We start from the raw sequence: 57,671 nt of genomic DNA on the forward strand, positions 1-57,671 counted from the left end.
TCAATCGAGAATATTGGTGCAATTGCGGTTAATTCAGCAATGAATAGTAAACAGTGTCGAGCATTATCGCGCTTTAATGGCGCAGAATAATAGTCAGGCAATAGTTTTGCTAAGGATTTTACTCCGCCTTTATTGTCGCCAATAACGATAAGCGTACCGCCAACAGATAGATGTTGAGCTGCTAATTGAAATAGGTAGGGCGCTAATGCTTTTGCTTTTGGAAAGTAGACAATGACTGTATCAAATTTTTGCTTGGTATCGTCAGGCAGTTGGTGGCCAAAGTAGCTCGTAAGATGCGCTTTTTTCTGATTAGCCACATATTGATAATGATTAAAATCAAGCGCTAAGCTTGTAACTGATGCAGCATGACTAAGGAGCTCTGATGCGAGAGTATCGGCTTCATGATTTAAAATCAGCAGGTGCTGGTTTTCGATGAATTGAACATTGCGCATTAAAACTTGAGAAGTGTTGGTGAGCACAGAATCGACCTTAATAAATTAACTCAGTTGTTATGAGGGCGATTATAGCAAAGAAGTGCTGAACTGTTTACGTTATCAAAGCGTGTTTATTAAAGGTAAACTTGCATAAAAAAGGGCACAGCTAATACTGCGCCCTTTCATCAAGAGATGAGATTTAGGGGTTATCGAGCAGCTTTAGGCAATAAACTCATCATCTTAGTGGCGATATCAATATTATCTTGGTGACCACTGAATAAGATTGCTCCCGGTCCAGCGGCAAACACTTGTACGTCATCAGCAGTGTGTCCTAAAGACGTCCAACCTGTGTTTGTACGAAGATCTATGACAGATAAAATGGTTGTAAATAGCTGCTTTTGTCCCTGCATTCTTGCAGCGCTAAGCTTAGCGATTTCTTCGTCTGTTGCCTCAAAACCAATGAGCTCGTTAAATCGTTTTTGCCATTCATCAGTTGCGATTAGTGCTTTTGAAATCATTTCAGGTGAAGCCGTTATCTGATGAAGAATCGCGGGCTCCCAAGCGTATTCATTATTTGCGCCGATAGATAGGCCACCGGTATTGTGGTCAGCAGTAACAACCATTAGCGTATCTTGGCGTTCACGAACAAATTGCTCCACAACCTCGATAGCATTAGCGAACTCATCCATTTCTCCCATGGCCGTGGCGATATCATTTGAATGGCCAGCCCAGTCGATTAGGCTACCTTCAACCATTAAGACAAAACCTTGCTCGTTTTGAGATAATAAATCTAATGCTTTTTGAGTTAAGGTGCTGAGTTTGTGTCCTTGTTTGTCATCGATGACCCAAGGCAGTTGCACATCGGCAAACAGTCCTAGCACTTTAGGTTCGGTTATAGAGTCTAATTGAGCAAACTCTGTGATGTGCTGATACCCTTTATCGGTAAATTGCTTCAGTAAGGCTTCTGAAAAATATTTTTGTCCGCCACCTAAAATGACATCTGCATCAGAGTTAAAGTAGTCCTCAGCGATTTCGACATAGTTTCTGCGGTGTTCATTATGGGCAAGAAAAGCCGCTGGTGTGGCATGATTTACCTGAGATGATACAGCTACGCCAGTTGATAAGCCTCGCTTTTTAGCCATTTCCATAATGGTTGTCAACGGACGTTTATTTTCATCAACAGCAATGGCACCGTTATAGGTTTTAAAGCCCGTCGCTAAGGCTGTGGCTGATGCTGCTGAATCTGTGACATATCCGCTAACAGGTGCAGGGTAAGTGCTTGACATGCCGACAAGTAAGCGATCAAACACTGTTTGTTCAATCTCTTGTGTTTCAGGGTTATCTTTAAAATAGCGGTAAGCGGTGGTGTATGCGGGACCCATACCATCACCAATCATAATGATCATATTCTTGGGTTTAGCCGGGCCTGAAGTTTGTTTTGCTTTTTTATTAGGAATATTAGTGATGGGCGCGACAATAGGTGTTGATGAGTCCTTGCTTGAAGCTGTGTCAGAATTTGTGGCTTGTGGTGCTGTGCTTGGAGCACTAGAAACTGTGGTATCAGAAACACTAGAAACTTGAACCTGTACTTGATTGGTCTGTTTGGTTGCTGCAAGCATATTGGCTTCTGCTAATGGCTGACTTGCCATAGAAACCGATGAGAAACACAGGGTCATCCCAAGCATTAAGCTCAGTGTTGTTCTTATTGTCATGATAAATCCTGAAGTAAAATTAAGGCTCAACTTGATGGTAAATGACCGTCATTATTGAGCCTATAATATTGTTAAGCTTGTTTATTGATTCGTGCTTCAATTGCGTCCATTAGCATGCCGGTAATATCGACATCAAACGCAGCTTCAATTTCTTTGATGCACGTTGGGCTAGTAACATTGATTTCGGTGAGCTTATCTCCGATAACATCTAACCCAACAAAGATTAGGCCACGCTTTTTAAGTTCAGGCCCTAATGTGCGTGCAATATGAAAATCGCTTTCAGATAGCGGTTGAGCAACCCCGCTGCCGCCTGCCGCTAAATTACCTCGGGTTTCACCTTTCATGGGTATACGTGCAAGTGAGTAAGGGACTGGCTCACCATCAACAACTAAAATACGTTTATCACCTTGCTTAATTTCTGGGATAAAGCCTTGCGCCATGGCGTAGCGTGAACCGTGCTCTGTGAGCGTTTCTAAAATAACGCCAATGTTCGGGTCATCTTGTTTTACACGGAAAATTGATGCGCCACCCATACCATCAAGTGGTTTAAGAATAATATCGCCTTTTTCAGCGAGGAAAGCACGGATGCGTTTGGCATCACGAGTTACCACGGTTTCAGGGGTAAACTCTGGAAACCAAGCAGTGAACAATTTTTCATTCGCATCACGCAAACTTTGTGGTTTGTTGACGATTAAAACGCCTTCTTCTTCAGCGCGTTCAAGCATATAAGTGGCATAAATGAACTCAGTATCAAATGGCGGATCTTTACGCATTAAAATGACATCTAAGTCAGCAAGTGGCGTATCTTCGCTGTCGCCTAATTCAAACCATTTAGTGGCATTATCTTCAACTGTCAGTGAACGCATGGTTGCCATTGCCTTGCCATTTACCATAGCGAGATCTTGCATTTCCATATAATACAGTTCGTAACCACGAGATTGGGCTGCCATTAACATTGCAAAACTTGAGTCTTTTTTGATGTTAATGTCGCTGATTGGATCCATTACTATGCCGAGCTTAATCATACTTTATCCTTATTTTCTCAATGCTTATTATCATTGATTAACCGATATCACCGAAACGTAGTTGCAACGCGGTAATCGCAGTCAGTGAAGCTGTTTCTGTGCGTAATACTCTAGGGCCAAGTAACACATCCGTAAATTGATGTGTTTCCGTCATGGCGATCTCTTCTTCTGATAGACCGCCTTCAGGGCCAATTAATAACCGAACCTTGGTATTTTCTAGCGATAGTCCATTAATGCCATGTGCAGCACGCGGGTGCAGATTTAACTTTAATGCGTCAGTTTGCTCAGCACACCATTGATTAAGTGTCATCGCAGGCCTGACTTTCGGTACGAAACTACGTCCCGATTGTTCACATGCACTGATGACAATTTTTTGCCATTGGCTGATTTTCTTTTCTAAACGCTCGCCACTTAATTTGACCCCACAGCGGTCAGAAAAGAGCGGGGTAATAGTGGTTACGCCCAATTCAACTGACTTTTGAATGGTAAAGTCCATTCTGTCACCTCGAGATATCACTTGACCTAAATGTAAGTCTAGTGGTGACTCTGAATTATTTGGCGTATTTTCAATGATTTCAACGGTGACGTTTTTTTTGTTTGCACTGATTATTGTTGCCAAATAATCGTTGCCATTTCCAGTAAATAAACGGATGTTTTCGCCTTCGGTCATTCGCAGAACACGACCAATGTGGGCAGCACCATCTTCGTCTAGTTTTACGTGCTGATTAACAGCAAGATCATTGATTGGTTGATAAATTCTTGGGACGCGCATAGTAAATCCTTAATCAATGAGGCCGAGATTCTGACATTGTTTTAAGACAAAATTATTATGATTGCCTTGATTTTCTGAAATTAATTCATCTCTTAAACATTCAACCTTATCAACTGGATAAGTTCTATCCCATGCGTTGAATAAGCGTTTCTGGCTAGCAGAGATAGCTAAGCCATAAGTTTGCTGCATGTAAAAGTAGGTACGAGCAATTGCGCCGCGGCTTTGCTTTGGCGGCTGTGCTTTGCGGCCTTTAAAGTCAACAACCATAGCACATTGGCCATATTGTGTGGCTTCTCCATTCCATTCGCTAAAGCGGTAGTTGCTTCTATCGCCATTAACTTCACCAACAGCAGGGGTTAGATTGTGCAAATCGGCTTCCATTTTCTTAAATTCTGCACTGGTTCTGCCGCAATTCTTACGACCGCCATTTTGCCAGCACTGCAACTGATGACCAAACTCCCATGCAGGGACAACATGCTCCCACTCGATTCGATTTGCTCGTGGAATTTGTTTGCGTACTTGGTAACCACAGCTGTCTAGGTTTGGTTTCCATTGTTTACCAATCACTTCAATATCACAACCGCAATAAAAGCTGCTCATTGGTAATGACTGACTATATATCTTCTGGGCAATTTTTTTCGCACTTCTAAAACTTGATGGATGTTGGGCTGCTTGTGCACTAACACTCGTAATAGTTGTGATAACAAATAACACGATACCCATTTGGAACAGATTTGAAACTTTTAAATACGGCACAATAAACCCTAACGACATTCAATACGGCACAGGCTATACGGGTTGGTTTAGCCTGATATTTGCAAAGGATGGTAAGGGATTGAAACTTGGGATGCAATCAGAACTGTGGATTGTATTTTGGATTTTAACGGCCAGACCATAAGCTCATATTTTGCATTATTAAATAGCAGATTATTGCGAAAGTTATTGCGAAAGAGTTAATGGCGTTAATACTTGCTGACAAGATTTGCAGCGGTACTGTGTTTGATGACGTTGCACTTTATTGTGGCGCCTAATGGATAACATGATAGGACCGCAGTCACAACGATATTGAAATTGCTTACCTGCAACGGATTGAGTATTCAGCTGATGGGTCGTATCGGCAGGTACATTAAATACATTAGTCATGATGTTTTGCCACTCTTGCCCGTGGGGCTTAACCCGACCATACAGTTGAAAACTGAGTAAATGGCTGATTTCATGAGGCACAACTTGATCGATAAATTCAGTGATATTTTCTTCAAGTAATACAGGATTAAACCTGAGCTTATTTAATTGGAGATGAGCCGTTCCTGCGCTTTTTCCTCTTAAGGTAAATTGAATAGTAGGGCGAGGGAATTGACGTTTCAATAAGCTTTCTGCTTGCAGATAGTCAGCTTCTACTTTGCGTAAAATTTGTTGTTGCGCCTCTGTTTTAGGTAAACAAGTTTTCATCGATGCTTTATCGTTGGGAATACTTGTAGCAGCGTGATTTATTGATGACTGCGTTTGACGACGGAACAATGATTTAAGCATATTTGGCTTGGCTAAAAGGCTTGTTGAAAGCGTTTATAGTGAATCAGGAAATGAAAACATCGAGCTTGATTATAGCGTGTAGAATCGTCCTGCCGCAAACCTCGAGATAATAGCATGCGGCAAGATGAGTGATGCTGCAGCTATTTTGCAGCGGCAAGTTTTACCATGTCGACGATTTGTTCAACAATGGCCCATTCCGTATCTGCATCATAACCACTGACTCTCGGGGTATGAATGTGCCCAACAGGAATATCACGGTTAAACTGCTGTTTTAACAAGATACTACGATAAGATATTTCATTGGACAAATAGCCGCCGCCAGAACCTTCAACTGATGTTTCATTGACTAATTCGTAAATGTTTTTCGCATCAAATTGTCCACGGCTCACGGTGGTGACTTGATGATTGTCATTGACCTTCCATTTACCCTCTACTTGTTGCATTGCTCTAACAGGCAGTGAGAACTCAACATATTCAGGGCCGTTTAATGTTCCTCCATTGAATAGCGGAGCTTGTGGAGCTGTTTTACTGGCACCTGTATAAACATTGAGATTATCTGGCGCTGCAGCACTGCGGCCTCTTGCAGGAAAACGCTCAATATCAAAATCATCTCGCCCCATACTGACGGTGAAAATCATATCAATACTGTTATCGCGATACATAGGTGTCAGTAGAGATTCAATCATACCGTCATCGAAATCAGCAAAACGAACTGGGATCATCACAGTTTCGATTTGAGCTTGTTTACCATTAACGTCGAACGTCATGCCATCAAGTGCTAATGCAGTTAATCCTGAAGGGTTACTTTGAGTGATGTCTTTGTCTAAAAAGAAAGGGTCAAAGCCAGTGACTAGGATCTTTATTCGAGTTTCTGGTTTAAAGTGAATATCGCTAAGCCCGCGAGATGACTTCTCAAATGCATTAATCAGAATGTCGCGCTGCCAAGGCACTATATTGTAACCAGCATCTGCTGTTTTTAAGGTTTTTCGCATTGCTAAGCGGCTCCAGTAGAGCGCGCGATCATCGTAGTTACCTGCTTTAACATCGGCGACTGCCTGTTGCCAAAGCTTGGTTCCTTGTGATGCCACCATTTGCGTAATGGCCAGTTCATCCGTTGATGAATTGAGCTTATTATCTAATTGTGTATTAAGGTTATCAAAGCGGTTAGCCACATCTGCCATCACTTCCATCACATTAGGAAGGCGCAATTCTTCTACATTTAGGCTGCTTGATTCATTTTGCGCATAGGCGGGATTAACACTGAGCAACATTGCTGCAGCTAATGTGCTTGTGATTAAGGGCTTGAACATGGCTATTCCTTTAGAATGTCTTTGTTATTGTTTAATTTAACACGGCTAGATCGCTAATTCATTATAGATTGTAATGATTCCTGACTACTATAACGTTTGGCGAAGAAGTCTAAAAATGCACTGATATTACTGGCTAACTGGCGGCGGCTTGAGTAAACCCCATAAACTTTAAATGGTTCCATCGGCCATTCTTGCAACAGTGGCACTAATGTTCCTGCGGCTAACTCTTGCTTGCAACTGGTATTTGATAACATCGCAATGCCAAAGTCATCTTGAGCGAGTCGCTTAACCATACTGGCACTATTAACGCGTACTTTGCGTTTAAAGGTGGCCATTGTTTTACGGCTCCCTTTACCAACAGGCCATATTGGTGCTGATAAGCTTGTTCCTAATAATATCCCACTGTGCTGAGCTAGCTCTTGGGGCGTCGCTGGCGTGCCCGATTTTTTGAGATAACCAGGACTTGCGACTAAAATAGGTTGGCGCTCAAAAAGCAATCGAGCGACTAAGTCAGAGGATTCTAATGGCCCGTACTTGATGGCGATATCATAGCCTTCACCCACTAAGCCTACATTACTGTCGGTAAATTGAACATCCAGCTCAATGTTGGGGTAAAGACGCATGAAGCTACTACATAAGTTAGCAATGACTTCTTGAGAAAATGACACTGGAATTGCGATACGCAAAGACCCCGAAATATCGCTATGGGTATTTTCAATAATGGCCTTGGCAGCATCAATTTCTTGGCTAATCGAATCGCAATGCTGAAAGAATAATGCACCAACTTGGGTTAGGCTTAAATTACGCGTGTCCCGTTGCAATAAACGCACGCCAAGTTGCTCTTCTAATTGAGCTACTTTGCGACTTATGGTTGATTTTGGTTGTCCGATGTCTCGGGCGGCTTGCGAAAAGCCTTTTGCTCTAACTACTGCTGCAAACAGCATCATACCGTTTAAATCAGGCACTTTAGCCTCACTGTCTCAAAAATGGAACAAAGCGTCTTCGACAGTTTAATGGTAATTGGACAGCGAACAAAGTTATATTTACCGACTAAAAATTTTAGAGGCTATAAAAGCAGAGGATCTAAGGATGACTAGCAAAAAGCAGCCCGTAAACAAGACAGTACAACAAGTGGCTGATCCACTATTTTTACAAGCGGAACATTTAGCTAAAGATTTTTCGCTTTTCCCAGCCCACAGTAAGCAGACATTAGCTGAAGAAGTTAAAGGTCTACTTTCTGAAGATGCTATCCAATCGAATTTAAAAGAATTGTCGACACTTGATGTTGACAGTTATGTATCTAAGGTTATTCAACCGACTCAAGATAAAAACCGCCCTAGTGCCAAACGTGTGATTGCAGACCTTAAAGGTAAGCTGATCACTGAAGAGCATTTAGGCTCTTTTTACAGTGCTGAAATTGAATTAAATTTCGGATCTCGTACTCGTCGTGTAGGTTTTATCGCTCAAGAAAGAACCACATCTAATGGCGCGTGGATGCCAGAGCATCACTTAGCGGCATGTAAAGCGATTCGTCATTTTGCTGAATTATCAATGCCAATCGTATACCTCATTGACACTCCAGGTGCTGATGCGGGCGAAGTGGCTAACAGTCAAAACCAAGCACACTCGATTTCAAAAGCGATTGCTGAAAGTGCCAACGTTGATGTTCCAACCGTTGGTATTGTCATTGGTGCAGGTTACTCAGGCGGTGCAATTCCATTAGCTGCAGCCAACATCTTATTGTCATTACGTGATGGTATTTTCAATACTATTCAGCCTCAAGGTTTGCAATCAATTGCCCGTAAATACAACTTGTCTTGGCAGGAATGTGCTAAGTCAGTCGGTGTATCACCAGAAGAGTTACTTTCTGCAGGTTGTATCGACGGTATCGTCGATTTCTCACCATACGATAAAGATGAGCGCCAACATAATTTACGTCGTGCAATTATCAGTGGTATTGAAGCAGTAGAGAAAGCAGCAATTACTTTCGTTCGTGATTCTGATGATTTACGTGAGCATTATGACCGCAGTTTGTCGCGTTTCTTAGACCCATCTAAGAACTTAGCTGCACTTGAAAATAACCAAGGTTTGGCTGTGGCGAATAGCCCGACCATGCACCATAACTTATTTGGCAGTGCATATCGTTACCTACGTTATTTAACCTTACGTAGCCGTATTCATTCTATTTCTGTTGAACAGTATGGTCGCTTGTCGAAAGTCAGTGTGCCTGAAGGTGATTTATTAGCACGTATTCAACAAGAACAAGACAGTGTTTTCCAAGCATGGTTATCAACGCCAGATAAGCTAGTGTACGATGAAGAATTGAATAAGCTTTGGGGCACATTCGACAGTAAACGTAGCGAAATTTCAGCTGAACGTAACGTCATTACTCGTTTCATTCTTGGTGAGCCAAAAGAAAACTATAAAAAAGCACGTAAGGCATTGTTATTCAATATTGGTTGGTCGCTATATCATCGCTGGAAAAGCAATGCTGCGAACAACTTTAAAGGCTTAATCAAGTACCTTGAGTCTTTACCTGCTTCAACAACACAAGCGCCATGGCCTGAGCTTAATCAGTTAACCGTGCTTGATATTGTTGTTAATGATGAGCTGCGTGAAGACTTTATTTGGCAATGTCACAACGTACTTATCTTCAATGCGTTATATGACAATGTGGTTCAAAATTTAGCATCGATTTCTAAAGAAGCGATGATGTCTAAAAGCTTATCGCGTGAATCAGTTGATAAGCTATTACATACCTCTATCGACACTGCATTATCTACTAATGATGATGCCAATGATAAAAGTAAGTTCTACAAGTGGCTTAAATTCTTCATGGGTCAATCGAACCGTGCTGAATTGCTGACTCGTGTTGAGCAATGGAAGAGTGTTGGTTTCCCACAATTAAACGACAGTTTATTCGTGATCTTAACTTACTTCTTTGAACGTTTATTACCAGAATACTTTGACAGTGAAGAAGACCATTCTAAGTACACGGGTGCAATTAACCCTGTGCGCATTGGTCGTCGTAAAGACTTCTGGAACCGTTTGACTATGGGTTACCAAGATTTACTTATCCAAAAAGTTTTACGTGATGAAAAACGTCAAGGCAAAATGGGTTGGGAAAGTGTGATTGCTAAGTTCTTCACTGAATTCGAAGAGCTAAATGGCGACAAAATGTCGGCAAACCAACTTAACTTCCCTGGTTTCCGTTTATCTATTGAAGATGCATTAGATAAAGGCATTCGCCCATGTGGTTTAATCACAGGTCTTGCTGACTTTGAACATGGCGAAAGCAAATTACGCGTAGGTGTTGCGGTATCAAATATTGCATTCCAAGCGGGGGCATTTGATATGGCGAGTGCTGAGAAGTTCAGCGCGCTATTGATTGAATGTGCTAAACGTAAATTACCTGTCGTTTGTTTCATCAGTTCAGGTGGTATGCAAACTAAAGAAGGTGCAGCGGCTCTATTCTCAATGGCTGTGGTTAATGACCGTATTACCCGTTTTGTTCGTGATAACGAATTACCAGTATTGATGTTTGGCTTTGGTGATTGTACTGGTGGTGCTCAAGCAAGTTTTGTAACGCATCCTTTAGTGCAAACTTACTACCTATCAGGTACAAATATGCCGTTTGCGGGTCAAATGGTTGTTCCTGCTTACTTGCCGTCTACTGCAACGTTATCTAACTACTTATCAAAAGTACCTGGTGCAATGACGGGGTTAGTGCATAACCCATTCAGCGACACACTCGATAGCCATTTATCAAGCATTGATCCATTAATGCCACTACCGACATTACATGCTCATGATGTCATTGCGAAAGCATTATCAAGCTTAGTGCCGGAAGTGAAAGCGATAGAAGAGAAAATCGTTCAAGACGATCCTCGTATGCTGATGAAGCCAATTGACAAAGTCTTGGTTCACGCACGTGGCTGTACAGCGGTTAAATTGATCCGTAAGGCACATGATAATGACATCAATGTTGTTCTTGTTGCTTCAGATCCTGATATGACCTCAGTGCCAGCAGATATGTTGAAAGTTAACGATAAGCTGGTTTGTATTGGTGGTAACACCTCAGATGAAAGTTACTTAAATGCATACTCTGTTCTGAAAGTTGCTGATTACGAAAACGTAGATGCACTTCACCCTGGTATTGGTTTCTTATCTGAAAGCCCGCAGTTTGCTGCATTGTGTGTAAACAATGGCGTTAACTTTGTTGGTCCTAGCGTTCATTCAATGACGACTATGGGTAACAAGTCGAATGCAATTAAGACTTCGCAAGCGCAAAATGTGCCTGTTGTACCTGGTTCACATGGTATTTTGACTAATGCTGAACAAGCAGTGAATGTGGCCATTGAAATTGGTTACCCAGTATTGCTTAAAGCGGTACAAGGTGGTGGCGGTAAAGGTATCCAGGTTGTGACTAAGCCTGAAGACATGATTGGCTTATTCCAAAAAACCTCTACTGAAGCGGCTGCAGCATTTGGTAACGGTGATTTATACCTTGAGAAATACGTGACTTCACTTCGTCACATCGAAGTGCAATTGTTACGTGATAAGTTTGGTAACACCAAAGTATTGGGCATTCGTGACTGTTCAGTTCAACGTAATAACCAAAAAGTAATCGAAGAGTCTGGTTCAACCATGTTGCCTGAAGAATTGAAGCAACGTGTACTGGAGTATACGCGTGCTTTAGGTGATGCGACTGATTACATGGGTGCTGGTACGGTTGAGTTTATTTACAACCTTGATGCTAACGAAGTGTACTTCATGGAAATGAATACACGTCTACAAGTAGAGCATCCAGTTACTGAAGCAACATCAGGTATCGATATTGTTAGCGCTCAGTTCGATATTGCTGCAGGTCGCTCAATTGAAGATTTACAGCCTGTTGAGCAAGGTTACGCGATGGAAGTACGTGTCACTGCTGAAAAAGCAGCTTTAGACAGCGAAGGTGTACTTCAATTATTACCAAACCCTGGCATGATAACTGAGTGCGTGATGCCAGAAGGTGAAGGTATTGAGATTATTTCTATCGCTGAAACTGGCAAGGAAGTATCGCCATACTACGATAGCTTAATCGCTCAAATCATTATCCGTGGTGAGTCACGTGAAGATGTTGTCTCTAAGATGTCTGCATATCTAGACAGTGTCGTTATCAAGGGTATTGCGACTAACATTCCATTACTGAAGCTAATTCTGAAAGATGCCACCTTTAACCAAGGTGTTTACGATACGAATTATCTGCCACGCCTAATGGCAGAGCTAGACGTACCTGCATTGGTTGCTGAAATGGAAGCAGCGGCTGAAACTGTTGGTTTAGATACTGAATCATTACGTGTTGCAGAGAGTAATGAACTTAAAGTACTCGCACAAGGTGCCGGTATCTTCTATACCTCTCCAGCGCCAGGTGAGCCTGACTTCGTTAAAGAAGGTGACATTGTCACTGTAGATCAAACTTTAGCGCTTACAGAAGCAATGAAGATGTTCTCACAAGTCACATTAGCCGGCTTTAACCGTCAAAATGCGATTCTTTACCCTGAAAATCAGAAGTACCGTATTGAACGTATTCTGAATGGTAACGGTCAGCAAGTATCACAAGGCGACTTACTGTTTGTTATTTTACCGATTGACGGTGAGTAATAATGAACAAGCCATAATGTAATGTTTATGGCGATGATATAGCAAAAATCCTCAGTTTATGGCTGGGGATTTTTTTATGGAAATTACCAGCAAGTTTTAACGAATAGCATGTTTATTTTGATACAAATTGGCTTTTTTGTTGCTAATTGCACGAAATTTACCTCGGTTGAGCTAGCCGTTGTCAAAAATGCGGCGTTTTAACATAAAAAATTAAGTTGTTTGAAAAATAAACAATAACTTTTATTTTGTTGTTTTATTTAGAAATATTAAAATTAATGACAATTTTTTTATGCGAAATGTGATAAATTTTGCAAGTCTCATTTGCGCATTTGAAGGTTCCCACTTACAATATGCGCCTTAAATAACCAGATGTGCGGTGTGTCTAGCTTTTTTACATACTCCGTTTACCTCTTAACTAATCATTAAAGTTGAATCATGACCGAATTATCCAAATACAGAAACATTGGTATCTTCGCTCACGTTGACGCGGGTAAAACCACGACCACCGAGCGTATCCTAAAGCTAACCGGTAAGATCCATAAGATCGGTGAAGTACATGATGGTGAATCTACTACTGACTTCATGGAACAGGAAGCTGAGCGCGGTATTACTATTCAGTCAGCAGCAGTAAGCTGTTTCTGGAATGACCACCGTTTTAACGTTATCGACACTCCAGGCCACGTTGACTTCACAGTTGAAGTATATCGTTCGCTTAAAGTTCTTGATGGCGGTGTAGGTGTATTCTGTGGTTCTGGTGGTGTTGAGCCTCAGTCAGAAACTAACTGGCGTTATGCTAACGAATCAGAAGTTGCGCGTATCATCTTCGTAAACAAATTAGACCGTATGGGTGCTGATTTCTTACGTGTTGTTAAGCAAACTCAAGACGTTCTAGCTGCTAATCCATTAGTTATGGTTTTACCGATTGGTATCGAAGACGAATTCTCTGGTGTTGTTGACCTATTAACCCGTAAAGCATGGGTTTGGGATGAAACAGGCCAAGCAGAAAACTACAAGATTGAAGACGTTCCAGCTGACATGGTTGACTTGGTAGAAGAATACCGCGAAATGTTAATCGAAACTGCTGTTGAGCAAGACGACGATCTAATGGAAGCTTACATGGAAGGCGAAGAGCCATCTATGGAAGACATCAAGCGTTGTATCCGTAAGGGTACTCGTACAATGGACTTCTTCCCAACATACTGTGGTTCTGCGTTCAAGAACAAAGGTATGCAGCTTCTTCTTGATGCTGTTGTTGATTACTTACCTAACCCAGTTGAAGTTGATCCACAACCTCTTACTGATGAAGAAGGTAATGAAACTGGCGAACACGCAATCGTTGATGCAGATGCTCCATTAAAAGCGCTTGCATTCAAGATTATGGATGACCGTTTCGGTGCACTAACTTTCGTACGTATCTACTCAGGTCGTATTAAGAAGGGTGACACTATCCTTAACTCTGCAACAGGTAAAACTGAGCGTGTTGGCCGTATGGTTGAGATGCAAGCAGATGAGCGTAACGAATTAGATTCAGCTCAAGCTGGTGACATTATCGCTATCGTAGGTATGAAGAATGTTCAAACTGGTCACACTTTATGTGATGTTAAACATCCTTGTACTCTTGAAGCAATGGTATTCCCAGAGCCAGTAATCTCTATCGCTGTAGCACCTAAAGATAAAGGTGGTTCAGAGAAAATGGGTATCGCTATCGGTAAAATGATTGCAGAAGATCCATCTTTCCGCGTAGAAACTGACGAAGATTCAGGCGAAACCATCCTTAAAGGTATGGGTGAGCTTCACTTAGACATTAAAGTAGACATTCTTAAGCGTACTTACGGTGTTGACTTAATTGTTGGTGAGCCTCAAGTTGCTTACCGTGAAACTATCACTAAAGTTACAGAAGATAGCTACACGCATAAGAAACAGTCTGGTGGTTCTGGTCAGTTCGGTAAGATCGACTACGTTATCCGTCCAGGTGAGCAAAACTCTGGCTTCACTTTCAGCTCTTCAGTTGTTGGTGGTAACGTACCTAAAGAATTCTGGCCTGCAGTTGAGAAAGGTTTCGCTAGCATGATGAACACCGGTACTGTTGCTGGTTTCCCTGTGTTAGACGTTGAACTAGAACTTACTGATGGTGCTTTCCACGCAGTTGACTCGTCAGCTATCGCGTTCGAAATCGCTGCTAAAGGCGCATTCCGTCAGTCTATGCCTAAAGCCGGTGCACAACTTCTTGAGCCTATCATGAATGTTGACGTATTCAGCCCAGAAGACAACGTAGGTGACGTAATTGGTGACCTTAACCGTCGTCGTGGTATGATCAAAGACCAAATGGCTGGTGTTACTGGTGTTCGTATTAAAGCTGACGTACCGTTATCAGAAATGTTCGGTTACATCGGTTCACTACGTACTATGACATCTGGTCGTGGCCAATTCTCTATGGAATTCGCTCACTACGCACCATGTCCAAACAGTGTTGCTGAAAAAGTAATTGCTGAAGTTAAAGAGCGTGAAGCTAAGAAGTAATTCTTAACTAAACCCTTTAATTAAAAACCGCTGCCTTTGCAGCGGTTTTTTTATGCTTCAAAATTAATATAGACAGTTTATCTATTCGGTTTATGTTAAGAGTAAACATGCAAGTAACGCTTATTGATTAAGAGGCTACTTAAAGCATATTAGAGCTTGCATCTCGCAATGCAAAATGTGGCTCAACAATTAATCAAGGTAGAAATATGATTAAGGTAAGGCGCTTTACCACAAGCGAAGTAAAGCCTCTATGACAGCTAAAACTGAAAACCATTCATAACGTTAACCGTCAGCACTATTCGTTAGCTGAGGTGACTGCCTGGGCGCCTCATGAGTACAATGAACAGCCATAAAAAATGCCACGGTCATGAGACGGTGGCATTTTATTGCGAGCAGTATTCTGACTCAATAAAGCTTAGTTAGTGTGAGTGTTACCCACTAACGCTTCTTTATTATCAGCTTGTGCAACGTGACACTGAACACAGAAGTAATATTTATCATCAAACTTACCGTCTGCACTTAAGTGAGACTCATGCACTGGTGTCGCTTTCATGCGAGCTGCTTTTTCTGTGCTGTGACAGGTTAAGCACCCATTTTTCTTGGTTGTTAGTTTATAAGAGTCTTTATGCGGAATGAGCGGCGGCATATGCACAAAATCTCTTTCTAAAGCTGTACCACGACTTGGGTAAGTCGCTTTAGCTTCTGCAGGTAACGTATCAGTAATGGCTACGTCTCCGGCAAGTGATTTAACATTTACTGGTGCGGCAGCTTCTTGTGCTTGTTGGCCTGAGCAAGCGCTAAGACTGAGCACTATCGCAGCAAGGCTGAGTATTTTCTTCATGATTTACACTCCGTCATATCCATTATGTTTCATCATCAATGGATAGAGAAAATTAGTGATGTTGTCATGCCTCAATATCGTTTAAAGAGGCATGACAGTCAGTCAAATTAGGCTTTAACAATCTTCACAGGACACTTCTTGAAATCCGTTTCTTTAGATAACGGATCAGTCGCATCGAGTAATAACTTGTTTACCAGCTGTCTAGCATCAAAGAATGGCATAAATACCACGCCGACAGGCGGTTTGTTACGGCCTTTGGTTTCAACACGTGTTTTAACTTCTCCACGTGGAGAAATCACTTTCACTTCATCACCATTTTTAAGACCACGACTACTCGCATCTTTAGGGTGCATGAATACCTGTGCATCTGGATATGACTTGTGCAGCTCAGGTACACGTGCAGTCATACTTGCTGTATGCCAGTGTTCAAGAACACGTCCAGTAGACATCCATAAGTCGAATTCTTCATTTGGCTCTTCAGCTGCAGGCTCAAATGGCAGTGCGAAAATAACTGCGCGACCATCAGGCTTACCGTAGAAGTTATAACCTTCACCCGCTTTAACATATGGGTCACTGCCTTCAACGAAGCGACGAACTGTTTCAGTACCGTTCACAACAGGCCAGCGTTTACCGCGGTTTTCGTGGTAGTTTTCAAAGGTATCTAAGTCATGACCATGGCCACGACCAAACTGTGCGTACTCTTCAAACAGACCCTTTTGAAGGTAGAAGCCGAATGCATCATTTTCATCGTTGTAGTCGCCTTTACACTCAGAAGTAGGGAATTTATCCACTACACCATTTGCGAACAAGATGTCATATAACGTCTTTTCTGCGTATTCAGGTTTTTTAGCAATTAATTCAGCAGGCCATACTTCTGACACTTTGAAGCGCTTAGAGAACTCAACAAGTTGCCACAAATCAGACTTAGCGCCTTCCGGTGCTTTAACTTGCTGATGCCACATATGAGTACGACGTTCAGCGTTACCGTAAGCCCCTTCTTTTTCTACCCACATTGCTGTTGGAAGAATCAAGTCAGCGGCAGTTGCGGTAACCGTTGGGTATGGATCAGATACCACGATGAAGTTTTCAGGGTTACGGAAACCAGGGTAAATTTCATCATTGATATTAGGACCAGCCTGCATGTTATTGGTACACATAGTCCAGTAACAATTTAACTTGCCATCTTTAAGCATACGGCTTTGAAGAACGGCGTGATAACCTGGTTTAGGCGGGATAGTGCCTTCAGGTAATTGCCACAAATCTTCAGTCATCGCACGATGTTTAGGGTTAGCGACGACCATATCTGCAGGTAGACGATGAGCGAATGTACCGACTTCACGAGCGGTACCACATGCTGATGGTTGTCCTGTTAATGAGAACGGGCTGTTGCCTGGGGTAGCAATTTTACCGGTTAACAAGTGAATGTTATAAAGCATGTTGTTTGCCCAAACACCACGAGTATGTTGGTTAATACCCATGGTCCATAAGCTCATGATCTTGATGTTAGGATCAGCGTAAGCTTTTGCCATTTCCTCAAGATTCTCAACAGGTACACCACTCATTTCTGAAGCGTATTCTGCAGTGTATGTGCTAACGAACTTCGCGTACTCTTCAAACGAGATAGGCTTAGATTTACCGTTACCTGGGTTTTTCGCTTTCTTCTCTAATGGATGCTCTGGACGTAAGCCATAACCGATGTCAGTGACACCTTCAGCGAAGTTTGTGTGTTTGCTAACGAAGTCTTTATTAACCGCATCGTTTTGAATGATGTAGTTAGCAATATAGTTCAAGATAACTAGGTCAGACTGTGGCTTAAATACCATTGCGTTGTCGGCAAGCTCGAAGCTGCGGTTTTCAAACGTTGATAAAACGTGAACCTTGCTGCCAGCATGGCTTAAGCGACGGTCAGTTAAGCGTGACCATAAAATTGGATGCATTTCTGCCATGTTCGCGCCCCAAAGCACGAAATGATCTGCCGCTTCGAAGTCGTCATAACTACCCATTGGCTCATCAATGCCAAAAGTACGCATGAAACCACCTACCGCCGATGCCATACAGTGACGAGCGTTAGGATCGATGTTGTTGGTTAAGAAGCCAGCTTTATGCAATTTAGATGCAGCGTAGCCTTCCCAAATTGTCCATTGGCCAGAACCAAACATACCAACTGAAGTTGGCCCTTTTTTGGCGATGCTTTCTTTCCACTTGTCAGCCATAGTGTCTAGAGCAACATCCCAACTAACAGGAGTGAATTCACCTTCTTTGTCATACTTGCCATCTTTCATTCTTAATAATGGCGAAGTTAAACGGTCCTTACCGTACATGATCTTAGAAAGGAAGTAGCCTTTAACACAGTTAAGACCTTTGTTAACAGGGCTTTCTGGGTCACCTTGAGTCGCAACAACTTTACCGCCTTTTGTTCCGACTAATACACTACAACCTACACCACAGAAACGACATGGGGCTTTATCCCATTTAATTTCTGCAGATTTCTCTTCTGCTTGAACCATTTTGATTGGTAAGGCAAGCCCAACAGCCGACGCGGCTGCAGTAGCGGCATTGGCTTTTAGAAACTCGCGACGGCTTATGCTCATGGTGTTTCCTCACTCTTTGCTGTTAGTTGATAACCTTGAAAGGTTAATCATCGTTTTATATGCCAAATAATGGCTTTATTCATCTCTATAATGTTGAGTTTAAACCTCACATTTATCATGGGTATACCTCGCAATGAGTATACTGATAGTTTGTTGTTGTAGATCACATTTTGCAACGTGATCTAAGACACATTTTAGAAGTTACTCAGTCACTTAATTAGGTGATGATAATTTAAGCGATACATTGATTCTAGGCCAAGATGAGAGAATTTGAAGGAAATTAGCGGGATAAAACACATTAAATTAATTGTTTTTATTTTATACAGAGTTTGATTTAAATATAAACATACATCCAATAAGCCCAGTGCCAAGTGGGTGGCACATATTCATATCGCATTTGGTATATATTACATAGTGAGTAGTTAACCTAATAACCAGTTAACTCCATATAACCATTGCCTTTATGGCTACCAGAAACCTGGATCGGTCCTTCCCAGTAAGGGATTGAAAGTGACATATTACTGTCAGGGTTGAGTGCTGTTACTGTCAGATCGATTTGTTCGCTTTCAATAGATAATTGCCAGCTAACGGGATATTTTCCGCTGTCAGTTTGCTGCCAGCTTATCGGTCTCATGGCAATATCGTTCGTTCTCTGGTTAGTGATATTTCGGCCACTACCGTCGGCAAACATTCTCCTAGCACTGAAAAATGCTGGTGTATTTTTGTCTGCTCCACGTAGCTGAAATACCATTAATGCAGAATCATCATCAAGACGGATGGAAAACCAATCCCAACCTTGTTGCGCCTTGGTCAAAAATTGCGAACTCCATTCTCTATCTAACCATGCTTTGCCTGTGACGGTTTCTTGTTTTCCGTTACGAGTAATCGTGCCACTTAAATCAATAAATGGTTGGCTGTAATAATAAGAGGCAACTGCGCTATCAGCACTTTTTATGCTGTAGCCACTTTCGCCCTGTAGTTGCATAGGTGCAGAGCTTGATAAGGATAATTGATAACTAAAAGTATCAGTTGCGACCTTGAGTGTTGCAGGAAACATTGCTGATGATTCACTCATCCATTGCCAATTATCTAGTTTCACTGTGAAAGGGTTTGCTGTTACATCGGCAAATTGGGGGTGAGCTCGTGACCATTTTTCCGCGGCTTGATGAGTGCCAATTGATGTTAAAGCTGCATGGGACATGTACATCTGTGATGTTGCCCATTTCGAGTGGTCAGTTTGTTGCTGAAGTGGGGCGGATTTATTGGCTTGATCGTGGCTGCTTTTTTCAGTCACTTCTGCGTTAGCTATTGCACTCACTACCCCACTTGGCTCTTCACTAGTGAGCGCAATACGAAATTGAGTCCATTGTAGGCCAAGCTGTTCACCAGATTGAGTTTGCATATTGGCAGTTAAATACCACCACTCTTGTCGAAAATCATCATGGCCTAAATGATCTGCTGGGAATGTAAATTGATATCCCGGTTCGACCTTAGTGTATTGAGTCAAACTCGATGAAGCGTCTCCTAATATCCCGCCCATGTTAATTTGACTCGATTCGGGTTCAGGCTGGCATGCGCTGAGCATTAAAATCGTCATACAACAGAGGCTAATTTTATGAGCAACTGAGTTAATATTTTGCTTGTTATCGTTAATCACAACGCCTCCTGCTGTAAGCTACTAATTAGCGGTTTTCTGGTTTGCCAATATAGTGGAATCGCAATGGCGATAGCGCTGGTTGTTAGTGCGATAACGACCACTCGAAAATAAGCTGGCCAATCCCATAGCATTGCAATGCTCCAACCAAACGCTTGCAGTGTCACTTTATTAATGAGCAAGTAACCCAAAACCGCTCCTGTAGGAAGCGCAACTAAACAGGTTAGCAATACAATCAACTGCATTTGCACAAAGGTCATTAGACGTAACTCTCTTTTATTAATTCCTAGTGCGTAGAGCTTGGCGAGTGGAGCTTGCCTTGCCTGAATCAGCATTAAACAAGCGCTGAATAATCCTATGGCAGCAACAATCAGAGTTAAACTGTTTAGTACCATGGTTATCGAGAAGGTTTGCTTAAACATGGCAATGGCTTGCTGCTTGATTTTGGCTTGATTGTACATTTGGGCATTAGAGATCAATTTGCTTTCTAACAGCAATGATTCAAGTTGACCGATATCGCCTTGATAACTTGCTGCAATACTTTTGGGTTGCTGTGGTAATTGCAGTTGTTGCCATAAACTTCTATCTATAACGACTTGCCCCTTGGGATTACCATAGTCAAAAAAAATGGCTCCAATCGTTGGAAGTTGGTGTGTACTGGCATGATTGAAGGGGTAGATGTTGAAACTATCACCAATGTTTAAGCCATATTTTATTGCGATGGGTTCACTGATTAAGATTTGCTTACCCGCGACAAATTCTGACCATAGGTTATCCGTCTGACTCTTCAAAGAGCTTGTGACTTTGGTTGAATAGAGGTCTCGACTCACTAACTCAATTGGCATTCCTTGGTAGGTCGAGGCGATAGTCCACTGCGTGTAAATACCTGAAACCTTTTCTTGTTTTGATAACAAGTCTTGGATCTCAAGAATTTTGTCGCTTGCAGGGCGCATATACAAGTCTGCATGAAGACGACTTTCAAGCCAGTTTTTCAGTGTGATTTCAAAACTGCCCACTAATGTATTCATTGATATATTGGCAGTTAATGCCAGTAGCATAGCCATCATAGCTAAAGATAGCGGGCCGATTAGCTCTTTTGTTTCTGCAATCATGTAATGCCATAACCCAGTAGGAAAGAGGTTGGCCATCCATTCACTGATACGGTAAATCGTCAGTGGTAATAGCAGTGGAATCGCAATGATCACAATCCCCATTAACCCCAAACTGACCTGATACTGTTTTGCAAAGGGAAATGCTAATGCACAGCCAATTAATGCAATGCAGGCAATCATAAATTGCATACGATGGGTTTTGACCAAATGCGATACTTGATTGCTTTTGGCTATCATTCGAGCAAGTGGCTGGTTAGTGAGTTGGCGATAAAGAGGTAAACAGGCCAGTAATCCTGCAAATAAGGTTAATGCCATTGCTTGAACTAACCATTGCCATTGCCATGAACCAGGCATTAAGCGTGCACCGTATAGTTGTTCAAGTGTCATCGCAACCATAGGCTGCAACCAGAGACTTAACTGCAAACCGAGAATGAAGCCAACGACTGAACCGACAAACACCAGAAAACTGAGCTCAACCACAAGTGCCAGTAATAACATGTGCTTTTGGACACCTAATTGCAGCAGTTGAACTAACAGTTTTTGCCGTTTCATCAAGCTGTAACGCACACCGTTGTAGGCGATAAACAGGCCGACAACAAAGGCTAACATACTCATTGCATTTAAATTGAGATGGAAACTACGGGTTAACTCTTGGAGTGCCTGTCCTTGATCTTGTTCTGTTATCGTAGCTTGTTGTAATAATAATTGTGCTTGATTAATTTGAGTTATCAAGCTGCTGGGTTCGTCAAATAAGGCAATATAAGATAACTTTTGAGAATGATTTAGCAGAGACTGCGCAAGAGAGATATCAGCAACAATTGCATTTCCTAAGCCAAACTCATCGTCTAAGCCTACCACTTCAAGTGAAATAGGCGACCCTTGTTCATTTAATGGGTCTTGAAGGTAAAACAGGCCATCTGGGGCGACTTTATCGGCTAAGGATTGGCTCATGAGCAGAATATTTTTAGCGCCGAGTAATTTCGCTAAGGGGATATGTGGGTTAATTGCAGAATCTGTTTTCTGATTAGTGCCACTATGCTGCTGAAGGTTAATTGCTGCAAACAGGTCACTACCTTGAAGTTGCCAGCGTCGTCCTTCACTATCGACCACTAACCCATTAATGACAGCGAGTGCTTGGCTTATTCCTGCTTGACGAAGGCGAAAGTAAACTTGCTCATCCAGATACTGTTCACCTGTATTAGGTGTGATGAGTAACGAGGCTCGTTGGCTTAAAAGTTCCGTAGCTTCACTGTAACTTCGGACTGCGTTTTCGTTGGTGGATTTAACCCCAATTAATAACGTAACAGCCAAAATAATACCAAGTAAGATAGCACCAGCTTGTAAAGGTGCATGGCGATAATGCGCAGCAAATACGGCCAAACTATTGTATAAGCTATAGCCTGAAGCAGAGTCTTGCTCTAAACGATAATCAAGTTCAGTTGGTGTGCAGCTTATGGTACCTAGATTCGTACCTGCATCTAGTTGAGGCTTATTGTCTTGATTGCTTCGCTTATCATTCATGCACTTTACCTTGCTCAAGGTGCCAGCGCCTTTGCATAAACGCAGCACAAGTATCGCTGTGCGTTACCATAAGTACTGTTGTGTTAGCGGCTTTGGCTAGATCGCACAACAGTCCCATGACTTGTTGTCCTGCTTTTTCATCAAGATTACCCGTGGGCTCATCAGCTAATAGTAGCGCAGGCTTATGGATTAAGGCTCTTGCAATCGCTACTCGCTGTTGTTGTCCACCAGACAAGGTCTCAACGGGTCGGTTAATGACTTCAGTAAGTGTAAGTTTTTCAATGAGTTCATCACCCCAAATATTCCATTTTTGATTATTTAGCTGAAGTGGAAATCTAATATTATCAATGACATTTAGCGGTGTGAGGAGGTTGAACTGCTGAAATACGACACCTAATTGTTGGCGCCGAAATAATGCCCATTGGTTATCAGTCCAGAGGTGTGTGTCTTGTTCTAGCAGTGTTAACTGGCCGGCATCAACACGCTCAAAGCCTGCAATAATGTTAAGCAGGGTACTTTTACCTGTACCACTAGGCCCTGTTAATGCAATGGTATCACCGAGATGTAACCTTAAGTCGACATCATTAAGAACTTGATGACGTTGCTCGCCGTCGGTAAAGCTTTTAGTGACTTGTGATAACTGACAGACAACAGAGGACATAACGTGTTCCAGTAATTCTCATAATAACATCATCATACGGTATTTTTAGCAGAATAGATCTTTATATGCTGCCTGCGAGATTTCGCTTTAGTTAAATGAATCGACATTAAGGTTTGCATGAATAAAAAAATTGCAACTTAAGTTGTAGTGGCTGGAAACTCTTACTAGGCTTATAAGGGCGTTTACAAACAGATAAATGAGTCAAATTTAAACAATATTTACAATTGCATTCATAGGGTTAACCGTTATAGTAGAGTGGGTGTTTTTTATACAATGCTGCATCGTGATAGTGAACATGTGCTGATGAGGCTTGTCGCGCCATTGTCAGCATTGAATGTCAGGAAAGTGAAATGTCGTGATGAGCTAAAATTTGACTGAGTAAATGAGACTTATATTTATGGATAAAAATGAGCGCAAGTTACATAGTTTTCGAAGTCGAATATTGGCATATATTGCATTGCCATTAATCCTTATTATGGGATTAGTTTATGGTTTTCATGGCTGGATTAATTATCAAGAATATGAAAGAGATACCTACCTTCGCTTAGAGCAACAAGCTGTTTTATCTGCCAATCATCTTAACTTTGTGATGGACTCGATTCAAAATAATACGCGAGGCCTCTCTGACTATCTCACCTATGTCGACAGTGATGATTTATACGACGATGTTCATAAGATAGAAAACCTGCTTATCAATCGTCTTGGACGCAATCCGAGTATTTTTGGCAGCGCCATTGCCTATCGTCCTAACTTTTTAGCAGAAAAGCTACGCTACGCACCTTACGTTTTTCGTGATGGCAATGAAATAAGCATGCTTGATATTGGTGCTGAGGCTTATGACTATACCGATGGCAGTTGGAGTTGGTGGAGTGATGCAATAGCCAGTACAGAAGGTGTATGGTCAACGCCTTACTTTGATGAAGGTGCGGGCAATATTCTTATGATCACCTATTCAAAAGCGTTTGGTGAAATAGATGATCGCATTGGGGTCGTCACTGCCGATATTGCGTTAGATAACTTACCTAGGTTGATGCAAATTCCCAGTAAGAATTTAGTGGTACTGGATAAAGATGACCAAGTCATTTTTTATGATTCTGAAAATAGTGACTTAAAAGGCAGTAGCGATAAGTGGCTGTCTAAAAGTGGCGTTAATAATGAACTAAGAAACCTACTGGAAAATAATCTAACAGGCCAAACTAATGCCATTACTGAATCGGGACATCGTTTTTTAGTCAGTGTTGCTAATGTTCCAGTATTAGGCTGGCAGGTGGTTATTGCGACAAGTGACGAAGAGTTAAGTCAGTACTTCTTAACGAACATATCAAGGCTCGCCCTTATTTTATTATTACTATCAATTGCACTGCTTCTAACAAGTATTATTGCTTCTAAACGCTTAAACCGCCCGCTTGAAAACTTAGCAAATGGCATTATTGCATTTGGTGAAGGTAAGGTTAACCGATTAGATACCAGTGGCAATAATATTTTTGAAGTTGCAACCTTAACCAATAAATTCAATCAGCTCGCTGAGTTACTGGCTGAAAGGGAACTCGCATTAAAAGATTCAACCGGAAGTCGCTTTGCCAGTCTCATTGATGGTATGAGTGATAAATCATTTTATTGTTCTTTAGATCCTCAAGGGCAATTAGCGCAAGTGAGTGACGGTGTTCAAAAAGTATTAGGTGTTGACGTTGATACGTTAAAACGAAAATACCAACGCATGTTTACCAATGATCCAATCAATGAACAAAATTGGCATTACACTGAACAAGCATTAACAGGTAAAACCGTTCCGGCTCATCAAGTTGAAATGCTTGCAGATGATGGTCATATCAGACGGCTTGATGTGTTTATGCAGCCATTAATTTCAGATGCTGGCGAATTAATTTCTGTTGAGATGTTATTTACTGATGTGACGGAGCAATTTTCTGCTGCTCTATGGTCCAATGCGGTTATTGAGTCATCACCACAAGCGATGCTAATTGTTGATGAATTAGGGAATATCATCTTTACCAATAGCCGCTGCCAAGAGTTGTTTGGCTATAGCGCTGAACAGATTTTAGCCCTCAATGTTGAGTTACTTTTTCCTGAACGATTTAGGAAAAAACATGAAGCTGTTCGAACTGTCTTTTTAGAGCAAGAGTTAACCCGATTTGCCACCCCTAAAGAAGGCTGGGTAGCGTTAAAATCAGATAACACCGAAATGCAGGTTGAAATAAACTTAGCATTGTTACCAATACGCCATGAAGGTAGAAAACAAATTGCGGCGACGATTCGAGATCTTACCAGCCAGCTAGCTATCGAACGTAAAATAAAAGACAGTGAAAGCCGCTTTAGAGGGCTGGTGGCTAATATTCCTGGTGCGATTTACCGTACTCGAATCGAAGACCATTGGATAATGGAATATGTCAGCGACAATATCGCTGATATGACAGGTTATTCAGCCATAGATCTCATTGAGAGTAATAAGCTTAGATTTAACACCCTTATTCACCCAGACGATGATGCGGCTTGTTTTACCGCAATCAGTGAGGCGATTAAAACTCAACAAAGTTTTGATGTTGAATATCGAATTTATCATCGAGATGGCAGCATTAAATGGATACATGAGAAAGGTAAAGCCAGTTACGATGAGCAAGATAATCCGCTGTGGTTTGACGGTAGTTTACATGACGTAACAGACAGCAAGCATGCATTGGAAGCGATTAAAAACTCCCAGAAACAGCTCGAAAATATCACCGAGTCATTACCCAACTTAGTTTATCAAATGATTTGGCACTCTGATTCAGAGCGCGAATTTAGCTTTTTATCAGAGGCTTGTGTCAGCATTATTGGCTTCCCTCGTGACATGCTAATGCAAAACTTTGATTTGCTCATTGACAGAATTGTAGATAGCCAGAAACAAACGATTTTGGATGATTTAGCCGGTAAAGGTGTTGATGGCTTGCAATGGGTGACAGAGTTTCAATATCTGCATCCGTCAGGTGAGACTATCTGGTTAGAAGCTGGCGCGAAAGGGCAGTCATGGAATAACGATTCGATTATGTGGAATGGTTATTTAATGAATATCACAGATAGGAAGCAAGCAGAAACACGCTTAGCTGATCGTGAAAAACATTTAAGAGCATTATTAAATACCGCCGAAATGGGCATAGTAAATATTGATGCTTACGGCGTGATTTTGAATTGTAACGAGCACTTTGGCCGCAATATCGGGATAAATTCAAATGCGCTAGAAGGAAAATTATTCTTTGAATTTATGGCGCCAGAAGACAAGGTACTAGCAAAAGAGCAGTTTAAAAAACTGATCAATAATGAATTTGAAAACTTTAATATTGAACCAAGAATACTGAGCCAATCAGGTGATGTTATTTGGATGGATATGACCTTTGCTGCACTCAATAATGACCAAGGTGAAGTGACCTCAGCAGTTGTGTCTATGGCCGATATTACCAGCTTAATGACGGTTTCCAATGAGTTAAAAATTGCTAAAGATGAAGCTGACGCAGCAAGCAAAGCGAAAAGTGATTTCTTGGCTAATATGTCCCACGAAATACGCACTCCTATGAATGCCATTATTGGTATGTCACACCTTTGTCTACAGACCAATTTAGATAAAAAACAACATAACTTTGTGGAGAAAATTGAACGTGCATCTAAGTCATTGCTGGGCATTATTAATGACATTTTAGACTTTTCAAAAATTGAAGCTGGCAAAATGGAAATCGAAATCGTGCCATTTCAGCTTGATACATTGTTAGAAGATCTCAGTGATATGTTTGCTGTTAAAGCGGCCGATAAACAGTTGGAGTTATTGTTCTCTGTCGCACCCAATATTCCAAGTCATTTAATGGGCGATCCCCTTAGATTAAGCCAAGTGCTGATTAACTTAATGAACAATGCCATTAAGTTTACCGAGCGTGGTGAAGTCATTCTAACTATCGAGACTTTAGTTCAACAAGGTGATGAGATAGAACTCAAGTTTAGCGTAAGAGACAGTGGAATAGGTCTTACCCCAGAGCAATGTAATAAGCTTTTCCAATCCTTTAGCCAAGCTGATAGTTCAACAACCAGAAAGTATGGCGGTACTGGTTTAGGTCTTGCTATTTGTAAGCAACTCGTCGAGTTGATGGATGGACAAATAGGAGTGGAAAGTAAGCGTGGAGTCGGAAGTACATTCTACTTTACTGCGCAGCTCAGCCAAGCCGATGATCTACAGCTAAAGGCAACTCAAGAGCTAGAAGGGATGGAGCTTTTAGTTGTTGATGATAACCAAACCGCACGGGATATTTTACAGACCATGCTTAAAGGTATGGGCTTCAGTGTTTCCTTGGCAAAAGATGGTACTGAAGCAATTTCCATGTGTCATTCAAACAATTACAAATTGGCCTTAATTGACTGGAAAATGCCAGGCATGGATGGTTTGGAAGCGGCTGAAACCATAATGAAAGAGAGTGCGAATCCTCCGTTAACGATTATGGTATCAGCTCATGCGACTCCTGAGTTTACTCAGCCAGTAAATGAGCTAGGAATCAACGGTTATATCACCAAGCCCATCAGCGCTTCACGACTACTCGATGCCATAATGTCGGCATTTGGTAAGCAAGGACACATGCCAGTTAGAGCAAAGGCGACCAGCTTAAATGCAGAGTTGCTTGAACAGCTAAATGGCAAAAAAGTGTTATTAGTTGAAGATAATGACATGAACCAAGAAGTCGCAGCAGAGTTTCTACAGCAAGTGGGTATTGAATTAACTATTGCTGATAATGGCCAAATCGCTTTAGACATGGTAGCGAAACAAGATTTTGACTTAGTGCTAATGGATTGCCAAATGCCAGTAATGGACGGCTATACCGCAACAGAGCAAATTAGATTACAGCCAGAATTTGAAAATCTGCCGATTATTGCGATGACTGCCAATGCCATGGCCGGTGATAAAGAGAAATGTATTAACGCTGGGATGAACGATCATGTCGCTAAACCAATAGAAGTCTCTCTTTTATATCAAACCTTGCTTAAATATTTAGGGTCAAACATAGCAACAGAAAACCTGACATTCACCGCAAAGGGGTCAACTAAGACCGATGAAACTTGGCCTCAGCATCCTGACGTCGATGTCGATCGTGGTTTGCAATTAGTGCAAAACTCAGCTCGCCTATATCGCAAAATATTGACTCGATTTGTAGAGGGTAAGCGTCACATTGTTAAGGAGATAACGAATGCTATCGATAGCAATGAACGAGAAGATGCTATTAGGTATGCACATACTCTTAAGGGGTTATCCGGTAATTTAGCTTGCGATAAGTTAACCGCTCAGGCAAAAGAACTTGAAAAGAACTTGATTGACGAAACTGAGCTTTCAGATGAACTTAGTCAATTAGACAACTTAGTTAGCTCAATTTGCGAAGCTATCGATGTTTGGTTAAATAACAATGAAACTGGCGATGAGGCTACTCAGCTTGAACTTATCAGCGATGAAGTTTTTGCGGAATTACTCGATAAATTATTGGCGCTGTTAGACGATGGCGACGCATCAGCTACCGATATGATCGACAATCTACAGTTACAGGTGAATCAGCAAACTTGGGCTAAACTTAAGCCCGTAGGTGCAATGATTAAAGGTTACCAGTTTGAAGATGCTGTCGAACATATTGAGAAAATTCGTAAGAGTATTGGTTGATGTGGTTTTTACAGCTTACCGAAAAAGTATTTTAAGTCATATTCACTAGGAAGAGTTATAGGGATTTAACATGGAAAAAGCGACGGTGCTGATAGTTGATGATACACCTGAAAATATTGACATTTTAGTTGGTATTTTAGGTAAAGATTACAAGATCAAAGTCGCAATTGATGGTCCTAAAGCGTTAGCTTTGGCTCAAAAGTCGGCTCCAGATCTTATTTTGTTAGACGTTATGATGCCTGGCATGAACGGCCATGAGGTTTGTCAGAAACTCAAAAGTGAGCCACTAACCTGTCATATTCCGGTGATATTTGTTACGGCATTATCTGAGACTGAAGATGAAGCACAAGGCTTTGAGTTAGGCGCCGTGGATTATATTACTAAACCTGTCAGTCCCGCAGTGGTAAAGGCGAGAGTAAAAACCCATTTATCTTTGTATGATCAAAAACGCTTACTTGAATCAGAAGTCGCCCAACGTACTAAAGAGTTGAGTGAAACTCGATTTGAAATTATTCGCCGTTTAGGTCGAGCAGCAGAATACAAAGATAATGAAACCGGATTACATGTTATTAGAATGAGCCACTACGCTAGATTATTAGCGATTGCATCTGGTCATTCTTCTCGGTTTTGTGAGTTAGTCTATAACGCAGCGCCCATGCATGATATTGGCAAAATAGGCACGCCAGATTCGATATTAAAAAAGCCGGGTAAGTTAGATGCCGATGAGTGGAAAGAGATGCAAGCCCATGCGCAAATCGGTGCTGAAATTATCGGCGATCATGATGACCCTTTATTGCAAATGGCTAAACGCATTGCCATTAGCCATCATGAAAAATGGGACGGCAGTGGTTACCCCCACGGTTTATCTGGTGAAGATATTCCAATAGAAGGACGTATTATTGCCATTGCCGATGTATTTGATGCTCTGACTTCTACAAGGCCTTATAAAAAAGCGTGGACGGTTGAAGACACGATGGCGCTAATTGAGAAAGAGTCAGGCAAGCATTTCGATCCTGATTTGGTAAAACAGTTTCGTTCAGTACTCGATGATGTGAAAGAAATCAAAGCGAAGCACGAAGAAACTTTTTAATACTGCCGCTATTTAGAAAATAAAAAGACTGCTAACCCTTATTGGGTTAGCAGCCTTTTTTATATCACGTTTGATTAGCGCAACTACTTATGCTGTTACTCTTCGTCTAATGAATAAGGAAGTGGTACAACTGAAAGTAGGCTATGACTGTCATCGCTAATACGAAGTACAGCATCATTATCAGTGTCGTTTGCTAGGACTGCGGTTAGCAATACTTGGCCATTATACTGAACTGACTCAATGACTTTACCTGCACGGCGATAGTCACCATCCATTTGAACTTCGATTTGTGTTTCGCTATTGACGGTATCGGAGGCTGTTCCAGACAAAATATACAAGGCACGTTTATTACCACCTCGGTATTTCATTCTGGCGATAGTCTCTTGACCCATGTAACAGCCTTTTTCAAAACTAATCCCATTTACAGCTTGTACATTACACATTTGTGGCACAAATTCAGCGCTATGGTTAGCGTCAATGTTGGCATAACCCGCTTTTATCTCTAGTGCTTGCCAAGCAGAAGCATTAAGTAATGGCTGCTTAGAAGCTACAATGACTTTGCTTGCTATATCTTCGTTTAGAATCAATATAAATCGGTCATTATCTTTTAAAATAATCGAGTTATCGACGACAGTTAATTCGTCATTTATCGCACCAAATTCTTGTTCAACGAACTGGCTTGCTGTGTTACCTGCTATCCCTATAATACATTTACTCGCACTGATATCAGTTAATTCAGCTTTACTGAAAACAGCATATTTTTGCCACTGAGCCAGACTTAGCGGTAATGCGGATGCTGTGTGAAGGGTGAATAAGCTGTCATTGCATGAGAATGTTCTGAAGCTTGAGATCATTTTTCCTTTTGCATCACAATGAGCTCCCCAACGCCATTGCTGGTCTGTTAGTGAGGTGATATCAGTGGTGACTTGGCCGTGAATAAAGGTTTTACCTTGCTCACCAGTAATTTCAATTAAGCCTAAATGCGTGAGATTGGCGACAAATAAGTCAGGGGAAGTATGTAGAAAGTCCCAATCAGGCTGTGTTGTTGCAAGTGTCATAAACTGATCCTTAAGATGACCATCAAAAGATAGACAGTGAGTGTAACGGAATTCATTAATGCTCAAAAGAAAAAGCTACCTTCAATTGAATGAAGATAGCTTTAGTTCACAATATTTTCGTGATGTTATTGGTCAATTCGTCATCAAGTTTAAATGGGCTGATTGACCGTTTAACTTAACGATTAAAACAATACACGAGTACGAATCGTACCATCAATCGCTTTCAATTCACCAAGAGCTTGTTCAGCTTGATTAGAGTCAACTTCCATCACTACATAACCAATGTCTGCTGTGGTTTGCAGATATTGCGCTGCAATGTTGATACCTTTTTCAGAGAAGGCTTGGTTAATTTTGATCAATACGCCAGGGCGGTTATGGTGAATATGCAGTAGACGTGAAGTGCCTTTGTGTTGTGGCAACGTCACTTCTGGGAAGTTAACTGCAGATACAGTTGAACCGTTATCTGAGTATTTAGCTAACTTGCCAGCGACTTCAATACCGATATTTTCTTGCGCTTCAGCGGTGCTACCACCAATGTGCGGAGTAAGAATCACGTTATCTAAGCCTCTTAATGGGCTAACAAATTCATCATCATTAGATTTTGGTTCTACAGGGAATACATCAATCGCAGCACCTGCAAGGTGACCAGACTTTAATGCCTCAGATAGCGCTTCGATATCAACAACGGTGCCACGAGACGCATTAATGAATATGCTTTTTTCACGCATTTGAGCAAACTCGGTTGCGCCAAACATGTCTTTTGTTTGAGGCGTTTCAGGTACATGCAAACTGATTACGTCAGCTTCATTCAATAGGGCTTCTAATGAGTGAATTTGACTTGCGTTACCGAGTGGCAATTTGTCTTCGATATCAAAAAATACGACTTTCATGCCTAAGGTTTCTGCAAGAATACCTAGTTGAGTACCGATATGACCGTAGCCGATAACGCCTAAGGTTTTACCACGAACTTCGTAACTGCCAGCTGCACTCTTCAACCACCCACCACGATGAGCATGAGCATTTCGTTGCGGAATGCCACGCATCAACATGATGATTTCACCCAATACTAATTCTGCTACACTTCGCGTATTAGAAAATGGCGCATTGAATACAGGCACACCTAACTTTTCAGCGGCAGCAATATCGACTTGGTTAGTACCAATACAGAAACAGCCAATAGCCACTAATTTCTCAGCATGATTTAACACATCAGCAGTTAATTGAGTACGGGAACGCAAACCGACAAAATGGGCATCCTTAATGGATTTTAATAGCTCATCTTCTGGTAACGAAGCTTTGTGATATTCAATGTTTGTGTAACCTGCACGCTCTAGTACATCGACCGCAGTTTGGTGGACGCCCTCCAACAGCAGGATTTTGATCTTATCCTTGTCAAGCGAGTGTTTCGCCATGATATGGGTACCCTCTTATCAATAGTTATGCTTATGTTATGCTGATAGTAATGCAAGACCAAAATAGCACTTTTTTAACTGGTTGTAGAGGGCTAGATGGCTAAAGTTAATATTCTAATTCTAGAACAATATCATCTAAGAGGGATTTAGTTTGAATAAGAAAGTTATATGGCTAGTGATTTATTGCAGCGTGCTCTGTTGGTCTGTTATCTCACCTAAGGATATGTTTACTTGGTGGCTTGAAGCGCTTCCTGCGTTATTGGCTATTCCTATCCTATTTTTTACTCGAAATAAATTCCCCTTAACCTCACTGTCTTATCTGTTAATTTTAATCCATTGCTGTGTGCTGTTGGTTGGCGCTAAATACACTTATGCAGAGGTGCCGTTATTCGATTGGTTAGCACAACTGATGGATAGTGACAGAAATAACTACGATAAAGTTGGCCATCTCGCGCAAGGTTTTATACCTGTGATGTTAGCCCGTGAAGTGATGTTGAGAAATCATGTGTTACAACCAGGCTATTGGTGCCAGTTTTTATCTGTGTGTTTTGTGTTGGCGTTTTCAGCTTTCTACGAACTCATAGAATGGTGGGTAGCTTTATTAACGGGTGAAGATGCAGAAGCCTTTTTAGGCACTCAAGGTTACGTTTGGGATACCCAATCTGACATGTTTATGGCATTAGTAGGAGGAATTAGTGCATTAGTGTTGCTTACTGGACTACATAATAAGCAGTTAGCATCACTTAATCGTCACTAATTTTTAGGTAAATAAACTAAATTAGGCAGTGCGGAAAGTTTTTTTATGCTATTAATAGAGGACTTTATAAGGACTTAGATGATTAATTCATACATTAGTATTGCAAAAATACCTTATGGACTAGTTAAAATATACTATCATTGAACATTGTTGTTACATGTTTTCAACATTTCAGGAAGAAACTCGCTGACGCGAGATGTGATGGATACTTTTCAGGGAGAAAAGTGATGAATTCAAATATTGATGAATTAGTTTTTTTGCACCAAGTCGCAGCGCCATGTCATTTGGCCATTTTAGCTGAGTCTATTGGTCTCAAAACTCGCATAGTTAAACATGCGAGTGAACTAGAGGTTGAGAAAAATACCAATAGTTTTTATCTAATCGCTCAAAAAGGAGCGGCTTTAGACAGTAAAGGTATCCCTTTACTGGTTTCTCGGCTCGTCAATCATGTCCCTGTTGCTTTATATCAAGTTGAGCGTGGCTCGCTTGATCAAGAGTCAGCGCTATTGTTAGGAGTCAGAGGCTTACTTTATGCCGATCAGCGTATGGATCTGATGTTAACAGGGCTGAGAAAAATGGTCGCAGATGAGCTTTGGTATGATAGACCGCTAATTAGTAAGATTTTCCGCAGATTGGTTCAGAAACTGGATGCAAATATTGATATTCCGCCTGATACGGTTGCTATGCTACAAATGCTAACAAGCCGAGAAAGAACGATTATTCAACTTGTTTCTAGCGGTGCTCGTAATAAAGAAATTGCCCACAGGTTGTGTATTAGTGAGCATACAGTCAAAGCCCACATTTCATCTATTTTCCGTAAAACGCAATCACGCAATCGGGTTGAATTATTGCGTTGGGCGCAAACTTATCAAGCTCACTTTGAGTTCGCTTAAATCTATATACCGGTAGACGTTACAGTTACTGATTTTCCATTAAAATTGCAGTCAACAAGTTTGCATAAAAAGGGAGCCAAATGGCTCCCTTTTTCATCACTATATCTACAAATTATTTGTAAAAAGCAATAATTAGTTTTGGTAAATAGTTGCTGTATTAAAGTCGCCAGACTGCGATACATTGATCATATCGTTACTGCCTACTTGCATACCCGTTACTAAGTTATCATTGCCTACTTGAGAAATAGTTAAGCTGTTGTTAGTACCATCGACAAGGAAATAGCCGTCATCGCCACCAACCCAGTTACCAGCGCCTTCTTGTGCAATATCGATGATATGATCTTCACCAAGAGACACAACATCAGCTAAGTTAAATTCGCCTTCTTGTACGATATCAACACTTTGGCCAATCCCAACGACGCTCACAGTGGCTTCGTTGTCAGAGCCGACTTGTTCAAGTGTCGTGCTGTTTTCAAAACCAAAGGTATCTGAATAAGCAAAGTTAGTGTCGCCTTCTTGGCTAACTGAAACTGTATTTTGATCAAGTTCAACAAACACAGCAACTTCATTACTGTTACCTGTTGAGCTAATTTCTACCATGTTATCAGCACCATATGTACCTGAAGCAACGTAGTTATCTTCGCCATCTTGAACGACACTAATCACGTTTAAATCGCCGATTGTTTCGAATTCGGTTAGGTTGGCAGTACCTGACTGATCAATATCAATCATGTTGTCATTACCAGAAATTACAGCAATGTTGCTATCACCAACTTGGTTGCCTGTACCATCTTGATAGATGAATACTTCATTACCATTGCCAGTAGCAAACTCAATAACGGCGCTGTTCAAGTCACCGCTTTGATCGATAACAATATCGTTATCTGAGCCCGTTAAGCTTGCAACAACCCCTGTGTTAGCAAAGCCAGATTGGACGATTTCAAAACTGTTATCATTACCTGTGACACCTAATACAGCACCAAAGTTTTCATCACCTGATTGGTCGACAAATAAATCGTTGTTATTGCCAACGTTTGTACCACCTGCAGCAGATACTAAGCCAGCTTGGTTATTGTTACCTTGCTGAGAGATAATGCCGTCATTGTCATTACCTTCTACACGAAAAATTGCCAAGTTAGTTTCACCAACTTGTGTGGTTTGAGTTAAGTTGCTGTCACCCACTTGCTGGATAATGCTGTTGTTTCGAAACCCGTCTTGTACTGTATCAGCGATATTAGATGCGCCTACAGAAGTGGTTTCACTTGTATTCCAAAACCCTGATTGGTCAACAGTAACTTGGTTGTCATTACCATTCACACTTACGTTTGAAATATGCCAGTCATCAACCTGATTGGTTAACACAATATTACCATTACCTTCAGAAGTAATGTATGACTCCTGCCAATCACCTGTCTGTATCACTTCAGCAATTTGGTCATCACCAACTTGAGTGACCTCTGCAACATGACGAGTACCAGATTGACTAACTAAAGCATCTTGCCCTAATCCAGTTTGAACAACAGTCGATTGACTGTTAACTGCTGCAGCGACTTCTGCTGATTTTTCTACAGCAGTGACACCTGGCAGAGATAGGCCAGTAGCGCTGACCGGTAAAGCAAGACTTGCTGTAATAGCGAGAGAAATTAACGATAATTTTGTTTGCGACTTCATTAGACGCTCCCTGTTTGAATATTGATTCAAGTGATAGTGCTGGTAACTACCTTCTCAATAGTAAAATTCGCTTCCTAGCACAGATAATGCATACAGAATTAACCGCTGCAGAATGAGTCCTGACTGCGAGCATGAAGTGAACTTGGTACCCGTACATTTCAAAAAGTCTGTTGAGAAAATGTCGAAAAATCCGCATTGAAATCTTCCGTCTTTCTTTGCAAATCTTTGGCATTCTCGTGAACCTTGATGACTTCCTTTATATGAACTGAGACAAGCTACATGGGTTAACTTACGGACAGATACTTGATAGCTCAATCGGAAGAATGGCTACTTTTATTTGCCCTGTTAACAACAATACTTTAGTGCTATTTGTGTTTAAGTTAATGTTTATAAAAGATTTAATTTGTGGACTTTGGCAGGTTGATATTTTATCTAGACTAATAGGGTTAGTAGTTTATTACTATTTCACGATTCGCCACTTTTAAAACTCCTTTTGCTATGACAACAATCACAATGCAACAACAATTCCGGGTTTCACTTAGTGGAATGTCAACTCGCTTATAAGGCTAATGGATAAGCTACCAGTGTTGAGGTACCGGTTCTGGAATTAATAATGGAAGATAGGAAGCCAGAAAATGATCAAGAAAATGTCACCAATTGCAATCGCAATTACTTCAGTTATGGCGTTAAATGCCGCCCCTGCAATGGCAAAAAATACCGTTGAATTTAAAAAGGATCAATTGCTCGTTGTTTATAAAGACAACGTGACTAAATTTGAAAAGTTATCTGCTCAACGCTTAGTTAGCGGTACGTTAACCGATAAAAATTTAGATGGTGTTGATGATAAATTTCAGCATTTATTATCAGGTCGCCTTGCAAAACTGCAACTAAAAAGCGGTAGTGATTTAGATGCTGCAATCAAAATGATCAGCAAGCATCCAGCGGTAAAATATGCAGAGCCAAACTACACATACAGAGCCTTAGGCATGCCGGATGATCCTAGCTTTGTAGACCTATGGGGCCTGCATAATACTGGTCAATCTTCAGGCACCGCAGGGGCTGATATTGATGCCGTTGCTGCTTGGGATATTACTACGGGTAGCGACAGTGTTGTCATTGGCGTCATTGATACTGGTGTTGATTATAATCACCCAGATCTTGTCAGTAATATGTGGGTTAACCCTGGTGAAATTGCAGGTAACGGCATAGATGATGATGGTAATGGGGTCATCGATGATGTACATGGTTATAACCCGATAACTGGATCTGGTGATCCAATGGACGGCAATGGTCATGGTACACACGTTGCGGGTACCATTGGTGCAACAGGTAATAACGGCGTCGGTGTCGTGGGGGTCAACTGGGATGTAACGATGATCGGTTGTAAGTTCCTATCGGACAGTGGTACGGGAACAACCGAAGATGCAATTGCATGTATTGATTATTTCACAAATCTCAAGGTCAACCACGGCGTTGATGTTAAAGCGACCAATAACTCTTGGGGTGGCGGTGGTTTCAGCCAAGCATTAAAAGATTCTATTGATTCAGCTGGTGATCAAGGCATTTTATTTGTTGCTGCAGCGGGTAATGACGCGATTGATAATGACGTTAACCCGCATTACCCATCAAGCTATGACTCTGATGTTGTCATGTCTATTGCGAGTACTGACAGAAATGATGCCATTTCTAGCTTCTCACAATGGGGTTTAACCAGTGTAGATATGGGCGCGCCAGGTTCTGCGATTTTATCTACTTTCCCTAATGATTCGTACGGCACTATATCAGGTACTTCAATGGCGACCCCTCACGTTACGGGTGCAGCTGCTTTAGTATGGTCGGTTGAACCAGATATTAGCCCGACAGAAATGAAACAGTTGCTAATGGATTCGGGTGAAGTCAATGGTGATTTAACTGGTATCACGGTTGCGGGTACAAGATTGAATGTGGCTGATGCGTTAGCGGCAGCTGATCCAGACCCATCATTTAAGTTATCAGTGACGCCAGCTTCACAATCTGTTGAAGCAGGAAGTGCAGTAAGTTACGACTTCTCTGTAGGCAGTATTGCAGGCTGGAATGATCAAGTAAGCCTAACGGTATCGTCTTCACCAGCGCTTGATGGTGTGAGCTTATCAACAGACACAGCGATGGCTGGTGATGACTTTACATTGGATGTTGCTACCCTTGATGACGCTGCTTGGGGAGACTATGTATTAACTGTTTCTGCTGATGATGGCGTAACTGTTAAAGATAAAGCGGTTGCGCTTACTATTTATCCTGCTGGATTGAATGATTACAGCTATGGTAATGATTCACCTGTTGATATTAGCGATAACAGTCTAATTACTAGCACGATTGAAATTGTAGATCCTGTTCAAATCTTTGATTTAGCTGTTAGCGTTGATATCAGCCACACATGGATTGGCGATTTAATTGTTAGCTTAACATCGCCTGATGGGACTGTTGTGGTATTACATGATCGTGAAGGTGGTAGTGCCGATGATCTTGTTAAAACTTGGAGTCTATCAGACTTTAACGGTGATATAGCAGCGGGTACATGGACACTATCTGTATCAGATAATGCCGCTGGCGATACGGGTACACTTAATAGCTGGGGATTAGATATTTCAGCATTAGGTGAAGCAGCTCCAGCTGCACCTGTTGCCGGTTTTGAATATGATGTTGATGGGCTAATGGTTAGCTTTACGAACACAAGTTCAGATATCAACGATGATATCGTTAGTTATGAGTGGGACTTCGGTGATGGCAGCATGTCATCAGATGAATCTCCAGCATACATGTATGCTGCTGGTGGTATCTATAATGTCTCGTTGGTTGTAACTGATAGTGAAAACCAATCTGACACTGTATCTATGGATGTAGAAGTATTTGATTATTCAATTGATGCAGCGGTGACTCGTACAATGAAGTCTCGTCGAGGTAGTGCTTTAGTTGATCTAACTTGGAGTGGTGCAGTTGGTGACAATGTGGCGATTTATCGTGATGATGTCATGGTAGCGACAACAGCGAATGATGGCCGTTATCGCGATCGCTTTACTAATGCTCCAGCTGAAGTGACATATAAAATCTGTGAAACAGAAACGAGCTTATGTTCTGATCCAATTGTTGCAGCATTTTAATCAACACTAAACAGTAAGATTACTGTAGAAAAAGGGATGGCTTGCCATCCCTTTTTGTTGTTAAAAACTTTATCTGTAAAAGCGTTGATATTAAAAAGCGAGCCAGTAGACTGAAGACAGTTTTTTGATATGGATGACAAGATGAGTATTTGGTTTAGAGAAGTTACCTTAGAGAATTGCGCCAAAATGGACAGTGGGCTCCATGGTAAAGGCACCTTAATGAAAACGTTAGGCATTAAAATTACCGAAATTGGTGATGATTATATGGTTGCAACGATGCCAGCAGACCCTGCAGTTCACAATCCCTTAGGTATTGTTCATGGTGGAGCTAATGTCGCATTGGCGGAAACTGTTGCAAGTTATGCTGCTAATTTTGTTGTCGATTTTGAGAACTTTTATTGTGTGGGCCAAGAAATAAATGCCAATCATTTAAAAGCATCGCGTAAAGGTGAGCTGATTGCTACAACCAAACCTGTTCATATTGGTAAGCGTAGCTCAGTCTGGGAGGTTCTTATAACCAATAGTGCAGGCGAGTTGTGCTGTATTTCTCGAATGACAGCTGCTGTTGTAGCAAGAAAGGCAGGCTAGCAGCATAACTTATGAAGATTAGCTACACTGAAGTAATAAAGACAATTAAGGATTAATGAATGGAATCTGCAACAATATGGGAGTGGGTGGGTTATTTAGCATCTGTAGTGGTGGCTATTTCACTCATGATGTCGAATATTAAAAAGCTTCGCTGGTGGAATTTAATTGGTGCAGCTTTGTTTGTCGCTTACGGACTCGCAATTAGTGCTATACCTGTGGCATTAGTGAACTTTTTTATTGTATTGATTGATATTTATTACTTAGTGAAACTGTATCGAGAGCCCGAACCTGCTTCAAATGATAAGGCCTGATAAGACAGGATGAATCAACTAGCGTTCTTTTGGCATTGGTAGTGGTGTTACTTGCGCCTTTGATTTGAAACAAGCTTAAGCCTTTTCAGTACCTGGAAAGGCTTTCTTTATTGAGCCAACGTCTTGGCTAGTTTAAACCATAGTTCCAACTACAGTTCAAACCACAAAAGATTACTCTACAGTCAAATTACACCAGAAAACTGCGTGGTATTTGAATGCGATAATTAAGTCAAACTATCGCATTTTTTCTGAATCATTTTCGGTAATCTTCTTAGCACATTTTAAGTTTTTCTTTGTCGGCTCAGAGGCGCCTATTGAAGGAAAAACGCAGCTATTTTTATCAAAACTTTCCTTTTTAATGTGAATGAATCTCAATTACAAACTAATTTACACACTTTTACTATATAAATCAGATATTAATCTTGAATCGTTATTTTCTATTGCTATCATCGAATTTAATCGCTTTAGATAATTGCTTTTCGTCACTATTATTGATTTATCGCAATAAATACTGAGCCAGGAGAGAGCATCATGGCAACCGTCCACGATTTAATTGAAATGTGGCTACAAGATAACTAAAAGGAATAAATAGAGAATGACTACTTCACATTATTTAACTAGCCAAAGTGGCGCACCAATAGCTGACGATCAAAATGCATTAACAGCAGGAGAACGAGGCCCCGTTTTACTCCAAGACTGGCATTTAATTGAGAAACTAGCTCATTTCAATCGTGAAAGAATTCCAGAGCGTATTGTTCATGCTAAGGGAACGGGTGTTTACGGTAAATTTACCTTAACCAAAGATTTAAGTGACTACACCATTGCTGAGCACTTCAATGGCGTTGGAAAAGAAACTGAAACATTTGTTCGATTTTCAACAGTAGGCGGTGAGATGGGATCTGCTGATGCAGAGCGCGATCCTCGTGGCTTTGGTTTACGTTTTTATACCAAGCAAGGTAATCACGATATTGTGGGTAACAATACGCCAACTTTCTTTTTAAGAGATGGTATTAAATTCCCTGATTTTATTCATACACAAAAGCGTAACCCACATACAAACCTAAAAGATCCACAAGCCATGTGGGATTTCTGGTCATTAAACCCAGAAGCAATGCATCAAGTGACAATTTTAATGTCAGACCGTGGGATCCCGGCTAATTATCGCCAAATGCACGGCTATGGTTCGCATACGTTTTCTTTCTGGAATGCCAAAGGTGAGCGTTTCTGGGTGAAGTTCCACTTTAAATCGCAACAAGGTGTAGTTAATTTAACTGGCGAGCAAGCGGATAAATTAAAAGGGATTGACCCTGATTCGTCGCAGCGTGATATGGTTGCCGCAATTAACGATAAAAACTTCCCTAAATGGACTGTAAATGTCCAGATTATGCCGGAAGCTGAAGCGAATACTTATGCGATCAATCCATTTGATCTAACAAAAGTATGGCCACATGCTGATTATCCTTTGATTGAAATTGGTGAACTTGAGCTTAATCGCTTACCTGAAAACTACTTTGCAGAAGTTGAGCAAGTAGCTTTAGCACCAAGTAACCTTGTACCAGGTGTGGGCGCGTCTCCAGATAAGATGCTGCAAGCCCGTTTATTTGCTTATGCAGATGCACAGCGTTATCGAATTGGTGCCAACTATAATCAACTTCCAGTTAACTGTCCGCATGCAGCGAAGGCTAACCATCATCAACGTGGCGGCGCGATGGCAGGAACGCAATGCCCTTATAACGGTAACCAAACAGGCGGCGATGCAACACCTAACTATGGTCCAAATTCAGTTGACACGGGCCTACAAGATGCGAGCCAATTTGCTGAGCCACCGCTAAGACTTGATGGGGAAGCTGATAGATACAGCCGTTATGACCAAGATGATTATACTCAAGCAGGTAATCTATATCGCATCTTCAGTGAGGAAGAAAAACAACGCCTTGCGGAAACGATTGCAGGTACACTCGGTCAAGTGACTCAAGATGTTCAGCAAAAAATGCTGGCACATTTCACTAAAGCTGATCCTGACTACGGACAACGCATTAAAGCATTGTTAGAAGCGTAATCATGCTCTTTAATCTTGTTAATGCTTAAATAGTATTAAACAGAGTGTTATGTTCAAAATATAAGGGAAGGCAGATGCCTTCCCTTTTTTGCGTTTATTTTTCATTTCTAAGCTGTTAGCCTAATTGTTCTATTCCTTAACGTCATTCCTCTTAGTTGCTTCACTTGTCTTTTTATGCCGATTTAGTGTAAATATTGATTGTAGCGGCGTAATGCTACGCCATTGCAATATTATTGCATTTAAGTTTTTAAATTAATGTTGCGTAATTGTTTATTAACAGGCTTGTAAGCCTTTATATAACTAAGTGTCTTGCTTGTTACAAGAAGCATCTGATACTGTCAAAACAGCTCGATGAAATGTTATACACACTTTCAATCTAGCCAAATAACGACCAATAAATAAAAATTAAACGGGACTCATGTTTTGAACTTAAAAATGCTTGGCTCAATAGCCATTGTTGCAGGTACTGCAATTGGGGGAGGAATGCTAGCGTTGCCGCTAGCGACTGCAGCATTAGGGATTATGCCTGCGATTATGTTACTGGTTGTCATTTGGGGATTATCGGCTTATACCTCTTTACTCATGCTTGAGATTAATTTACGCGCTGGTGTGGGTGATAATGTTCACGGCATAACGGGTAAAACCTTAGGCAAAGTGGGTCAGTTAATTCAAGGTGCTTCATTTTTAAGCCTGCTATTTGCTTTGACAATGGTGTATCTAATGGGCGGTTCTTCATTACTTGAAACCCGTTTAGAGCCGTTATTAGGTGTGGATTTAAATAACCAAGTCTCAGTATTGCTATTTACTTTAATCTTCGGTGGTTTTATTGCTATCGGCGTGACTTGGATTGATAAGGTTTCAAGAGTCTTATTCACCGCTATGGTGGTGTTGCTTGTACTTGTGGTTGCCTTTTTATTGCCAGAAGTGAATATTGTTGCTTCATTGACTAACTTCTCTGCCAATGTCGCTGAAGGCGATAAATTGGATCAACTGTGGTTAGCTGCCATACCTGTGGTATTTACCTCATTTGGTTTCCATGTGTGTATTGCAACGATCGTCAGATACCTAGATGGCGATGCGGTATCGTTACGTAAAATATTGCTGATTGGTTCAACAATACCGCTATTTTGCTACATATTGTGGCTACTTGTGACGCTGGGTACTTTAGGTGGGGAAACCGTTCATGGTTTTGCTGGTTCTTTACCTGATCTCGTTAATGCTCTTCAAGGTGTTGCTCAGTCAGCTATCGTAAGTCAGTTTATCGACTTATTTGCTAACCTTGCGTTGATTACATCATTTTTGGGTGTGACCATGAGTTTGTTTGATTATGTGGCTGAATTAACTCGTGCAAGAGATGATAAAGCAGGCCGAGCTAAAACATGGTTAATCACGTTTGTTCCACCATTGTTATGTGCGCTTTACTATCCTGATGGGTTCTTCCAAGTGTTGGGTTTTGCCGCTATACCGCTAGTTGTCATGATCATATTCTTGCCAATTGCAATGGCATTGAAGCAACGTAAAGCGCAAATGGGTGGCTATGAAGTCGCTGGTGGAAATCTTGCGCTGGGCGTAACAGGGCTCTTAGGTGTGATGATTGTGCTAGCGCAATTAATGGTCGCACTGGGCTAAAATGTAAACCTCAGTTAACGTTTTTTAGAAAGGAATGTAACTGAGTTTGTCTAAGGCTATTATTCCTTTGTTTCAATATGATAAAGTCAGGCTATATGCCTGACTTTTTTATTGGCCTAAAAGTAAGTTTAGTGGTCTGCTTTTGTTCATCTTTTTGCTATTAAATAGGTATAACAAACAACACACTCACTATTGTGAATCAAATGGAATTAACAACATGAAAAAATGGTTATTAAGTGCCGCAATCTTGGCATCTTTTTCTGCACAAGCTGATGAGGGGATGTGGCAACCTTATCAATTACCAGCAATGGCTGATGAACTTAAAGCAAAAGGGTTAGAAATTGATGCAAAATCAATCTCTAAGTTAACGGAATTTCCAATGAATGCTGTGATAAGCCTTGGTGGTTGTACAGCATCATTTGTGTCTCCTAAAGGCTTGGTTGTAACCAATCACCATTGTGCGTATGGCTCAATTCAATACAACTCTACCCCTGAAAAAAACCTGTTAAAAGAAGGCTTCTTAGCGAAAACTTACGCAGAGGAATTGCCAGCAACCCCTGGTTCACGAATTTATGTTACCGAGGCGGTAACTGATGTGACTGATAGAGTGAAGTCAGGTCAAATGAATAAAGTCGGTAATGAGTTCTATAAAGGTATCGAGCAACAAGAAAAAGCATTAGTTGCTGAATGTGAAGCTGAAGATGGATATCGTTGTAAAGTTTATAGTTTTCATGGTGGTCTAGAGTATTACCTTGTGAAACAAATGGAAATTCGTGACGTTCGCTTAACCTATAATCCAGCGGGTAGTGTTGGTAAATATGGTGGTGATATCGATAATTGGATGTGGCCTCGCCACACGGGAGATTACTCTTTTTATCGCGCATACGTAGGTAAAGACGGTAAGCCTGCTGACTTTAGTAAGGATAACGTTCCTTACGAGCCTAAAAGCTTTTTAAAAGTCTCTGCTAAAGGGGTTAGTGACGGTGATTTTGTAATGGTTGCTGGTTATCCAGGTCGCACTAATCGTTACCGCACAGCTAATGAAGTTGAGAACCAATTTGAATGGGCTTACCCAGAAGGGAAAGTACTTCGTGAGCGCCTAATTGAAATCATCAAAGAGACCGCGCCAGAAGGCAGTGATGAACGAATTAAGTATGAGAGTGCTATCGCTGGGTTAGCTAACTATGCGAAAAACTTTACCTCAATGATTGAGTTTTATGGCAAGTCGACCATGCTTGATGATCGTAAAGCGCTAGAGCTAAAACTGTCGCAGTGGATAAAAGCTGATAGTAAGCGTAAATCACAATATGGCGAAGTCTTAGCACAACTGGATAAGCTAATTAAGCAAAGCCAGCAACAGCAAGAGCGCGATTTAATCATGAGCTATATGGGTTACAGTTCAATGATGTCGACAGCTGAACGTTTATATCGCTTAGCGAACGAGAAAACATTGGCTGATATGGATCGTGAACCTGGGTATCAAGAGCGAGATATGACTCGCTTTACTTCTGGTATGGAGCGTATTGAGCGTCGATATGCTGCCAGTGTTGATAAAGCGATGTTATTAGACTTAATGAGCCGTTACGCAGCATTACCTCAAGCTGATCGCTTACCAGCATTTGATAAAGCATTCGCTATTGGTAAAAGTGCCGATAGCGCTAAATTGAGCAAGACCCTTGATAAGATGTATGCCAAAACTGAACTTTCAGATAAAGCGGTTCGATTGGCGTGGATGGATAAGTCTGTTGCTGAGTTTAAAAAGTCAAAAGATCCGTTTATTCAATATGCTGTTAGCACTTATGATGAAAGAATGAAGCAAGAAAAGGCACGTAAACAACTTGCTGGTGATTTAATGAAGGTGCGCCCTCAATATATGGATGCAATTATCGCGTACAATAAAGAGTTAGGTAAGCCAGTATATGCTGATGCTAACTCAAGTTTACGTGTGACTGTAGGTAATGTGAAAGGTTACAGCCCACAAGATGGACTAGTTGCAGTGCCATTTACTCGCTTAGAAGGTATCCTTGCTAAAGACACTGGTGCAGATCCGTTTGATGCGCCAGCTAAACAGCTTGAGCTAATCAAAAACAAACAATATGGCGATTACTACGTTAAATCGTTAGATTCTGTTCCGGTTAACTTCTTATCGACGCTTGACACCACAGGTGGTAACTCTGGATCTCCAACACTAAATGGCCGTGCTGAATTAGTCGGTCTGTTATTTGATGGTGTGTATGAATCAATTATTGGAGACTGGGGCTACGACCCACAAACTAATCGCTCAATTCAAGTTGATAGCCGCTACATGCTATGGGTGATGAAGTACTTAGATAATGCTGAAAACTTATTGGAAGAGATGGAAATCGTCCATTAAGCAAGTCTTATTTAACAGGCATCTACAGCTTAAGTTGATGCCTTAATAAGCTAATTTCTGCGGCCTCTAATGGCCGCATTTGTTTTTCTGGCAAGTCTAATAATTCACAATTCATCATGCTTAATCTGACCAAATCAATGACAGTATAACCTAAGGCCTTAGCCATTCTTCGGATCTGACGATTCAGCCCTTGAGTCAGTGTGATTTTAAATTGGTTGCTCGAAACTGCTTCTACATCGCATGGTTTTGTGGTGACGTCTTTGTAGCTCACCCCGTTTGCCATTTTTTCAATAAATTCAGCTGAAAAGTCTCGATCTACAGTAACCAAATACACTTTTTGATGCCCATAATCTGGGTGCATTAACTTATGGGTAAGCTCACCATCATTAGTCAGCAATAACAAACCACGGGAATCCTTATCCAATCGTCCAGCAGGATACAGTCTAGGGGCTGCTGGTAGAATATGAATCAGGCTGGAAGGTAAATCGGGTAATAAACGACAATCAATACCAACCGGTTTATGGTACAACCAATATTGCTTGGTTTCGATGGGAGCGATAGGGGCGCCGTCTAATAAAATATTCGGATTGATAGCGTTGGCATTGACCCTATCAAGAGGGCTAGCTAATTGACCATTAAATGTCACTCTTCCTGCCGCAATGAGGCGCTGAGCCTGGCGACGTGAACTGACGCCGCAATGAGCTAGATATTGTTCTAAACGCATGTTTACTGGCAAGGCTAGTTACTCGCAAAGGTCAGTGTCGAGAGCTGGCGCTGCTGAGTTTTTATCATTTTTCGCATAGTTAATCCAAGCAGTACACACCATAAAATATTGGCTTGAGTGAGCACCCACATGACCAGTGAGACCCAACAAATTTCGTGAGCCTTATGAGAGCATGGGTCAAAATCCAATGTAGACCAATTCAGTAAATACATCAGTGCGACTGAAAAAATCAGGCCGATGATATTGAAAGCGAATAAGGAAGCGGAAAGAGAGCTATTCTTGCGGAAATAATCAATAAAACAAAAGCTGTGTAGCACAAAGGTGCAAATCAAATATCCGGTAGAAAAGAACCGATGTTGTTCTAAAAAGTTGATCGGAAAGATACCAATTAACACAATGAGCACGCCTAATGTCGCCCCGGTTACGGTGATTGTACGGCTATAAAAGTCCTCAAAAACATAATAGCGAGCTAACATAGATAGCATTAAGCAAGCGCCACCAATGACCAAGCCCATATTATAAACGATTGCTAAAGGGGAGGTCATATAATCGCCCAAGGTGTCTGCACGTATACTTAACGGACTGACGCCCAATCGTGCCACTTCAGCGATTAATGCGGTTCCAATTCCTAGTCCACTGATCACAGCCGTCGCTAACGACATGAAAATAATCATTAAATGAAGGTCGTAATGTTTATTTGATTCGATTGAGCTAGACATGGGGCCATTGTTAACTAAATGTTTAACTCAGAATATCACTGTTTACGTGTTTTAATCAGCAAAAATAACGAAAAAAACCTGATATTGCTCCAGCGTTGCGGCAGCGATATCAGGCTTTAAAGATGTATTGTTGACGTGTATTAGATAGTTTTGATTAAGCTCGCTTACGCAAAATTACAATAGCGATAGCAACAACGGCTAAGATCATGCAGTACCAAGCATTTGAAATTGCAGCAAGTGGACTAATGGCAAACGTCGATGCTATTAGTAGTGCTTGAGCGCCATGTGGAATTAGGCCTTGAATAATACAAGCAAAGATATCCAGTACACTTGCTGCACGTTTAGGCGCAACACCATGCTTTTGAGCAAGCTCTTTAGCAATATCACTGGCGACAACAATCGATACGGTATTGTTAGCTACACAGGTGTTGGTTGCTGCAACAATACTTGCCATCCCTAATTCTGCCGCGCGGGTTGAAGTGCCGCCTTTTGCCTTTGAGAAACGTTTAATCAGTGCTTCGATTTTCTCGCTAACAAACTTCAAGCCACCTTGTTGTTGCATTAACGCAGCTAAACCACCGACTAACATTGAAAGAATGAAGATTTCTTGCATGTTAGTAAAACCAGCATAGATATCTTGACCGAACTGGATAACGCTGTAATCGGCGATAAACAGTCCAGTTGCACCAGCAAGCAATATACCGACAGTTAGCACGACGAAGACGTTTACGCCTGCGACAGCTAAAAATAAGATAGTTAAGTAAGGAATGACATTGATTAAGTCGATTTCTTGTGGCGCAACTTCTGCTTGTCCTTGGCCTGCAAAAGCAAATAAAACCAATGTAATTATCGATGCAGGCAAGGCAAAGATTAAGTTTTCACGGAACTTATCTTTCATCTCACAACCCTGAGTGCGAGTTGCAGCAATTGTAGTGTCAGAAATAATCGATAAGTTATCACCAAATAATGCGCCAGACATAACAGCACCCGCCATTAAGGCATAATCAATTTGGGCTTGGTCGGCAACGCCTAAAGCAATAGGTGCAACGGCGGCAATGGTGCCCATTGATGTACCCATTGCAGTAGCAATAAAGGCGGCGATAACAAAAAAGCCTGGTAGCAACATGCTAGATGGGATCATTGACAGTCCCAAAGCAACAGTTGCATCAACGCCGCCCGTTGCTTTTGCAATAGAGGCGAATGCGCCAGCAAGCAAATAAATAAGACACATTGCAATGATATTGCTATGGCCGATACCCGCAATAAAGGTATCAATAGATTGGTTTAGTTTCTGCTTAGAGAGCAGCAGCGCCAGAATAATCGCTGGTAAAATGGCGATTACACTTGGTAGTTGATAAAACGCAAAGTCTACACCTTGGCTTTGAAAGTAAACGCCCGCGCCAATAAATAATGCAAGAAAAGCAAATAGAGGCAATAAAGCAATAAAGGAGGCTGGGCTCGTTGTTGTTTGTTGTGTCGTCAAGGTTGTCTCTCTTATTGTTTATTTAGTGTCAAAAGTGCAGTGTTCTAGTCTTTCGAAGTTCAAAGCTACTTTAGCAAGCTCTGTATTAATAATCAGTATTATGATGACTTCTTAAGTTCTGGCAAGCATAGGAGATCTATAAATTAGTGTCAATCTAGACGTCTAGACTTCTTTGCTTCTCTGGCGACTTTTACATTGTTCGTTATGTTTTGTTTAATCGGGTTAACAATTGAGTGCAAAAACTCAGCGTGGCGATGCTATTTTGAACATAAATTCGTAGGTAAAAAAAAGCTCGCACTGTGGCGAGCTTTAAATGAAGGCTTAGATAGTCAACCTTATCTTTGGATAAGGTTAATCCGCATCGCCTAAAGACAGTAATGTCGCATTACCGCCAATGGCAGTAATGTTATTAGTACGTGTTTTCTCAGTGATAAAGCGAGTAAGGTAATGCGGTCCGCCTGCTTTAGGGCCAGTACCAGATAAACCTTGGCCACCAAAAGGTTGTACGCCGACGACAGCGCCAATCTGGTTACGGTTGATATACACATTACCCACATCAACTTTATCCGCTAGATTAAGTGCATGGCTTTCGTTACGGCTGTGGATCCCTAAGGTTAACCCAAACCCTGTGCTATTAATTTCATTAATTACCTCTGCAAGGTTGGCAGCCTTGTAACGTATAACGTGCAGTATTGGTCCAAAATGTTCTTTATCAAGCACTTTGATTGAATCAATTTCAACCGCTGTTGGTGCAACAAAGTAACCATTTTCTGTGCCTTCAGGAAGTTGATTTTTCTTAATCAATTTGCCCACTTGGCTGATATGATCAATATGCGCATTGAGGTTAGCTTGAGCTGTTGCATCAATCACAGGCCCTACATCGGTTTTAACTGAACTAGGGTTACCAATACTGAGCTCTTCCATTGCCCCTTGCATGACATCAAGCACACGGTCGGCAATATCTTCTTGTAAGAACAGCACTCGTAACGCTGAGCATCGTTGTCCGGCACTGGTAAATGATGAAGCAACAACATCAGCAACCACTTGCTCAGCCTGTGAAGTAGAATCGACAATCATGGCATTTTGGCCACCAGTTTCAGCAATTAATGGAATAATTGCGCCTTCACGATTTGCTAAAGTACGATTAATTAATTTTGCTGTGCCTGTTGACCCTGTAAAACACACACCACCAATACGTTCATCAGAGGTAATTGCTGCGCCTACCGTTGCGCCTGTACCCGGTAAGAATTGTAAAACATCAGTCGGAATACCCGCTTCGTGAGCCAGTTGTACTGCGCGATAGCCGACAATTGATGTTTGTTCAGCTGGTTTTGCAACTACAGTGTTACCTGCAGCAAGTGCAGCTGTTACTTGGCCTAAGAAAATCGCTAAAGGGAAGTTCCATGGGCTAATACAAACAAAAATCCCACGTCCTTGAATGAATAATTCATTTAGCTCACCCGTTGGGCCTGGGAGTAGTTCAGGCTTAGCCATCATTTTTTTAGCTTGAATGGCGTAGTAGCGACAAAAATCGACGGCTTCACGGACTTCATCAATCCCGTCTTGAATACTTTTTCCCGCTTCACGGGTACAAAGTGCGATTAACTCTTCACGATTTTCTTCGAGCAAATCCGCCAGTTTTTGAAGAGCGTTAGCACGTTCTTCAACTGGAGTGTGGCTCCAGCTGTGGAACGATGCTTGAGCAGAGCTTAGTGCTAATTCAACGGCTTGGTTATTTGCAAAGGCCACTTTACCAACAGCTTGGTTAGTATCAAAAGGACTGACAACATTAATCGTTTCACCCGTTAGCGTCTCGCCATTAACTAATGGGCCAGCTTGCCATTGAGTTTGGCTAAATTTTTCAATTCCTGCGAAAAATGGCTCGGATTCGGAGATGATATTCATGTTAAGTCCTTTAGAGTTTTTACGTTCTTCGCCGAAGATATCTTCCGGCAAGACGATTTTATTATTGGCTAAAGTTTTATAGGATTTGAGTGTGATAACAGGGTGAACCACTAAGCTGTCGATAGGGGTTTTAGGGTCAACTAATTTATGCACAAAAGAAGTGTTGGCACCATTTTCAAGTAATCTTCTGACTAAGTATGGTAAGAGATCTTTATGCGCGCCGATCGGTGCATAAATTCTGACAGCTTTAGCGCCAGCTTCAGCAAGCATGGTGTCATAAAGCTCTTCGCCCATGCCATGTAAACGCTGATATTCATAGTTTCTATCACCGGCCATCGCACTGATACTGGCTACAGTTTGTGCATTATGAGTGGCAAACTGTGGGTAAATAGCTCCACGAGTGGCTTCTGACAATAAGTATCTTGCACAGGCAAGGTATGACACATCAGTACCTGCTTTACGGGTAAATAGTGGGTAACCGCCATCGCCTGCTTGTTGAGCCCATTTTAATTCACTATCCCAATAAGCGCCTTTTACTAGACGTAATGGGATTTCATCTCCTTGTTCACGAGAAAGCTTCGTCAACCAACATAGAACGGGCAGAGCACGCTTAGAGTAAGCTTGGACGACAATACCTAATAATCCCCATCCTTTAATTTCTTCAGCGTTATACAACTTTTTAAATAGCTTTAACGATAACTCTAAGCGATCCATTTCTTCTGCATCGATAGAAATACCAATATTTAGCTCACGCGCTTGAACACAAAGTTTAATCACAGTGTCATAAAGCTCGCTTAATACTCTATCCTCGTTGGCGACTTCATATCGCGGATGAAGAGCTGAAAGCTTGATCGAAATAGTCGGTAAAGGTGTATTTGATTCTTCATACGACTGAGCGCCTAATTGACGAATGGCATTGCTGTAGTCGAGATAATATTTTTGTGCATCTGTAGCTGTGAATGCGGCTTCACCTAACATGTCGTAGCTGTGGGTATAGCCTTGTTGACGTTTAGCTGTGCTGTTTTTAAGGCCCTCTTGAACGGTTTGCCCTAAAACAAATTGCTTACCCATGATTTTCATTGCGGCATTCATGGCTTGACGAATAACAGGTTCACCTGCGCGATTGATGAGTCGATTTAATAAACTGCTTGGCTTACCATCAATATTCTTATCGAGCTTAACGATTTTACCTGTAAGCATTAATCCCCAGGTGGATGCATTGACTAACAATGAATCGCTTTTCTTAAGGTGTAAATCCCACTTAGCACCAGAAAGCTTATCTTCAATTAACGCATCGGCAGTCGCTGCATCAGGAATACGCAACAGTGCTTCAGCAAGACACATTAAAATAATGCCTTCTTGTGTTTCTAAACTGTATTGCTGCAAAAAGGCATCAATGCCTACCATTAAGCCTTTCTTTTCGTACTGACGAACTTTAGTGACTAATTCATGGGCTCGATCCGTCACTTGTTTAATATCGGTGTCAGATGACGGTACTAACTTCAAGAGTTCAGTTAGATATTGCTCTTCATCAACGATGTAATTATTTGTTATGGCTGAGAATAGCTCATCTAGGCTGGCATTGTCGTAATGGCCGTTTAGTACTTCACTAGCTTTAAACATAATTTTCATTCCGTCTTTAGCTGTTTACTACCTGATGTAAACAAGTTGTTTTATTATGATATTTTTTATTTTGTATACAATGTACGAAAATCGAGGCGATTATAATATTAAAATGTGACATTGAGCAATGTTTGCAAAGAAATGTGATTGTAAATAAAAGTGTCGACTGTTTTATGCTCAATAATTTGGATGATAATGGCTAAGATCCCATCAACATTTTTAGGTAAATGCATCAGAGTTGAGTTCATTGATGCCTGCTATAAACACGTTAAAAGACAATCAATTACTTTGCGTTGCAAAATATCAAAGCTCGTTTCTTTACGGCTTTTTAGCGTGTTAGTTACTATCACCCGATAGCATGTTTTGGTACAGAGGACTTTGGTCGTACAATCCGCTGATCAGGATTAATGGTAGTGAAATGTATGGTGGAAAGTTTCAAGATAACTATTTTTAATAGAAATTTACCAGAGGCAAGCAGGAGACAATAAGCAATGCAAAAGTCTCATGCTGTCTATAAATAAAAAAACCAGCGCAAGCACTGGTTTAATCGTTGATTGAATCTAGTCCAGCCGCTTGTCGTAATACAAGCCTGGAGCAATAGATTTCATTTAGCCGTTAAAACTTACATCCAGCGGCTTTTTTGTTTGCGTTGTGGTCTTGGCAAGTAAACCAAGATAATACCAATCAAGGCGCCTAAACCGGCAATCATTGCACCTTGCTGCCACATCTTTGACTGGGCGTTATCTTTGATTGATTGCAGTTGTTGATTACTGCTATCACGCTCATTTGTCACTCTTGATAATTCAGACTGTAAAGAAGCAATCTGATTGTTAGCTGAAGTCAGCTCCTGAGCAACAGACTCTGAACTTTGATCAAGTTGAGATAAGGTGGTTTTAGTTTTTGCTAACTCAGCTTCTAGTAGCGGTAAGCGATTTCGTAAACTCGTTCCAGTTTCAATTAAATCAGACTTTACCCAGCCTTCACGATTTTTATGATCACGAATTTTACTGTATTCATTTTGAGTTTCATTTAATAAGGTAATCGTTTGACCAGCCTCAATGCTGCCTAAAATACGATATTGGGTACCTGGACCACCGTGGATGTAAATAAACACATCGTCAGTAATGTAATGCGTCTGAGCCATTAAACCTTTTGAGAGCAGTAGCAAAGCTACTATTGTAAGCATTCTGAACACGTTATTTTTCCATACCATTAGAACTATCCGTCATGCTATTTATTTACTGTCTTGATTGCAAGGAAGAACCGCAAAGTCTTATTTAAATAAGCGGGATTACTGATTTTTTGACGACTTTTACGTGAAAATTGCTGCAAAAGTGTCATCAATTAATAACTGGGTGGATTTTTTATGCTCCATAATCTGTTCGGTTTGTTTTAGGCAATAAAAAAGCCAGTCACAAGGACTGGCTTTATTTTGGCTATCTATCTCAGCAATCTTAGCTGAATACACCTTTGATGGTGAAGAAGAACAAGATAGATAATGCAGCGCCGGCTGGTAACGTTACTACCCAAGAAATAACGATGTTACGAACTACACCGATATTAATTGCAGCAATACCACGTGCCATACCCACACCTAATACCGCACCAACTAATGTTTGAGTTGTTGAAATGGGTAAACCAGTACCAGAAGCAATTACCACGGTTGATGCAGCAGCTAATTCAGCGGCAAAACCACGGCTTGGAGTCAGATGAGTAATGTTTTTACCAATGGTCTGCATGACACGCTTACCAAAGATAGCTAGACCCATTACGATACCGATAGCACCTAAAGGAAGAATCCACCATGCAAGTGCTGCTTTCGATTCAATTGCACCGCCACTGTTAACTACAGATACAACTGCAGCTAATGGGCCAATTGCGTTAGCAACGTCATTTGAACCATGAGCAAACGCCATACAACATGCTGTAACAACCATTAAGATTGCGAAGACTTTTTCAACGTTTGCATATTCAGTTTGACGATTAATATCAGTGCTCATGTTTAAGCGACCAATAGCGACTTTACCGAAAATACCAACACCAATAGCAACAGCAATTGCTAAGCCGTACGCTTCAACGGTTGAGAAGTGTAGACCAACATGTTTTAGACCTTTAGTAATGGTAACAAGTGACATAACGAAGCCAGCAAGTGCCATATAGAAAGGAACGTAACGTCTTGCATTAGCTAAAGGGTCGTCAGTATTAAAAATTAACTTTTGAACACTTTGGAAAATCATGAAAGCAATAAAGCCGGAAATCGCAGGTGTGACCACCCATGAACCGATAATGCCAACAACTTTACCCCATTCAACCGCTTCAGTACCTACACCTACTGCAGCGAAACCAACAATCGCACCAACAATTGAGTGAGTTGTTGATACTGGCCAGCCTAATGCTGATGCCGCAACTAACCATAGACCCGCAGCGAGTAGTGCGCCGATCATGCCGTAAACCAGAAGTTCTGGTGAATCGACGAAGAAGCTAGCGTCAATAATCCCTTTACGGATAGTACTGGTAACTTCGCCACCGGCTAAATAAGCCCCAGCGAACTCGAAGATCATTGCAATAATAATTGCTTGTTTGATTGTGATGGCGTTGGAACCTACTGAGGTACCCATAGCATTAGCAACGTCATTCGCGCCAATACCCCATGCCATCAAAAATCCAAATACAGCCGCAATACCAATTAGCATTGGGCCATTGGTGACTAATACATCAACCATGTTGTTTCCTTGATAACTTTTTTAGTTATGAACTGCGAGCTAACATTAGCTCTAGGCGAGAGCCTACACGCTCAGCTAGATCAGCCAAGCCTCCAACCCATTCGATGATCTTGTACATAAACATGACATCGACAGGATTCAAATCTGCTTCCAAGCTTAGTAGTAAACGACGTACTTGGATCTGCAAATCATCAGAATCAGCTTCAATTAGATCTAATTCATTGATCATCTTGGCTACTAATTCGACTTCACGACCACGGAAACCTGTTTCAAGAAGGTCATCGAGTTCGTTAATTGCTTGCTTAGCAAGAGAGACAGCATCTAAACAACGTTTGAGGTAAGCATTAAACGGTGCTTGAACTGGTTGAGGGAACACTAATTGGCGACCGATAATACGGCCTGAGATGTCTTTAGCTTTGTTGGCAATTTTGTCTTGCTGAGTTAACAACTCAAGCAAGTCAGTACGCTCAACTGGCATAAACAACCCACTAGGAAGGGTGAGACGGATTTCACGCTTTAGCGCGTCAGCGTCATTTTCTAATAAGCTAATTTGCTTACGAACACTTACAGCTTTATCCCAATCTCCAGCAGTGGTTGCTTCAAAGAATGGTACGAGTAAAGATGCACATTCGTGCACTTTATCTATATGCTGTTCTAATGGTTTAAGGGGTGATTTTGCAAACACACCTAAAATAGAGTTTACTGGCATTGCGGTTAACCTATTTAATGATTCCAATGTTGGAAAAACGGGCGCATGTTACCTCAAGCGTCCGCATAATGAAACTGTGTTTTTAATTTAATCTACAGTTAATACGGCTCAGTATATAGAACTGAGTTGCGCAATCCTAAGGGATTTTTATGACAGAAATGTGACATTGTGAATTTATTATGACGCATTGATGAAGATTTAATGACAAGATGAGTAGAAAGTCAATGGACGCAGAGATTGAACTTAAGCTGTTTATGCAGTCGCAACACAATGATTTGCTTGTTAAATTACTTAACGGAATGAGTGATTCAACACCACAAAATATCACAAGTTTAACAAATAAATATTTTGATACAGCCAAGTTACAACTTCGCAGCTGGAAAATGGGCTTGCGTATCAGAAAGGGTGAAAATTTCACCGAGCAAACCATTAAAACAGCTGGAACAGTTTCGGGGGGGATTCACTCTCGACCTGAATATAATGTGCCGCTTTCCCAAGATAAACCCGAGTTGGCGCTTTTTCCGAAAGAAGTATGGCCTGAAGAAGCGGATATTGATGCGCTACAAGCTGAGTTAACCTGCGTATTTGAAACGAACTTTACCCGTCAGGCATGGCACATATACATTGAAGGCAGTTTAGTTGAAGTGGCGTTTGATGTTGGAAAAGTGATCGCAAATGGAGAGGTTGATCCGATTTGCGAGATTGAGTTTGAATTACTGGCTGGAGAGACATCGGCGTTACTGCACCTTGCAATTGAAGTTGCTAAGCATATACCTGTCCGTTTAGGTAAGGCGAGTAAAGCGCAACGCGGCTATCATTTAGCAGGACACTTACCTGCCATAGCACTAGAACAGATTGATTATATTTGTTTGCCTACTGATAAAAGCTTATCTAAAACATTAGAGGTGTTACTTGAAACTGGTATTGAGCGCTGGCAGGTTATAGAAGCCTTACTTATTGATACCAATGATATTGTTCAACAAGCAAAATTATGGAGTCAGCTCAGAGCATGTGTCAGGTTATTAAGATTAACCTTGATGCAATTTGGCTTACTTAATAGCGATGTATTAACCCACTTTGATGTGATTGAACAAAAATTACAATTTATCGAGCCACTGCAAAGTTTGAGCTTATTACTCGATGAGCCACAAAAGTTGCTGGGCAAACGCATCGATAAAACTCAAATCATTCCACTCGTGCAGCAAAGCGTCAATGAGTTGGTTTTAAACCAACGATTAAGCTGTTTATGGCAACTGCCTGAATACGGCCAATTACAATTGGCACTGGTTGAGTTGTTACTAAAAACCGCGAATGGGAGCCACCAATTAGTTGATTATCCCGAATTAGGTTTATTTGCTAATCATCTTCAGCAGGACTCTTGGCAAAAAATTGTTGATTTAATGCCAATATCTGCGGCAATGGACAGTTTAGATTATCAACAAGTCGCACAAGGGTTAGATGAAAGTATTTTGGTCGGTTTTGCTTATGGCGAGCTGTACCAATCTGATGATCGAGAAGCATTTAGAGCGCCATGGCAAGATCTGGCATTAGGTATTCAAACGTTAGGTTGCTATCAGCTTTTAGCTAAATTAACTGAGCAAAGTGAAGTGGATATCAGCGATTGGCTTCAAGACAAAGAAGCCAGTTTACTCTTTGCAATGGAGCACTCACGTAAAAGCGCGCTTAATAATCAGCCTTATTGGTAAGCATTGGATTAGCGCCCAAAAAAAACCTATCATTACGATAGGTTTTTTTATGTCACTTGCGCTATTCACGAGTCTTGTTTTGTTGATTAAGTTC

Annotated in this window: 38 protein-coding genes (2 of these 38 only partly in view); 13 read left to right on the forward strand and 25 right to left on the reverse strand. The window is 41.3% G+C overall.

Annotated features, from left to right (window positions below; genetic code table 11):
- The 8 genes from SJ2017_RS03685 to SJ2017_RS03720 all read right to left on the reverse strand — a co-directional run.
- Window positions 1-479, reverse strand: the beginning of a protein-coding gene (locus SJ2017_RS03685; RefSeq protein WP_080914902.1) for a class I SAM-dependent methyltransferase. The gene continues 553 nt to the left of window position 1, outside the view; 479 of the gene's 1,032 nt are visible here — the first part of the coding sequence; the start codon lies at window positions 477-479; its stop codon lies off the left edge, out of view.
- 161 nt (window positions 480-640) lie between these two features.
- Complete coding sequence (locus tag SJ2017_RS03690) at window positions 641-2,146, reverse strand: alkaline phosphatase (protein ID WP_244899766.1); 1,506 nt, start codon at window positions 2,144-2,146, stop codon at window positions 641-643.
- Window positions 2,147-2,217: 71 nt separating this feature from the next.
- On the reverse strand, window positions 2,218-3,171 hold the full coding sequence (gene gshB / locus SJ2017_RS03695; RefSeq protein WP_055022659.1) for a glutathione synthase: 954 nt from the start codon (window positions 3,169-3,171) through the stop codon (window positions 2,218-2,220).
- A 37-nt stretch (window positions 3,172-3,208) separates the two neighbouring features.
- Complete coding sequence (gene rsmE, locus SJ2017_RS03700) at window positions 3,209-3,943, reverse strand: 16S rRNA (uracil(1498)-N(3))-methyltransferase (RefSeq protein ID WP_055022658.1); 735 nt, start codon at window positions 3,941-3,943, stop codon at window positions 3,209-3,211.
- A gap of 9 nt (window positions 3,944-3,952) precedes the next feature.
- Window positions 3,953-4,666 (reverse strand): endonuclease, encoded by a 714-nt coding sequence (locus SJ2017_RS03705; RefSeq protein ID WP_156003414.1) that lies wholly within the window; start codon window positions 4,664-4,666, stop codon window positions 3,953-3,955.
- Between the two features lie 216 nt (window positions 4,667-4,882).
- Window positions 4,883-5,473 (reverse strand): SprT family zinc-dependent metalloprotease, encoded by a 591-nt coding sequence (locus SJ2017_RS03710; RefSeq protein ID WP_080914904.1) that lies wholly within the window; start codon window positions 5,471-5,473, stop codon window positions 4,883-4,885.
- Between the two features lie 140 nt (window positions 5,474-5,613).
- On the reverse strand, window positions 5,614-6,783 hold the full coding sequence (locus SJ2017_RS03715; protein ID WP_080914905.1) for a pyroglutamyl-peptidase I family protein: 1,170 nt from the start codon (window positions 6,781-6,783) through the stop codon (window positions 5,614-5,616).
- Between the two features lie 53 nt (window positions 6,784-6,836).
- Window positions 6,837-7,748: a LysR family transcriptional regulator gene (locus SJ2017_RS03720; protein ID WP_055022654.1), complete on the reverse strand. Its 912-nt coding sequence runs from the start codon at window positions 7,746-7,748 to the stop codon at window positions 6,837-6,839.
- 124 nt (window positions 7,749-7,872) lie between these two features.
- On the opposite strand from SJ2017_RS03720, the gene SJ2017_RS03725 reads away from it, so the two are divergent.
- Both SJ2017_RS03725 and fusA read left to right on the forward strand, forming a co-directional pair.
- Window positions 7,873-12,429, forward strand: a complete 4,557-nt coding sequence (locus tag SJ2017_RS03725) for an ATP-binding protein (protein WP_055022653.1) — start codon at window positions 7,873-7,875, stop codon at window positions 12,427-12,429.
- Window positions 12,430-12,864: 435 nt separating this feature from the next.
- Window positions 12,865-14,949: an elongation factor G gene (gene fusA, locus SJ2017_RS03730; RefSeq protein ID WP_080914906.1), complete on the forward strand. Its 2,085-nt coding sequence runs from the start codon at window positions 12,865-12,867 to the stop codon at window positions 14,947-14,949.
- Between the two features lie 415 nt (window positions 14,950-15,364).
- Here fusA and SJ2017_RS03735 read toward each other — a convergent pair whose 3' ends face one another.
- The 5 genes from SJ2017_RS03735 to SJ2017_RS03755 form a co-directional block, all read right to left on the reverse strand.
- The gene (locus tag SJ2017_RS03735) at window positions 15,365-15,790 is read right to left on the reverse strand and encodes a nitrate reductase cytochrome c-type subunit (RefSeq protein ID WP_055022651.1); all 426 of its coding nucleotides are present in this window, start codon (window positions 15,788-15,790) and stop codon (window positions 15,365-15,367) included.
- Window positions 15,791-15,897: 107 nt separating this feature from the next.
- On the reverse strand, window positions 15,898-18,381 hold the full coding sequence (gene napA, locus SJ2017_RS03740) for a nitrate reductase catalytic subunit NapA (protein WP_055022650.1): 2,484 nt from the start codon (window positions 18,379-18,381) through the stop codon (window positions 15,898-15,900).
- Window positions 18,382-18,808: 427 nt separating this feature from the next.
- Window positions 18,809-19,921, reverse strand: a complete 1,113-nt coding sequence (locus tag SJ2017_RS03745; protein ID WP_420876301.1) for a lipocalin-like domain-containing protein — start codon at window positions 19,919-19,921, stop codon at window positions 18,809-18,811.
- A gap of 113 nt (window positions 19,922-20,034) precedes the next feature.
- Window positions 20,035-22,668, reverse strand: a complete 2,634-nt coding sequence (locus SJ2017_RS03750; RefSeq protein ID WP_080914907.1) for an ABC transporter permease — start codon at window positions 22,666-22,668, stop codon at window positions 20,035-20,037.
- Window positions 22,661-23,329: an ABC transporter ATP-binding protein gene (locus tag SJ2017_RS03755; protein WP_055022749.1), complete on the reverse strand. Its 669-nt coding sequence runs from the start codon at window positions 23,327-23,329 to the stop codon at window positions 22,661-22,663. The genes SJ2017_RS03750 and SJ2017_RS03755 overlap by 8 nt, the downstream gene beginning before the upstream one ends.
- 397 nt (window positions 23,330-23,726) lie before the next feature.
- Between SJ2017_RS03755 and SJ2017_RS03760 the strand changes: the two genes are divergently transcribed.
- Window positions 23,727-29,006, forward strand: coding sequence for a PAS domain S-box protein (locus SJ2017_RS03760; protein ID WP_080914908.1), 5,280 nt, complete (start codon window positions 23,727-23,729; stop codon window positions 29,004-29,006).
- 70 nt (window positions 29,007-29,076) lie between these two features.
- Window positions 29,077-30,096, forward strand: coding sequence for a response regulator (locus tag SJ2017_RS03765; RefSeq protein ID WP_080914909.1), 1,020 nt, complete (start codon window positions 29,077-29,079; stop codon window positions 30,094-30,096).
- Window positions 30,097-30,191: 95 nt separating this feature from the next.
- Here SJ2017_RS03765 and ygfZ read toward each other — a convergent pair whose 3' ends face one another.
- A complete protein-coding gene (ygfZ, locus tag SJ2017_RS03770; protein ID WP_080914910.1) occupies window positions 30,192-31,154 on the reverse strand; it encodes a tRNA-modifying protein YgfZ in 963 nt (320 codons plus the stop codon).
- Window positions 31,155-31,336: 182 nt separating this feature from the next.
- The gene (gene serA, locus SJ2017_RS03775) at window positions 31,337-32,566 is read right to left on the reverse strand and encodes a phosphoglycerate dehydrogenase (RefSeq protein ID WP_065109814.1); all 1,230 of its coding nucleotides are present in this window, start codon (window positions 32,564-32,566) and stop codon (window positions 31,337-31,339) included.
- Between the two features lie 151 nt (window positions 32,567-32,717).
- Here serA and SJ2017_RS03780 point away from each other — a divergent pair, with 151 nt between their 5' ends.
- A complete protein-coding gene (locus SJ2017_RS03780; protein WP_055022644.1) occupies window positions 32,718-33,323 on the forward strand; it encodes a DUF2238 domain-containing protein in 606 nt (201 codons plus the stop codon).
- 227 nt (window positions 33,324-33,550) lie between these two features.
- Window positions 33,551-34,216: a helix-turn-helix transcriptional regulator gene (locus tag SJ2017_RS03785; RefSeq protein WP_055022643.1), complete on the forward strand. Its 666-nt coding sequence runs from the start codon at window positions 33,551-33,553 to the stop codon at window positions 34,214-34,216.
- 132 nt (window positions 34,217-34,348) lie between these two features.
- On the opposite strand, the gene SJ2017_RS03790 is transcribed toward SJ2017_RS03785, so the two are convergent.
- Entirely contained in the window at window positions 34,349-35,887 is a 1,539-nt protein-coding gene (locus tag SJ2017_RS03790; protein ID WP_080914911.1) for a hypothetical protein, read from the reverse strand.
- Window positions 35,888-36,522: 635 nt separating this feature from the next.
- On the opposite strand from SJ2017_RS03790, the gene SJ2017_RS03795 reads away from it, so the two are divergent.
- The 6 genes from SJ2017_RS03795 (at window position 36,523) to SJ2017_RS03820 (ending at window position 45,985) form a co-directional block, all read left to right on the forward strand.
- Window positions 36,523-39,024, forward strand: a complete 2,502-nt coding sequence (locus SJ2017_RS03795; RefSeq protein WP_080914912.1) for a S8 family serine peptidase — start codon at window positions 36,523-36,525, stop codon at window positions 39,022-39,024.
- A gap of 141 nt (window positions 39,025-39,165) precedes the next feature.
- Entirely contained in the window at window positions 39,166-39,612 is a 447-nt protein-coding gene (locus SJ2017_RS03800) for a PaaI family thioesterase (RefSeq protein ID WP_055022640.1), read from the forward strand.
- A 59-nt stretch (window positions 39,613-39,671) separates the two neighbouring features.
- Window positions 39,672-39,923 (forward strand): YgjV family protein, encoded by a 252-nt coding sequence (locus tag SJ2017_RS03805; RefSeq protein WP_055022639.1) that lies wholly within the window; start codon window positions 39,672-39,674, stop codon window positions 39,921-39,923.
- Between the two features lie 595 nt (window positions 39,924-40,518).
- The gene (gene katB / locus SJ2017_RS03810; RefSeq protein ID WP_065109818.1) at window positions 40,519-41,982 is read left to right on the forward strand and encodes a catalase KatB; all 1,464 of its coding nucleotides are present in this window, start codon (window positions 40,519-40,521) and stop codon (window positions 41,980-41,982) included.
- 423 nt (window positions 41,983-42,405) lie between these two features.
- The gene (locus tag SJ2017_RS03815) at window positions 42,406-43,611 is read left to right on the forward strand and encodes an amino acid permease (protein WP_080914913.1); all 1,206 of its coding nucleotides are present in this window, start codon (window positions 42,406-42,408) and stop codon (window positions 43,609-43,611) included.
- A gap of 217 nt (window positions 43,612-43,828) precedes the next feature.
- Window positions 43,829-45,985, forward strand: coding sequence for a S46 family peptidase (locus SJ2017_RS03820; protein ID WP_080914914.1), 2,157 nt, complete (start codon window positions 43,829-43,831; stop codon window positions 45,983-45,985).
- A 22-nt stretch (window positions 45,986-46,007) separates the two neighbouring features.
- Here SJ2017_RS03820 and SJ2017_RS03825 read toward each other — a convergent pair whose 3' ends face one another.
- From SJ2017_RS03825 to SJ2017_RS03855, 8 genes are all read right to left on the reverse strand, one after another.
- Entirely contained in the window at window positions 46,008-46,709 is a 702-nt protein-coding gene (locus SJ2017_RS03825; RefSeq protein ID WP_080914915.1) for a 23S rRNA pseudouridine(2604) synthase RluF, read from the reverse strand.
- Window positions 46,710-46,723: 14 nt separating this feature from the next.
- On the reverse strand, window positions 46,724-47,428 hold the full coding sequence (locus SJ2017_RS03830; protein ID WP_167692885.1) for a DUF998 domain-containing protein: 705 nt from the start codon (window positions 47,426-47,428) through the stop codon (window positions 46,724-46,726).
- Window positions 47,429-47,582: 154 nt separating this feature from the next.
- On the reverse strand, window positions 47,583-48,911 hold the full coding sequence (locus tag SJ2017_RS03835; protein WP_080914916.1) for a Na+/H+ antiporter NhaC family protein: 1,329 nt from the start codon (window positions 48,909-48,911) through the stop codon (window positions 47,583-47,585).
- 351 nt (window positions 48,912-49,262) lie between these two features.
- Window positions 49,263-52,439, reverse strand: a complete 3,177-nt coding sequence (gene putA / locus SJ2017_RS03840) for a bifunctional proline dehydrogenase/L-glutamate gamma-semialdehyde dehydrogenase PutA (RefSeq protein ID WP_080914917.1) — start codon at window positions 52,437-52,439, stop codon at window positions 49,263-49,265.
- Between the two features lie 107 nt (window positions 52,440-52,546).
- The gene (locus SJ2017_RS21395; RefSeq protein WP_156003135.1) at window positions 52,547-52,687 is read right to left on the reverse strand and encodes a hypothetical protein; all 141 of its coding nucleotides are present in this window, start codon (window positions 52,685-52,687) and stop codon (window positions 52,547-52,549) included.
- A 374-nt stretch (window positions 52,688-53,061) separates the two neighbouring features.
- On the reverse strand, window positions 53,062-53,625 hold the full coding sequence (locus SJ2017_RS03845; RefSeq protein WP_244899767.1) for a TIGR04211 family SH3 domain-containing protein: 564 nt from the start codon (window positions 53,623-53,625) through the stop codon (window positions 53,062-53,064).
- A 268-nt stretch (window positions 53,626-53,893) separates the two neighbouring features.
- Window positions 53,894-55,162, reverse strand: coding sequence for an inorganic phosphate transporter (locus SJ2017_RS03850; RefSeq protein WP_055022632.1), 1,269 nt, complete (start codon window positions 55,160-55,162; stop codon window positions 53,894-53,896).
- Window positions 55,163-55,187: 25 nt separating this feature from the next.
- Window positions 55,188-55,871 (reverse strand): TIGR00153 family protein, encoded by a 684-nt coding sequence (locus SJ2017_RS03855; protein ID WP_055022631.1) that lies wholly within the window; start codon window positions 55,869-55,871, stop codon window positions 55,188-55,190.
- Window positions 55,872-56,095: 224 nt separating this feature from the next.
- On the opposite strand from SJ2017_RS03855, the gene SJ2017_RS03860 reads away from it, so the two are divergent.
- Window positions 56,096-57,577 carry a CYTH domain-containing protein gene (locus tag SJ2017_RS03860; protein ID WP_156003138.1) on the forward strand — a complete coding sequence of 494 codons (1,482 nt, stop codon included), beginning with the start codon at window positions 56,096-56,098 and terminating at the stop codon, window positions 57,575-57,577.
- A 61-nt stretch (window positions 57,578-57,638) separates the two neighbouring features.
- On the opposite strand, the gene SJ2017_RS03865 is transcribed toward SJ2017_RS03860, so the two are convergent.
- On the reverse strand, window positions 57,639-57,671 hold the 3' portion of the coding sequence (locus SJ2017_RS03865; protein WP_080914919.1) for an ion transporter. The gene runs 792 nt beyond the window's last position; only the last 33 of its 825 coding nucleotides appear in the window; its start codon lies off the right edge, out of view; its stop codon occupies window positions 57,639-57,641.

The organism is Shewanella japonica (genome assembly GCF_002075795.1).
Lineage (GTDB): Bacteria > Pseudomonadota > Gammaproteobacteria > Enterobacterales > Shewanellaceae > Shewanella > Shewanella japonica.

Excerpts from the sequence above, each read along its gene's own strand:
- SJ2017_RS03690 (WP_244899766.1), bottom strand. The coding sequence starts at position 2,146 with ATGACAATAAGAACAACACTGAGCTTAATGCTTGGGATGACCCTGTGT.
- gshB (WP_055022659.1), bottom strand. The coding sequence starts at position 3,171 with ATGATTAAGCTCGGCATAGTAATGGATCCAATCAGCGACATTAACATC.
- rsmE (WP_055022658.1), bottom strand. The coding sequence starts at position 3,943 with ATGCGCGTCCCAAGAATTTATCAACCAATCAATGATCTTGCTGTTAAT.
- SJ2017_RS03705 (WP_156003414.1), bottom strand. The coding sequence starts at position 4,666 with ATGGGTATCGTGTTATTTGTTATCACAACTATTACGAGTGTTAGTGCA.
- SJ2017_RS03710 (WP_080914904.1), bottom strand. The coding sequence starts at position 5,473 with ATGCTTAAATCATTGTTCCGTCGTCAAACGCAGTCATCAATAAATCAC.
- SJ2017_RS03715 (WP_080914905.1), bottom strand. The coding sequence starts at position 6,783 with ATGTTCAAGCCCTTAATCACAAGCACATTAGCTGCAGCAATGTTGCTC.
- SJ2017_RS03725 (WP_055022653.1), top strand. The coding sequence starts at position 7,873 with ATGACTAGCAAAAAGCAGCCCGTAAACAAGACAGTACAACAAGTGGCT.
- fusA (WP_080914906.1), top strand. The coding sequence starts at position 12,865 with ATGACCGAATTATCCAAATACAGAAACATTGGTATCTTCGCTCACGTT.
- SJ2017_RS03735 (WP_055022651.1), bottom strand. The coding sequence starts at position 15,790 with ATGAAGAAAATACTCAGCCTTGCTGCGATAGTGCTCAGTCTTAGCGCT.
- napA (WP_055022650.1), bottom strand. The coding sequence starts at position 18,381 with ATGAGCATAAGCCGTCGCGAGTTTCTAAAAGCCAATGCCGCTACTGCA.
- SJ2017_RS03745 (WP_420876301.1), bottom strand. The coding sequence starts at position 19,921 with ATGGGCGGGATATTAGGAGACGCTTCATCGAGTTTGACTCAATACACT.
- SJ2017_RS03750 (WP_080914907.1), bottom strand. The coding sequence starts at position 22,668 with ATGAATGATAAGCGAAGCAATCAAGACAATAAGCCTCAACTAGATGCA.
- SJ2017_RS03755 (WP_055022749.1), bottom strand. The coding sequence starts at position 23,329 with ATGTCCTCTGTTGTCTGTCAGTTATCACAAGTCACTAAAAGCTTTACC.
- SJ2017_RS03760 (WP_080914908.1), top strand. The coding sequence starts at position 23,727 with ATGGATAAAAATGAGCGCAAGTTACATAGTTTTCGAAGTCGAATATTG.
- SJ2017_RS03765 (WP_080914909.1), top strand. The coding sequence starts at position 29,077 with ATGGAAAAAGCGACGGTGCTGATAGTTGATGATACACCTGAAAATATT.
- ygfZ (WP_080914910.1), bottom strand. The coding sequence starts at position 31,154 with ATGACACTTGCAACAACACAGCCTGATTGGGACTTTCTACATACTTCC.
- serA (WP_065109814.1), bottom strand. The coding sequence starts at position 32,566 with ATGGCGAAACACTCGCTTGACAAGGATAAGATCAAAATCCTGCTGTTG.
- SJ2017_RS03785 (WP_055022643.1), top strand. The coding sequence starts at position 33,551 with ATGAATTCAAATATTGATGAATTAGTTTTTTTGCACCAAGTCGCAGCG.
- SJ2017_RS03790 (WP_080914911.1), bottom strand. The coding sequence starts at position 35,887 with ATGAAGTCGCAAACAAAATTATCGTTAATTTCTCTCGCTATTACAGCA.
- SJ2017_RS03795 (WP_080914912.1), top strand. The coding sequence starts at position 36,523 with ATGATCAAGAAAATGTCACCAATTGCAATCGCAATTACTTCAGTTATG.
- SJ2017_RS03800 (WP_055022640.1), top strand. The coding sequence starts at position 39,166 with ATGAGTATTTGGTTTAGAGAAGTTACCTTAGAGAATTGCGCCAAAATG.
- SJ2017_RS03805 (WP_055022639.1), top strand. The coding sequence starts at position 39,672 with ATGGAATCTGCAACAATATGGGAGTGGGTGGGTTATTTAGCATCTGTA.
- katB (WP_065109818.1), top strand. The coding sequence starts at position 40,519 with ATGACTACTTCACATTATTTAACTAGCCAAAGTGGCGCACCAATAGCT.
- SJ2017_RS03820 (WP_080914914.1), top strand. The coding sequence starts at position 43,829 with ATGAAAAAATGGTTATTAAGTGCCGCAATCTTGGCATCTTTTTCTGCA.
- SJ2017_RS03825 (WP_080914915.1), bottom strand. The coding sequence starts at position 46,709 with ATGCGTTTAGAACAATATCTAGCTCATTGCGGCGTCAGTTCACGTCGC.
- SJ2017_RS03830 (WP_167692885.1), bottom strand. The coding sequence starts at position 47,428 with ATGTCTAGCTCAATCGAATCAAATAAACATTACGACCTTCATTTAATG.
- putA (WP_080914917.1), bottom strand. The coding sequence starts at position 52,439 with ATGTTTAAAGCTAGTGAAGTACTAAACGGCCATTACGACAATGCCAGC.
- SJ2017_RS21395 (WP_156003135.1), bottom strand. The coding sequence starts at position 52,687 with ATGAACTCAACTCTGATGCATTTACCTAAAAATGTTGATGGGATCTTA.
- SJ2017_RS03845 (WP_244899767.1), bottom strand. The coding sequence starts at position 53,625 with ATGCTTACAATAGTAGCTTTGCTACTGCTCTCAAAAGGTTTAATGGCT.
- SJ2017_RS03850 (WP_055022632.1), bottom strand. The coding sequence starts at position 55,162 with ATGGTTGATGTATTAGTCACCAATGGCCCAATGCTAATTGGTATTGCG.
- SJ2017_RS03855 (WP_055022631.1), bottom strand. The coding sequence starts at position 55,871 with ATGCCAGTAAACTCTATTTTAGGTGTGTTTGCAAAATCACCCCTTAAA.
- SJ2017_RS03860 (WP_156003138.1), top strand. The coding sequence starts at position 56,096 with ATGGACGCAGAGATTGAACTTAAGCTGTTTATGCAGTCGCAACACAAT.